Origin of the sequence: Cronobacter sp. HA18003, assembly GCF_011605905.1 — a bacterium.
Taxonomy (GTDB): Bacteria; Pseudomonadota; Gammaproteobacteria; order Enterobacterales; family Enterobacteriaceae; genus Cronobacter; species Cronobacter sakazakii.
Genome location: NZ_JAANQO010000021.1, coordinates 344,478 through 402,148, shown reverse-complemented (window position 1 = coordinate 402,148; position 57,671 = coordinate 344,478). Strand labels below are relative to the sequence as shown.

The window sequence follows — 57,671 nt, the reverse complement described above, 5'->3', positions numbered from 1 at the left end:
GTTTTCCGGCTATGAAAACTTCGTCTCCCAGCTTGATATTCATGAAGGTAAGGAAAAACTGAGCTGGCTGGGGAAAATGGACGCCAGCTCGTTGAAAAATAAAGTGGCAGCGTCGATTGTCGCCATCTCCTCCATTCACCTGCTGCGTGTCTTTATGGATGCGAAGAACGTGCCGGATAATAAATTGATGTGGTATGTCATTATCCACCTGACATTTGTGCTGTCGGCGTTTGTGATGGGGTATCTGGATAAAATCTCCCGCTCAAAAGGGTATTAAGCCGTTACGGCGTGAAGCCCCGCTCTGTTAATTTCTGCATTAAGCCCCTTCTGATGAGGGGCTTTTTTTATGCTTGAAGACAGCCTAACCCTATGAAAAGAGCCCTCTTAGCGATGGTCTATACTCAGGTTTCACTTTAGGGCTACCGACCAGGGAGGAAGAATGGATTACATTCTGCACACCAATTTTTTGCGCCTGATGACATCATTAACGTTCTGGGGAAATGTCTTGCTGGTGCTGGCGATAACCCTCGTCACTTACTGGGTCGTCAGTAAAATTCTCGCGATACTGCACAAGCGCATCGCGCGCTGGGCGGAGGAACATAATAACGGCTCAGCGTATAAGGTCTTTCTCGACGTATTAAGAAAGACGCGACGCATTTTGATCCTCTTCGCCGCCTTTCTTTTCAGTTTGCAGTTTGTCAGCCTGCCTGACCGGATACACAGTACCATTTCCCACGCCTGGTTTCTGGTGCTGGCGTTGCAAATCGCGCTCTGGTTCGATCAGGCGGTGCAGTCGTGGCTGCACCATTCCCTAATGCGCCCTGGCACGCACCGTAATCCGGTGACGATGGTTATTCTGGGGCTGATAATCCGCGCGCTGATCTGGGCGGTGATGCTGCTGTCGATTCTTGCTAACGCCGGGGTCAATATCACCGCGCTGGTGGCGAGCCTCGGCGTCGGCGGTATCGCTATTGCGCTGGCGGTGCAGACGGTGTTAAGCGATGTGTTCGCCTCGCTCTCGATTGGCTTTGACAAACCCTTTGAAATTGGCGATTTCATCGTCTTTAACGATGTCTCCGGCACCATCGAACATATCGGCCTGAAAACCACGCGTATCCGCAGCTTAAGCGGCGAGCAGATTGTCTGCGCGAACGCCATTCTGCTTCAGCAAACCATTCACAACTACAAACGCATGCAGACGCGCCGTATCGTATTTACCTTTGGCGTCTCGCTCTCCACGCCGCCGGAGAAGCTGCGCCAGATTGGCCCGATGGTGAAATCCATTATCGAGCAGAGCGGTGATACCCGTTTCGACCGCGCGCACTTCGCCACTTTTGATCAGGATCGCCTGACCTACGAAGTGGTGCACATCATTAATACGGCGGATTACAACCAGTACATGGACCTGCAGCAGGAGATCAACCTGCGCATTATGGAAGGGCTTCAGGAGCTGGGCGTGCGCCTTGCGCTGCCAAGCCGTGTGATTATCCAGCCTGATGTGCCGGAAGAAGAAAAGCCGCAGGAGGCGGCTGAAGAGGGCCGAACCCCACCCGCAGCAAGCCCGGCGTAACGCGCGATAAACAGCAAAACCCGCCCCGGTGCGCCGGCGGCGGGTTTTTTTGCGTACGTTATCCCTGCCTGATTACCACCAGGCTTCCCACATCGCGCCGATATTCAGCGAATCGAGCGTGGTGTCGTCGGTATTATTGACGCGGGCGGTGCGTTTGTTATCCACTTCGCCGCCAGTCACGTAGAAGCGCAGCATCGGGCGGAATTCCGGGCCCATCGCGATAGACATGTTCTGCGAGAGCGTCACTTTCCAGCCGCTGTTATCGCCGCCTTCCTGGTAATCAACGCGCTGCCAGCCCGCTTCAAGCCAGGTCGAGTGGACATCGTTCCAGAAATACATCGGACGCACGATGGCGTTATAGTTGCGGCGGTTATCGCGGTCGTCACGGTCATTGTCGTAATCGTGGAACGCCAGCAGATACTCCACCTGGGCCTGCTGCGTGAATCTGTGCAGCCCTTCGAAGCTCGCGTATACCGTGGTCAGATCGTCGGTTTTGTTATACACGCTGTTGTCTGAATTATCGGAGTAGCGGGCGATGAGCTTATTCACGCCGCTGTCGTTGGTGTGGCTCAGCACCACGCCGCCCTGCCAGGCTTTCAGGCGCTCATCGCGATCGACGGCTTTTGAGTCAAAGCCGTAGTTGGCGTACAGCTCCAGATCGAGCGGGCCGACTTTCATGCCGTGGATTTTCGATGTCGCCGCGTAGTTGCCTTTATCGCCGGTGCCGGAGCCGCCAGTACAGGTGATGCGCGACGGGTTCGCTTCGTCTTCCATCACTTCCGGGCTACAGGATTCCACGGCGGCCACCACCGCCACATCAAACTGAACACCGCCCAGATCGAAGTTCTTCACCCCGGCGCCCTGGCCGTCGTGGTTCATCCAGAAGTAGTCGTTGATACCCTGTTGCGGACGCTGGTGGAAATCGCGGCCGGCCCAGAAATAGGCTTTCGGGTTCGATTCCAGCAGATTAGTCACGCCCGCGTAGGCTTTTTTCAGGTTCACTTCGTCGCCCCAGTGGTCAAACATCACGTTGACATCCCAGATTGCGCCGTTGCCGCCTTTAAAGGCCTTCGAGAGCTGGAATTCGCCGCCGTTGCCTTCGTTGCCGAGACGGCCAATGGCGGAGGCGCCGTTATAGGAGCCGTCAACCGCGACATATTTCTGGTCGCCGCTCTGGTAATGCGCGCCATAACGGGCGTAGCCGGTAAACTTCACGCCGAACGGAATCGCCAGATCCGGCGTCTGGGCTGGGCTTTGCGGCTCGGTGACCACATCGGCTTTTTTGTTCATGGCGGCGTCGATTTTCGCCTGGCGCTCGGCCAGTGCTTTATCCACCGCTTTCGCCACCATGGCGTCAATCTGTTCCTGGGTGTATTCCTGAGCGAGCACAGATACAGGGCAAAGGGCGGCGATAACCGCCAGGGCTAATGGAAGTTTTTTTAACGTAGTCATAATTATCTCTTTATCGTCACTATTATTAAGACAACAGCTCTCCCTTCTGGCGGGCCAGAATTAATGCGCTATCATCGGGAAAGAGTATTTACGTCGTTTCGGGTACAGCGGTTTATTTATCGCCCACAGAAGATCTTCTGCCGCGAATAAAATAATTTATTTACTGACGCTGATATAAATGAATCAGCTCTTCAGAAAATTCGCGCGCCAGCAGGGAATTCATTAAATGATCCTGCGCATGAACCATAATTAAGGTCATCGGCTGGCGGCCTTCGCCCGCGTCCTGCTCAATCAGCTTCGTCTGCATCTTATGCGCCTGACGGGCGTAGCCGTCGGCTTCGCGCAGCAGATGTTGCGCCTCGCTGAAATTGCCCGCCCGCGCGGCGTGCAGCGCTTCAAAGCAGAGGCTGCGCGACTGCCCCGCATTGACGATGATTTCCATTACCGCTTCTTCCAGTGCAATCATTCTTTGTTACTCTTCATTAATGAAAGGGAATAAAAAGGCGTAACGCTCCCCGCATAGCGAAATACCGCCACGCGTTTAATGCCTCTTATTTCCGGTGTCGTTATTTGAGCCGCGCCGTCCCTGGCGCGACGGGAATTATCCGGTCACGGTTTGCGCCTGTGGGGCCGCGTTACGCGCTTTCAGCTCTTCGGTCTTAATAAGTGAGCGTTCATAGGCGCGCAGGAACGGCAGATAAATCAGCGCTGACATCACCATGCAGATAAGGCACATCACCACCGGGGCCAGCGCCCAGTTGGCGGCCCAGGAAGCGCCGATGGGCGCAGGCGTCGTCCAGGGTGTGAGCGACACCACCTGTTCAATCAGCCCCAGTCGTGTGGCGGTCCAGGCCAGTACGGCGTTGACCAGCGGCACGCAGACGAACGGGATAAACAGAATGGGGTTCATGATGATCGGCGCGCCGAACAGAATCGGTTCGTTGATATTAAAAAAGCTCGGCACGATGCCCATTTTGCCGATGGTGCGCAGGTGCGTCGCCCGGCTTTTAAGGAGCAAAAACGCCAGCGGCAGGGTGCAGCCGACGCCGCCAATCAGCAGGTAGTGATCCCAGAAGCCTTGCAGATAAGTGTGCGGCAGCGCAGCGCCCGCGGCCAGCGCCGCCTGGTTGGCGGAGAGATTCGCCATCCAGAATGGGTTCATAATGCCGGTGACGATAAGCGAGCCGTGAATGCCCGCAAACCAGAAGATCTGGCACAGCAACACGGAGAGCAATACGGCAGGCAGGGAGTCCGACGCGGAAACCAGCGGCTCCAGCAGATGCATAATCGCCTGCGGCATGATCATGCCGGTTTGCGCTTCGATAAACAGGTTCAGCGGGTGCAGCGTTCCCATCACCGCGATAACCGGAATGAGAATCTCAAACGAGCGCGCCACGCCGGTCGGTACCTCTTTCGGCAGGCGGATGGTCACCTTGTGTTCCTTGAGCCACGCGTAGACGCGGGTGGAGTAAATCGCCGTAATCAGCGCCGTGAAAATGCCCTGGCCTGAGAGATACTGCGTGGAGATTTTTCCGTCGGCGTAGGGGGCGGCTACCAGCAGGAACGCCATAAACGCCAGCAGGCCTGCCATGACGGGATCGAGCTGGAACTGACGCCCGAGGCTCGCGCCGACGCCAACGGAGATAAAAAAGGTCATCACGCCCATGCTGAGATTAAACGGCAGCATTAGCTGTTCGCGGTACGTCTGCGAGAAATCGAGCCAGGCGCGGGCAAAGCCGACCGTGGTATCGGCAGAGAACGGCGGGAAGATAAACACCAGCATAAACGAGCCGATAATCATGAACGGCAGCGCCGCGGTGAAGCCGTCACGAATAGCGATAACATATTTCTGCTGGCCGAGTTTCCCGGCGAGCGGCGTAATCGTCTGTTCAATAACGGCAACCATCGACTGATATAAAGAACTCATGGGCGAGATCCTGTTTCTAATGCGCGGCTTCAATAAGCGAGAGCGCGTAATCCAGCACTTTGTCGCCACGCTGCATTCCGTAATCCATCATGTCGATGGCCTGAACAGGAATGCCGTGAGCGGCAGCCTTTTGCGACAGCGTCGGTAACATATACTTCACCTGCGGCCCGAGCAGCACCACCTGATACTTTGGAAACTGCGTATCAAATTCGGCAACGCCCCAGGCTTCAATCTGTACGGGAAGATCCCGTTCTCCTGCCGCGTCAACCATCTTTCTCACCAGCAGACTGGTGGACATCCCCGCAGAGCAACACAGCATAATCTTGTACATGGCCTCATCCTTAAATGTAAAAACTTATTGCGGAGATGATTGGATAGGATATGGAAACCGATTTCCATTTATAAAAAAGAGAAGTGTGAAACCCGTCATGATCTCCGCTTTATCGCGAGAATTAATTGGATTTGTGTCACAGCTTTTCGGGCGAAATGCGTATCACGGACACGAAACGGAAAATCGGTTTCCATGATTTCGGGAAACGGATATACTTCAGGCGGTTATCATCTGAACGATTTTTGATGAAGATTTGACGCAGAAAGCCAGGTTTCTGCCAGGGGAAAAAGATGTCAACAATCAACGACGTATCGCGTCTGGCCGGGGTCTCAAAGGCCACGGTGTCACGGGTGTTGAGCGGATCGCGCGGCGTAAAGGAAGCCAGCCGTCAGGCCGTGCTAAAAGCCGTCGATGAACTCAATTACCGGCCCAATGTTATCGCACAGTCGCTGTTAAGCCAGAGCACCGGCTGTATCGGCGTTATCTGCGCGCAGGAGAATATCAACCAGACCACGGGCTATCTCTACGCGCTGGAAAAACAGCTCAGCCAGCACCAGAAACACCTGCTGCTGCGCTTTGCTAACAGCAAGCATGAAGTGATGAACGCGCTGGACGAACTCACCAGCGGCCTGTGTGACGACGTGCTGATTATCGGCGCGCGGTTTCCGTTAAACATCACCCAGGAAAATGTGATCCTCGTGGACTGCATGGAGAGCGAAAACGCCCCCAGTCTGCATTACGATCACGCATTCGCGGTGGAAACCGCCTGTAACTATCTGATTCGGCAGAACCGCCGCCAGATAGCCCTGATTTATCCGCAGGGCAACGGCTTCGCCGATCAGGTGCTGCTCGGCTATAAGCTGGCGCTGGAGCGCAACTTCCTGCCGTTTAACCGCAATCTGGTGTTTATGGATGCCACGTCCTCCTCGGTGGCGTTGCAGGAGCTGCTCAACAACGCGACAACGCTTAACTTCAACGCGCTGCTGGTGGCGGATGACCAGGAGGCGCAGCGGGTTATTCCGCAGCTTCAGGCGTTTAATAAATCGGTGCCGGACGACATCATGGTCTTCAGCCTCGCGGGCACGCTGCAAATGCCTGGCGTGCCGACCATTCCGGCCATTGAATATTCGATGGATGTGATGGCCGCACGCATTGTGGGCTGGCTGAATGAGAAGACGCAGGATGTGCTGGGCAGCGGCGTGCTGCGCGGCGATCTCTTCCTGCCGGAGATGCGCAAGCGCTAAACGCATCAGGCCGCCTGCGGGCGGCTTTTATTCGCGCATTACGCGTTTAAGCTGGCGGTTGTGGCCGCGCGCCAGCGCAAACACCGAGATAAACGCGCCGAGGAGCGCGCAAAGCATATCCGCCTGCGTGTCCCACTCGTCGCCCTGCGTACCGAGAAAATCATCCGCGTCTTTGCCGAGCGCCAGCGCCACCCACCACTCGATCAGCTCGTAAAAGGCGCTGATAGCAAGCGTCACGCAGCAGACCAGGAACGCGAGCATTTTCGCGCCGAGCCGGTAGCCGCCGCGCGCCAGCACTTCCCGCGCTGAAAGCGACACCACTAAACCCTGCAACACATGGCCGAACCGGTCATACGGGTTACGCGCCATCCCGAGCCACTCCTGCACCATAAACCCGACAGGCACCCGCGCGTAGGAATACATCCCGCCGACGATAAGCGACACGCAGCCGGTGAAAATCAACGCATAGAGCAGCGGCGTGAGCGGGTAGCGCTTCGCGGTGGCCCACAGCACCGGCACCACGATAAACACCGGCACCACTTCCATCAGCCAGGTGAGCCGTCGTTCGGTGGTCAGCGCGGTGAGAATAAGCAGCAGCGCCAGCAGCAATGTGCCGATGGGTAGATACAGCGAGCGGGAGAGCGGCATCAGCGATCCTTCACTTGAGTAAAAGTTACTGTTTAGCGCAAAAGGGGGGGATTGCAAGGAGAGAACAACGGGAGTGATGAGGTCTGGTAGCCATCAACTTTATCCAGAACGCAGATAATTCGATGGCAAAGCCGCTACTGGCGTAACGCTTTAAGTGCAAATTAAAAGCTCCTGTCTCCAGGGCTCATTTCCCCGATGCGTTACCAGGGCGTGCGCTTTATAAAGGGATGTATCAGATATCATCTCTTTTCTTTAATCTCTCATCAGAAGCACAAATAATGGTCCGGAAAAGTAAATGCATAAATAATATGAATAAGGCTAGGCTTCATATAACAAATAATGAATGAAATAAAAGACCACTGTCGTGTTTATCAATGCGTTACTGGATTACTATACTCAAACGCATTTAGCGATACGGTCAAATAAATCCGTTGTAATAACGCGGCGATAATTTCGATAACTTGTTTTTGGCAGATAATTAAAAGAGAATAATCACTTCATTAAAGTGCTTTTGAAATAAAAGCATTATTATTACAGGGATACGTAAGTGAATGAAACATACAGCAATCACCGGTAATATTTCTTTATCGCGTTATCACCTGGATATTAACGGCTGTCCTGTAAACCCCGATGTGCTGATATTCAGAGGACGGGAGGCGCTGAGTGAACCTTTTTCGTGGCGAATTGAATTTACCACGCCGCACACCGTTCCGCGCGAAGATGCCCTGATGAAGTATGCCCGTTTTGATATGAATGGGCTGAAAACTATTTATGGTGTCATTACCCGTTTGGAGTGGCTGTCAACAAACGCTGACCAGTCTCATTATGCGGTCACGCTGGAATCTCGTCTCGCTTTGCTCTCCCGTACCCGTCGCTGCGCCATCTTCCAGAACCAGTCGGTGCCTGAAGTTGTAGAGCAGGTACTGCGGGCGCACGGCCTGGAAGGGCCGGATTTTGAGTTTCGGCTTTCCCGCGAATACCCGTACCGCGACATCATCACCCAGTGGCGGGAAACCGATATTGAATTTATCCAGCGGATTCTGGCCGAAGTGGGCATCTGGTTTCGCTTTGCGATGAACGACGCGACAGAACTTGATGTGGTGGTTTTTGGCGACACGCAACTTCAGTATGAATTCAATATCCGGTTGCCTTACCGGGAGCCGTCCGGGTTGTCGGCGGAGGAAAGCGTCTGGGGCGTGCGTAGCTGGCACACCGTCGTATCAGGGCTGGCTCATGTGAACCGTTATAACTACCGTAGCGCCACGTCGCCCATGCAGGCGCAGGTTGCTGTGCGCAGTGAGGCAGTGACGACAGGCGAGCATTACCGCTATGGTGACATCTATCAGGAAGAGGGGGACGAGCACGATCCTGAACCCGCGACGGAGAGCGGCGCCTTTTATGCGCGCATTGATCATGAGCGTGAACTGAACAAATCAGTCCGCCTGCATCTTTTCAGCAACGCGCCCCATCTGGCGCCCGGCCAGGTGCTGGAACCCCAGGGTGATATCATCACCGCGCTGAAAAATGGTGTGTTAATGACCCTGCTGACGTACAGGGGCGCACGTGACTCCCGCCTGCATGTTTCAGTGTGGGGACAGCCATACACCGAGCGCTACTGCTTTCGCCCGGATTGCCCGCCGCGCCCTGAAATTCACGGAACCCTGCCCGCCCGTGTGGAAAGCCGCGAGAAACACGATATCTACGCCCATCTTGATGAGTACGGCCGTTACCGGGTCAGGCTTGATGTTGACCGCAGCGACAGCGAGCCGGGTTTTGGCTACGTGTGGTTGAGAATGGCGAAGCCTTATACCGCCGAGGACGCAGGCTGGCATATGCCGCTTATTGATGGCACAGAAGTCGCGATCGCCTGGCGTCATGGCGATATCGATCAGCCCTACATCGCCCATGCGCTGCATGATTCTGAACATGCTGATGTGGTGAATCGCGACAACCGTAGCCAGAACATTCTGCGTACCGCGGGCGACAACGAGTTACGCATGGAAGACCGGCGCGGCGAAGAGCATATCGCGCTGACCACGCCTTATGGCGCGTCACAGCTAAATGAGGGGCAGGTCGCTGACGCGCAGGGAAAATCGCGTGGCGCGGGCTTTGAACTGCGCACCGATGAGTATGGCGTCATTCGCGTGGCGAAAGGGCTGTTCATCACCGCTGAAGGGCAGGCCAGAGCCGCAGGCGAAGTGCTGGACATGGAAACGGCCCTGAAAGAGATCGCGCTTTGTCTGCAACAGATTGAAGAGCTTAGCCGCGTCGCAGAGCAGGCGCAGGCATTACAGGCGGATATCGCCAGCCAGACCGCCATGTTTAACGAGCGCCTCAGGCCGCTCAACCAGATGATTCATGCTCATGGCCCGCAAGGCGTGGCGTTCACCAGCGGTGAGCATATGCAGCTTGCCGCCGCGAAAAACGTGGCCATCAATGCCGGGGGCGATATCAGTGTCGGCGTGATGGGGAATATGACAGTGCTGGCGGGTGACAAACTCGGCCTGTTTGCCCACACCGGCCCGCTGAGCCTGAAATCCGGCGAGGGGCCAGTCGGGATGCAGGCGCAGAACGGCAGGATGAGTCTGGCGGCACAGAAGAAGCTGACGATGACCTCCACCCGCGATATTTCCTTTGCCGGCAAGAAGCGCATCACGCTTATCGGCGGTGGCAGCTACCTGAAAATAGAACAAGGGAAAATCGAATATGGCACGACCGGAGTGTATCTGCGCAGGGTGCCGCGAACGTATGTAGGGGCGGCGGCTGCGATGGCTGTTGATTTGCCTTCATACAATAGTGTTGAAGAAATGCCTGCGGCACTCAACGTATTTTTATTTTCATAAGCAAGGAGCTCGCTAATGCATATTTCACCGCCAATTTTATTTCCCCGTAAGGATGATGAAGATTATGCCTCCTGGGTTATGCGTACTATGCCTGTCGACCCGGCTCGGGGTTTTCCTGTAAATGGCGTTGAGTCATGGCATGGCGGAATTCACATCCCTCATACTGATTCAGGTGTGTTCGCTAACCCGCTGAGAGCTGTTGCTGATGGTGTGGTTGTCTGGGCAAGCTATCCGGCTTCACCAGAAAAACGAGGTACGAAACCTCTCAACTATGAGGGTGCAACGGATAACGGTTGTGTGCTTATCCGCCATGAAATGCTGATTGGTGAAATTCCGGAAACCTGCGTGTTTTATTCACTCACAATGCATATGAAGCAGGTGCGCCCGGAAATTCTGAGCAAGTCTGGTATTAACGTCAGACGGGGGCAGATCATTGGTACTACAGGTATGGTTGGTGGACGCAACGCTTACCATTTTCAGATGTGCTGCTCTGCTGAAATGTTGAAGATAATTTGTGGTCGTGATCGCGGGTATCTGGATATTAGTGCTTCGGGTAGAGCTAAATCTCGCTACGGTAATCGCTACTTTTATTTTCCTGCGGGAACGCCCGTATATAATGGAAACTCGCCTTATGAGTTATCACTCTTCCCATTTTGTCACACTTCTATAGAGCTCTATATTGTCCATGAAGGAACGAAAACACGCACGATGCGTAAGGTTGATGGAAGTTACGATTTGGTGGGAGAAACGGCGATAGCTGTAGACTATATTTGCGAGCCCACACCGGTCGTCAGGGGACATCAAATATACAGTGAGTGGGTTAAGGTGATTTACCCTGGTGGCGAGGGATGGGTAGATGTATCCTCACCTAAAATTAAGACCTGGACAGATGCTGATTTTCCGGACTGGGCCGGATGGATTCTTGTAGACGATGATTTAACCCCAGACAGCCAATGTAATTCAAAAATAGTAAAAAAAGCACGGGAGAAACGGTGTGCGGATTTCACCCGGTTTATTTGTAAATTTCCCCTGGAGTGGGACTTTTCATCATTTGATGCACGATTTTCATGGCTAAAAAAACCTAATGCTTCGTTGTCTGAACCCATGAATGATAAGAGTTACACGGCCCTGAAGGAATATGTGAAGGCGTTATCGTTTTTTGAAAAACTGCCAGCAAGTATTCAGAGCGAGTTAACTGGCCAGGTCTGGCATTTCGATCCCCGAGGCCTGATTATCCAACTACAGAAAGCAGAACGCCGGCTCATCTATTCAAGTGCTAATAGTATTAAGCATAAAAAAATGAATGATTTCACTGTTGATGATATGCGTCACGGAGATTTAAACAAAGAGCAGATCCTGGAGCAGGGAAAGGTAAACAAGATTAATATTTATGGCAAGGAACTTAAGAAGAGTTTCTTTAATTTTGACAAGACATTGGAAGAGCATTTCGCCACAATGGACAATATGGCCGAATGGACTGCCTGGGGGGAATATTCTCCGTTAATTAGAATTATGCTGGATAAATTTAAAAGGAACGAAGGTGGTATATTGAGGCATGAGCTTCTTAATAAAGCCTTTTTAGAGCATAAAACCACGAAGATGTGCGTTGAAGAAATTAAAAGGCTGATCAGTCAAAGATTAAATGAAAATAATTTCAAGCCATTATCTATGTTGGATCTGGAGAATTTAAGTAACGACATAGGAAGCCGGATAAAGCTACCAAAGTTTGATGATTATGATTGGGTTAATGGACTCGGTATCGCTATTCATGATACATATTCAACAAACATATATATCGATGAGCTTGATGTTTTTGATGCTAATGTTGGTATGCCAAATCGCGTAACTTTTAAAGCACGTCTGTCATTTTGTATCCAGGATCATTTTGGGCTGGATACAGCAGATATGAATGGTAAAGGGTTTGAAGTTATCCCCTGGTTTTGCTCATGGTTTATTTTGCAACGTTATCAGCACTATGATTTCAAGCCCTTTATTAATGAGGCGAATTTTAGTGTTTGGATTGAGGGAGACTAACATGAGAAAATTAAAGTTGATATCTTTTTTGATACTAACATGCGCCTTTTATGTGTTTTATATTTTTTACCTAAGGCAGGGGGAAATAAACAGCATCTACCAGCAAACTCAATATAATGATATCTGGGGGAAAACTTGTAAGTCCACGGTTGTCGTCGTTGATAATGCGCCTTTGTCGAGAGTTTCTTTGAAAAAAATGTGGTTTCGTTTTAGTGAGGGTATTATGAGAAACTGGAAACCTCTTGATAATGACTGTGACAGTATACTTTTCATAGATAATAAGTTGTCAACACCCTATGATCAAAGTGAGTTAGATTATTGGATGGGGGATGATTATTATTGCTTAAATGGTAAATTAAGTAATGGCCTATGTTTACCTAAAGAGAGCCAAATTTTTGTTATCCAGCTCAGGACATCTACGGAGGATGATGAGAAGGTGGGAATTATTGGTAATAAAGCTGTTTATATTCATTTTATCAACTATGGTGGCTAAAGTTTATATTAATATGTAAGAATTTCATCTAAATAAAAATAAAAATAAAAATAAAAATAAAAATAAAAATAAAAAAATACTGGTTGAGATATTTCCTTTGCCGGCAAGAAGCGCATCACGCTTATCGGCGGCGGCAGCTACCTGAAAATAGAACAAGGGAAAATCGAATATGGCACGACCGGAGTGTATCTGCGCAAGGTGCCGCGAACGTATGTAGGGGCGGGGGCTGCGATGGCGCAGGAGATGCTCGTTATGCCCATAGCGGATGGGTACAGCGAATTCTTTATTGTGCGCGGCCAGGCAACGAATGAGCCGCTGGCTGGCTTCCCCTATACGCTCACGTTTTCGGGCGGCACGCTGCGCGGTGAAACCGATGCCAACGGTGAGACGCAGCGCGCCTGGAGCAAACAGAGTGAGGAAATCGCGCTGACACCGCACCCGGAACATTTCCGCCGGGAATATTTCAGCGCCAGCTACTGGGATAGCCGCACCTCGCTGTCGCTCGATTTTTCAGATTACGACAATGAGGAAAATTGATGGCAGCAGGGAAGAGAGCCGCCGGCATGCCGGGCGAGCCGCAAAGAACGGCAACAACAGTAAAAGCGCCTGAAGGTACGTTGGCCAGAGTCACCAATCCGCTGGATTTATGGTACCTGTGCGAGAAGGTGAACTACGCGCTGAAATATCCCGTGAAGCGCTCCGACGGGAAGATGATGTATCAGCGAAAGGTGACCCGGCTTATTCGGCAGGATGACAGGAACTTTAATTACCATTTTCCCTACATTGGCGAAGTGGGCTACGACATGACGCGCAATCCGCCCTCGCCGCTAATGAGCAGGCGGCACCCTGACTGGCCGAGCAGCTTCCCGCTCGCGCAATATCGCCTGATAAAACAAGGTTATGAAATGCGCCTGCGGGAAATGGCCGAGGGGGAAGTGGAGCGCGTTATCGAATTGCTGACGCGGGATGAACTGGAAACACTACCTGCGCCGGAGGCCGGTGACATCATGCTGGATGATGCGCTGGATATTGTGCTCAAACGCAACGGGAGCTTTCGGATACCGGATGTTATCCGAATCAGCGACGTCACCCTGACGGGTAACGCTGCCTTTAGCCAGGGAAATATTCATACGGTGATTGAGCTTAAGTTTCCGGGGGACAGGTTATCGCCAGAACAAGAAGTGAGCTATCGGTACATTGCAGGTGACAGGGAAAAATTTCGCTTATTGGAAACTGATGTCTGTCAGATAGATGATAAACGCAAACGCGAGTGGATACGGGATGCCGTTCAGGAGCCGGTCTATAAACCGGTAGCGGATGCGCTGGGAGAAACCGAACAGATCTGCCTTCGCCCGGATGTGCCAGCGTATCACCTGCTGGAAGGAGAAATGGAGCAGGAGTTTCGCCAGGTACAACACCATTTCTACCAGTTGGCCGGCGACTACTGGGTGCCTCCTGCGGGCATGGAGGTCAATACCTTAAAACCACAGCAAGATGCCGGGGATATCGCCCGACAGACGCAGGAGCGGGAGCGAGCCGCCGGGTTTCTCGGGGCCTTGCTGGCGGGGCCAATGGTTGTTATTCCCGCCACGGCAGGCGTGGGAGCCGTCGCGGTAGCGACGGGAGAAAGCCTGACGGGCACGATTGTCGGGAATGCGGTGCAGTATGCCAGAACGGCAACCACCTTTTTGCTGCCGGCAGGCGGCCTCGGCATGGCAACGGCGGCTGAACCTGAAGAACAGCCATCAAATACATTTACCCTGAAGCAAGCTCAGGATTTTGTTTACTGGCCCGATTAAGGAGCGGATAAATGGATTTTTTTGAGAAATTTAAGCAGGCCGAATACGATTTTACTTACGGTGCGGAAGATGACCCGGAATACCATAACGCCTTACAGGTGGGATTAGCGGCATGGTTTTACCTGGATAAAGGTTATACCAAAGAAAACCGGGCCAGAATAGCTGAAGCCTGGCAGCTTTACCATAATGAATTCGGTGCAAAATTAAAGTGGGGATATATTGATGATCCTAATGCGGAGATTGACTATAGCGCTATTTCGTTAAAAAAATTCAAAGAGATTATTATTGGAAGTTTTGGCAATGATTTGGATTTTCAATGGTATTCCGAAAAAGGGTTTCGCTATGCCAGCAATTATGCGGTTAGTGTCAGCTCCACTGCTGGATGGTACGAGTCAATTCATAAACGGGTGAGTTGTTTTGGGTTTTATCTTCCAGTATTATTGTTGAATAACAAAAAGCATTTGGAAGATTTTCTTTTTCAAATTTGTAGTGTTTTAAAACCTATGCACGGACTTATAGGGTTAGGTATACAGCAGTGCTACGAAAAAGAGCGATATCAGCATCTCGAATATGAAATTTGCAATGAGTTTAATGGTGTTGATGTTATTAATTCTAATACGGATAAAAAAATGAGGGCGGGCCTACGCTCCGTTAACTGGTATACTTTTTTTAACAATGAGTGGCTAAATAAACTGGGTGGGGTTCAGTATTTACGGAGTGCTCTGGGCAACGCATCGATTGAGATAATACCTTATGATGCTGGTGTTATTATCCGCGCCGGAGAATGGCCGGAGTTAGGCTGGGTTAAGGATAATCCATACCCTGAACTGTACGTGAAAGTGAATAAGGTACTTAAACCTATCCGCGCACCGGAAATTGGTAGCCTGGGGTATGGCTCGATTGCCGGCGAAATCCGTTTTGACAGAAACTCCACCGCCCGGTGGCTTGCCCGCTTTGATGTAGACCTTCCGCCGCTTGCCACCATGCCAGCGGTAAAAGATCCGGTGCGGATAAGCTGCTGGACAGACGATATTGCGCCTTACGCGGGCCAGTGGGCCACGATTGTCAACGGCACCACCGACTATATTCAAACGCGGGAAGGGCAGAAGATGCCTTATTTTGAAGATAAACACGGCAATAAATATCGTGCCCTCTGGCAATTGCTGAAGCGTGATGATAAAGGCAGCGTTTTTATCATGCAGGAATAATAAAAAGGGCCTCTTGTCAGAGAGCAGGCCCTGTTAAGGAAAAGATAAAATGGATTTTTTTGAGAAATTTAAGCAGGCCGAATACGATCTTACTTACGGTGCGGAGGATGACCCGGAACACCATAACGCGTTACAAGTGGGGATAGTGGCACGTTTCTATCTTGATAAAGGTTATACTAAAGAAAATCGAGAGCATATCGCGGAGGCCTGGCAACTATTCCACAATGAGTTTGGACATTATTTGAAGTGGGGATGTGTTAATGACCCAAACAAAGAAATAGCTTATAGACATATATCATCAGAAAAATTTAAAGAAACGATTATTAATAGCTTTGGTGATGATCTTGATTTTATGTGGTCTGCTGAAAAAGGATATCGCTATTCCAGCGATTATAGTGTTGAAATAAACTCACCCGCGGGGTGGTTTGAAAATATACACAACCCTGTTAGCTATTTTGGTTTTAATCTTCCTGTGGCTGAATTGAACAATAAAGAACATGTCGAAAAGCTGTTGTTGATTTTTTGTAACATACTCAATCCGTTACATGGAATTATGGGGCTTGGGCTACAGCAATGTCATGAAAAAGAAAGATACCAGCATCTGGAATATGAAACTGGACAGGAGTTTCTTGGTCTTGATATCACAAATTCTAAAACAGATAAACACTCACGTGAAGGCATTCGCTCGGTAAACTGGCACACCTTTTTTAATAATGATTGGCTAAATAAACTGGGTGGAATTCAGTATTTACGGAGTGCTCTCAGTAATCCATCAATTGAAATAATAAACTATGATTCTGGTGTTATTATCCGCGCCGGAGAATGGCCGGAGTTAGGCTGGATTAAGGATAACCCATACCCTGAACTGTACGTGAAAGTGAATAAGGTGCTTAAACCTATACGCGCACCGGAAATTGGTAGCCTGGGGTATGGCTCGATTGCCGGCGAAATCCGGTTTGACGACAGCTCAACTGCCCGGTGGCTTGCCCGCTTTGATGTAGACCTTCCGCCGCTTGCCACCATGCCAGCGGCAAAAGATCCGGTGCGGATAAGCTGCTGGACAGACGATATTGCGCCTTACGCGGGCCAGTGGGCCACGATTGTCAACGGCACCACCGACTATATTCAAACGCGGGAAGGGCAGAAGATGCCTTATTTTGAAGATAAACACGGCAATAAACATCGTGCCCTCTGGCAATTGCTGAAGCGAGATGATAAAGGCAGCGTTTTCATCATGCCGGAATAGACTGGAAGTGCTGCCTGGTAATATTTAGCTTCATAAAAAAACAGCCGCAGAAATACTGTATTATTATTAAGCTTAACTAATTTACCAGCAACATGAAGAACGTGCCCATAAAATAACTACAGACGGGGGCACGATAATCAGGCTTTCACATACCAATGAGCCTGTTGCCCGCCAATGTATATCATCACTTTTCTTAAATAACTGTACGGCAATACGTCGGGCAGACCTCAGGTATGGTTTGCTAGATTTGACTCGTCAACTCAGGTCGTAGATTTCATGGTAGCGCTATGGCGCTACTTTGACTGGAAGAAAATATTTATTAAGACAGGCCGTTTCCGTACATAATCTTAAGGCCCACTCTTTTTTGCCGAAAAATCAATGAATAATATGCATGTATTTTTTTGAGGAAATTATTTAATTGCTTTGTTTATACTAAATATGAATTGTTTCTTTTCAAAAAATAAGTTTTATTGGAATGATGGTCGATAATGAATTTCACTTATTAACAATAATTTCAAGCCCTTGTTTGGTCAGGTTGGCTAATAAAAGAGTGGCTGAAAATCTATATTAATAACGAGTGTGAATTTACTTTGATAATTTTTGTTAAATGTATGAATTTATCTGGTTGTTTATTAAGCGCTATTGCGCCGTTTCTTACGCGAGTGACAAGAAATTGTTACGTGGCAGAAATAATTAATTTTTGAAATTAAGTTCTCAATGAACGACGCAAGTAAAAGCAGCGTCAGCCTCTGCGGCAGTAAACAGTTATTATTTAAATTTTTGAGCGATAAAAACACACCATGACAGAAAGATAGTGAAACTGATTTTTACATATCAACTCTCCTGTCTCATTTGTTAACAACCTTAACAGGCGTAGCATTTTTATAGGTAAGAATTTATTTTATTCATAAGATTTATTATTGCTGTGTAAATCATAAATTTTGATTACTGAAACGAGTACGCCACCTCGTAGGCCGGATGCAAACTGGTTTTATTGCCCGGCTTTTTTGCTGAGCGCCTGACTGAAAACGGGCATTCAACAAAGAAAAACACATTCTGGCAGCCTGACCGTATGCGCTTTGGTCCCCTTCACGGGAAACGGCGATGGGCGGTAGCGTGCGCAATGATATTCAGTAAATTTTAATTTTTTTGATTGAGGTATAGGCAATTTTTATGGCAGAGTTATTTACCCCCGAGTTTTTACTGGGATTCATGATTTTCTTTATTGTTTATTGGCTTGTGGCGCCATGGTTAAAGTTACAGAACTTTATTCTATTGATTGCTGGATACTGGTTACTTAGTCAGGCGGGGTGGGAAGTATTGCTTATTCACCTCTCTTTCAGTCTATGTGTTCTGTTTTTAATTTTGCTCTCAAGAAAAACAAAGTTGGCTACATATTTGCCCTCTGTCTTAATTGCTATTGTCGTAATCTATTTCTTTATCTTTAAATGTTTTTCTCCGATTATGGTCTGGGGGCAAGGGATCATTGATACTCTAACTGTCAATTTACAGCTACCGATGATCAATATACAATTGCCGCTGGGCCTTTCTTTTTATCTGTTTAACGCGATTAGCCTGGTGATAGCGGTTGTTCGTGGTGATATTCGCGATATAAATATGATTAGCGTTCTGTTATATATGAACTTTATGCCTACAATTATCGCCGGGCCAATTAACCGGGCTACATGGTTAATGCCTCAGATTGATTCGGCGCATCGAAGCATTAAAGCGTATCAGCGTGCGATTTGGCTAATCGTTCTGGCGATAGTGAAACTCTTCTGGCTGAGCGCCTGGCTTGACCAGCAATTTGTTGCCGGGATATTCTTTTCACCTCTGCGTGAACACGGGCTGGCTTCGTTGGCGGCAGTTTATGGTTGGGCGTGGGAAATCTACTTCAACTTTTCCGGTTACACCAATCTGGTTACCGGGATCGCATTACTGCTGGGTTATCAGATTGGCGAAAACTTTCAGCACCCCTATCTGGCAGCTAATATTCAGGATTTCTGGCATCGCTGGCATATTAGCCTGTCAACGTTTATTCGGGATTATATCTATATTCCTCTTGGTGGAAACCGCAAAGGTATCTGGCGTACGCAGCTTAATGTGATGATTGCCATGATACTCTCCGGGCTATGGCATGGCGTAGGCGGAACCTTTATTGTGTGGGGGGCGCTTCATGGCCTGGGAGTGGTTATCTATAACGTCTGGACAAAACAGTTAAAGGAAAGATGGTCATGGATTATTCCACCGATAATTGCCCGGCTGCTGACCTTTAATTTTGTTTGTCTGGCGTGGGTTTTCTTCAAAGCAAATAGCGTGTCAGACGCCCTGCTGATCGTTGAAAACATTTGCACTGTACATATTGAAAGTATTTCTTCAGCATCGGCCTGCGCTGTTATTGCCAATACTTTGCTGATTGTTATCTATCCTTCGATTATCAAGTTAAGAATGCGATGTGTACCTATTTTGAATGATATCAAATGGTATGCGATCCCGCTTGTGGTTATTCCCGTCTTAACCATTACATTTATCCTTGCACCCGCTGGCATTCCGGGGTTTATTTATGCAGGTTTCTGATTACACAAATATCATCTACCAGACAATCAAAGTCTCCATTGCCATTTTGGTCTCTGCGTTGGGCGTGGTATGGATAAATCAGCAAGCGTTCAACCAGTACTGGCTGCTGCATTTTCATCGAGAAACGCCCTGGGAGAGTACGAATGTCTACTGGTGGTCTTACGGTGCGAAGGTAGGCGATGCCCTCAACTCGTCTGAGGAGAACTTTCTGCGGGTACTGTCAGGTGAAATGGACGAACCCGCTCCCGCTGTGATTTCCGGAATGATAAAAAGCGTAGATTGCACGGCCATTTCGTCACCGGGCCGGTCTCAGGAGATAACGGCTAACAACGAATCTTCACCCTATATCCCACCTTCAGGCGCTCAGAGTCAATTGCCTGCCGCCGCGAGCTCGCCGGAACTTATTTCTGAACTGGCACCAATAAAAACATCGCCGGAGAAGGTGTTATTACCAGCCAGGAAAAAGGTGCTGATGATAGGAGACTCCATGATGGAAGGAGTCGCCCCGCAAATTATCTCATTGTTGAAAAAAGAACATCAGATTGAAAGCGTGAATCTGAGCAAGCGGAGCACGGGGTTAGCCTATCCATCATTCTTTAACTGGCCTAAAACGACCGAAAACACGCTTATTCGCGAGCCGGACATCGGCCTGTTAATTGTTTTTTTAGGGCCAAATGATCCCTGGGATATGCCTTCTGAGCAGAATAGGCATTTTCTCAAGTTTAAAAGCGCGGAGTGGGAAAACGAATATCGACAACGGATTGAGCGGATTCTGACTTCGGCGCAACAGCGTAATATCCCGGTTATCTGGGCGCTACTGCCAGTTATGCGTAAAAGTAAATTGAATGCCGGGGTTAGCTATCTTAATACGCTTTATGCAGAGGAGGTGAGCAAAGCAGGAGGGGTGACAGTCGATGTGAATAATATTTTCGGCTACAAAGACAATCACTATTCTCCTAATACAGTTGTTGACGGGAAGAGGATGCGCGTACGTGCAGATGACGGTATTCACTATTCCCCTGAGGGACAGCGACTGATTGCGCGCGCTATCCTGAACAAAATTCAGTTTTCAGAAATAAATCATGGGTAATTGCGCGTGAAAAAAAATAAAAAATATGTAGCGTCAGCGGTACTTTGCGTCGCCGTTGTGATCGTATTGGCTGCCTGCAATGATAATGCCAGCTTAAAAAAAAGGACTGCTGAACCTAAGACAACACAGGCCGGGGTATTAACTGATTACGGTGAGAGTAATTTATCGCGTATGGCGGAGAAATTGCGCCACAGCCAGAGTGAGCTTACCCATATCGTTTTCCTGGGCGATTCACACACTGCTGCTGATTTTTTCTCAGGCAGTCTGCGTCAACATTTTCATTCCGTATATGGCGACGGTGGAGCAGGCTTTATTAGCCCGGTCGCGGTTCCGGGAAACCGATACAGCAACGCCTATTTTCAGAATATTTATGGGATGAAGCTGGTCACCAGCCGTCGCGATAAAAACCCCAACTTTACATTGGGTGGAAATATCGTCACACCGGTTAACAGCAATAATGGCGCACAAATTATTGTTCGCGCTCCACAGGGCCGTGAATTCGTGCAGGCGCTTTATGCTTCGCCCTCTGTGGGACAATGGTTGGTTGACGGTGTGAGATATACACTTGCCGCAACGGGAAAGGGTTGGGCTTTTAGCCAGCCAGTAACCGTGGATAGCACTTTTAGCTGGTCAATGTCTGAAGCTGCACCTACGGCAATTGGAGGCCTGATGCTGACATCAACAAGTGGCCACGGAGTAGTGCTAAGTGCGCTGGGGATTAATGGTGCGCAGGTATCAATGCTTGACAAATGGCAGAATAACTGGGGCGGAGTATTGAAACAGCTTGCACCTGACATGGTGATTCTTGCCTATGGTACCAACGAAGCGTTTAACACAGATCTTTCAACGGAGGCGTATCGCCAGACGCTGCAGCGCCAGATAGAAAACATTCGGCAGTCAGCGCCAGATGCTGCCATTCTGTTGATTGGCCCTGGCAGCAGCGTTATGCATAAGCAGGGGCATGGCTGCGTGCAGCGACAGCCCGCGTTGCTGAAACCGATCATCGCCGTGCAGCAGCAGGTTGCCCGTCAGGAGCACACGTTGTTCTGGAACTGGTTTTATTTTATGGGGGGTGACTGTGCGATTGAAAGCTGGGCGGCGCAAGGTAAAGCAAGACCAGATTTGATTCATCTGACTCCTGAAGGATATCAGGAAAGCGCGAATGGACTGTTTAACGATTTATCAGCCGTGCTTAAATAATTCATCGAGAGAAATTATTTGCTCCGATATCCGGAATAAAGATTAATCGCGACAATGCCTGATGAAAAAGTAAGAAATGTTATTAATAAAGTTGCGGCGTGAAAAATTTCTGGCTTTTCATTTCTGGCATGAATTGCCAACTTGTTGATAGCATGGCTGTTGCCTGGCAGTGTTCCACCTCTGGTATTTTCGCTTCCTTTCTTGCTGGCCATGGGAAAGGTTATGAGCCATCTTAAGGGCCCTTTTATCGATGAACATATCAACAATCAGGAACAATTTTAATCGAAACGGAAGGCATTCGGTATTGCCTTTGTCGCTATGATTGCCATAGGCACTCTATTATCTGCTTTATTTATTCTGTTCGCTTATTAACTGATGCGCTGAACTGCGTAACCGGCAAATTAATAATCCGCTTATCGGTATAAATTCCTTATTAAGTATCGTGGAGCAAATAATGACGTCTGTTATACCCGTGCCTTTTTACTATAAAAAAAGCATGAAAATATCTATTGTTGTTTCCTTTATTCTCGCTGGTGCCATCGCAACATATGCGGCGATATCAACAAGGGAGGAAAAAGATCCCGTTATTATCCCATGGGCACCGAAAAACGATCTCGGTGTTGATGTTTCAGAGCCGGACGTGCTTATTGATAGTAGCTCATTAAGTAAACTGCCCGCAGATATTTTGAGCGTGCCGTTATTAAAAGATACTTTAACTGAAGATTTCGTTTTCTATTATCAAAATAATGCAGACAAACTGGGTTTGACAGGAAGCTTACAGCGTATTGTCTATGAACATCACCTGACGCTGAAAGATTCGCTGATCAACGAGTTACTCAACCAACCAGCGAAAATTGCCTTATGGCGCGATCATAAGGGCAAGCTTAATCATTTCATTATGGTTATCCACCGCAGCGGGCTTGCTAAAATGCTGGAGCCACTGGCACATGTCGTGGCTGGTGACTCGCAGTTGAGCAAAGCTTCACCGGAAACTATTCAGGTTGGCAATCGCGGCATCGCGCTCTACAAGTTACGCTACAATGGGCAAAAATCGCTCTTGTTCGCCAGCGACGGCGATAAGATGGTGCTACTGTCCGGCGAACGTTTTCTGTTTAAGGACAATAAACAGGTCGCAGATACCACTGCTTTGTTAAACGATCTGTTTCACGATAAACAGCCATGGAACGAGGCGTTTTCTCTCACGCCAGCCGCTGGCAGTAAAACGAAAAAAGCATTTCAGCAGCAGATTTTGGTGCGTTCGAGTTACCTCGCCATGGGTTACCAGCGATTTATCCCCGCTTTTAAAGGTATTCGCTTCGATAAAGACGTGAAAGGGTGGCATAGCTATCTGGCGTTAAACGGCAGCGATGAAAGTGAAGAAACGTCGCTGGATTTCTCTCCCGTATGGCAGACCATGCCTTCAGGTGCCGGTTTGTGTGTAGCACTGCCGCTATCACGTCGGATGCCCGCCTATATGTTGCGCCACGCCGGGATAGCACCGAAGGTATCACAGAAGATTGGCGACCAGTTTAGCGGTACCGCCGGGTTATGCTGGTATCCGCAGTCTCGTCTGTACTCGCCGCTGTTGGTGGCGCAACTCACGGATGCGCCGGGTAAATCATGGGATGATTCCCTGGCCACACTGTTCAGCCAGTTTGTCGGAAAACCCAACCAGCCGGTGGAGGCAACCAGCGATAATGGAATGCAGCGCTGGCAGCGCGAGATACCTTCCCGCTATGCGCCGTATCCGGGTTCACAGTCGCATCATCCTGATGCGGACGGTCGTTTCTTCCGTGTAAGTCTGGCGCACTATCAGCAAACGGTGGTTTTTTCGCTTGACGATACCCTGGTCGATAATGCGCTTCGCACTTTAAGGAAGAATTTCCCACCGATGAGTGACGTATTACCCGCAAAAACCAATACCGCGCTGTATTTTGCCCCAGCCAGGCTGGCGGATATCTTCAAACAAGAAGCCTACAGTAGCCTGCCGCAAGAGATGGAACCGGTCTTTTATAACGCCGCGCAGACGCTGCTTTACCCACGCCTGACCACGCTGGCAAAGGAACCTGCCTATGCGGTTACGTTGCCGAAGGGCGCTGATATTGAACCGGCACCACACTGGATACCGCTGGAGTGGCTTCCGCTGTGAAAGGGCAACATCTGGTCGCAGCCGCACTGCTCGGAATAACGCTGCTGGGCATCCGCTCTGGCTGGGCGCATGAAGCGTATATCGTGCAGAAGCTTGATCCCCCGCAGTCAATCATTTTTCAGGCTTGGTTTGTACGTATCGTGCGAGAACAGTTGCGGCAGGGTCCAACGCCGCGCTGGTATCAACACGATTGTGCGGGCCTTGTACGTTTCGCCGCAAACGAAGCGTTGAAACACCATGATGCCCTATGGCTGCGCAGCAACGGAATGTCCAACCGCTATCTACCACCGGAGTTAGATATTACGGATAACCAGCGATTGCTGGCGCAGCACTGGCAACAGGGCTCCGGGAAAACCAGCCCTTATGTCGATGCCGCACGACTGATTCAGTACAACACTTATTTGGTCGGCCGCGATATCAATCAGGCCCAGCCAGGCGATCTGTTGTTTTTCGATCAGGGCGACGACCAGCATCTCATGATTTGGATGGGGCAGTTTATTGCTTACCACACCGGCACCGTGACCAAAACGGACAATGGAATGCGCGCGGTGAGCGTACAACAACTTATGACATGGAATGATACCCGATGGATACCCGATCAATCGAATCCCAATTTTATCGGTTTGTACCGTTTAAACTTCTTAACACAGTAATCCGGTACTGTTTTTCATTGCTGACAATAGTGCTGATCCTGCTGCCGGTAACAAAAAGCGTTGCCGATGACTATTTGCCGTCTTCCGGGTATCAGCCTGTAGGCGATACGTTTTTCCTGCTGGCAGACAGCAGTTTTACCAGTCAGGAGATAGCGAAGGTTCGTCTGGAGGCGCCGGGTCGTTATGCGCAACGCTTTAACACCCAGGAGTATGGTGGCGCGGATATCCGCCTCTATAAAATAGATGATCCACTGGTGTTTTTACGCCAGCAGAAAAATCTGCACCGTATTACCGTTGCCGCCAGCTATCAGGGGGAGGGGCTGTCAAATACGCTCTCCTGGCTGTGGGATAACTGGTATGGCAAATCCCGACGTGTGATGCAAAGTGCCATTTCAGCCCCTGCACGAAAAGAGGCTATCGATGTTCTGCCGGAGTTGAAAATCGGTAACGCGCTCCTCGCGCCAACGGCCTATGATCACCAACCACAGTTTGCGCCGCTCAAACAGTTCCCGCTGCTTAAACAGTTCCGTTATCCGTTGTGGGATGCAAAACCTATTCAGCCGCCGGCAGAAGTTGCGATGGAAGGGGCTTCCAGTGAATTTCGCAGAACGGAATCCGGGAACGTCTACATTCCGCTGGGAAAATTAAAGCCGGGCTTGTATCTGGTAGAAGCGTTGCTCGGGTCATACCGGGCGACGACCATGGTGTTTGTTTCTGACTCTGTAGTAATGAGTAAGATTTCCCATAATGAAGCCTATGCCTGGGTTGCGGATAAACATGCCGGTAAACCTGTTGCGAATGCGACGGTGTTGTGGAGCGATGGGCTGGGGGTACTTAGTAGTGGTGTGACGCAGAACGATGGTTCTCTTCGTCTGTCGCACGTTGCGCCGGAACGCTCATATCTGTTTGGTCAGGATGCGCAAGGCGGCGTGTTTGTCTCAGAAAACTTTTATTACGACAGCGAAATTTACGACACCAAGGTTTATATATTCACTGACCGTCCGCTCTATCGGCCGGGAGATACCGTGAATATTAAAATGCTGGCGCGTGATTACAAGAACGCGCGTGACTCCGTTGCGGCTCCCGCAGGTAAAATGAAACTCACCGTCGTGGATGCCAACGGTATGCCAGTCCAGTCGATGAATCTGACGATGGATCCGCACACCGGGTCGGATACCGCATTCCACCTGGGCGAAACAGCGACGGCGGGCGGCTATGAACTGCAACTGCAATACGGCGGCGCAATCTATAGCAGCGCCTTTCGGGTCGCGAGCTATATTAAGCCGCCTTTTGACGTCTCTGTGCTCCTTAGCAAGCCTGATTACCATTCCGGTGAGCCTATCAACGGTACCATCGAACTGCATTATCCGGATGGACGCCCGGTGGCGAATGCCCACGTGACGCTGAGCCTCTATTCTCAACTGCTTTCTATGGTGGGGAACGATCTGCAGTATCAGGGCCGGTTTCCGGTCGATATGAAAACCACCGATTTCATCAGTAATGCCCAGGGGCAGGTGACGCTTAATCTGCCAGCCGCAGAAAAACCCAGCCGCTATTTGCTCACCGTTTCGGCCAGTGATGGCGAAGCTTTCCGCGTCAAAGCCAGTAAAGAGATTCTGATTGAGCGAGGGGCGGCGCACTATAGCCTGCAGACCGGGCAGCGTTTTACTAAAGTCAACGAACCGGTAACGTTCCACTACAGCAGCGAGCAGGCGACTGATGTAAAGCCGACGAGCTATGAGTGGCTGCGTCTTGAAGATCAGCATACGGAAAGTGCGCCAATCCCGGCCTCCAGCACGGATAGCCTGACCGTAACTTTCCGCCAACCAGGAACCTACAACCTGATGCTGCGCAGCGCCAGTGGCATGTTGCTTGGGGCGACATCGCACTCAGTGAGCGGTAACGACGTGAAGGCCAGCATCGGCAACGTTGAGATTGTGCTGGACAAAGCGCAATACCAGATTGGCGATGTGGCGAAGGCGCTGATTACTTTCCCTGAACCGATCAACGAAGCGCTGTTAACGCTCGAACGAGATCGCGTAGAAGCCTCTGCGCTGCTCAGCAAAGGCGGCGACTGGCTGCAGCTCACGCGTATCAGTGATACGCAGTATCAGGCTGCTATTCCGGTGAAAACGACATTTGCACCGAATCTGACTTTCTCGGTGCTATATACCTTGCATGGGCAGTACAGCTTTCAGAATGCAGGCATCTGCGTTGATATTCCGAAAATCGTAGTCAACATCGTCCCCGATAAGCGCCATTACAGACCCGGTGATCTGGTCAATGTGACGGTATCTACACGCTTGCAGGGTAGCCCAGTCTCAGCTCACGTCACGGCGGGCGTAGTGGACGAAATGATTTACGCGCTACAGCCGGAGATTACGCCGACGATTGACCAGTTCTTTAACCATCCGCGCCGTAATAACGTACGCACCAGTTCCAGCCTGTCGTTTATCAGCTATGACCAGGCTTTGTCCGGTATGCCGGGCGCGCTGGGGCGAGCGAACTATAGCGCGCGAAGCGTGAAGATGCTGGAGCGTGCGCGTCGCGAAAATGTTGATACCGCCGCATGGCTGCCAACGCTAACAACCAATGCGCAGGGACAGACGACCTTCAGCTTTCGCATGCCGGACTCACTGACCCGCTGGAGAATGACCGCACGAGCGCAGAACGATGACGGTCTGGTGGGCGAATCAATGCAGTATGTCACCTCGGATAAGCCAGTCTATCTGAAGTGGAGCGGCCCGCGGGAGTTCCGTCGCGGCGATAAGCCTTCCCTGGGCGTATTTATCTTTAGCGAACAGGCGGAAAAACAGACCGTCGAGCTGTATACCAGCTATGCCAATAATGAACTGCACCAGATGGTGACGCTGCATCAGGGAGCAAACTACATTGCCTTACCGCATGTGCCGGTTGTTAATGGGCAGTGGGTTGGTGAAATAAGGCAGAATGACAAAACGCTGGATGCTCTTAGCGTCAACCTGCGACTGACTGACGATAACTGGTCGGAAAAAACCAATGCGGCGCTTGAGCTGTCCGCCGGAATTAATCCGCTTTATCTGCCGCCCGGCGCAACTGACATTAGCCTGCGTTTCACCAATACGCCGCAGGCGCTTTACCAGAGCATTCTCGATGATTTGCTGTCGCAGCCCTATGGCGGTGTGATCAATACGGCAAGCCGACTGTTGCCGCTTAGCGTTGCATGGACGCAGATGCATCAGGGCGATGCGCAGGTTATTGCAGACCTTCGTGCCGCTATCCAGAACAGTCGTTTGCGTTTAATTCAGATGGCCGGGCCGGGCGCTGCTTTTACCTGGTGGGGAGAAGCGGGGGATAGTGATGCGTTTATCACGGCCTATGCCTACTATGCCGACTGGTATGCAACCCAGGCGTTAGGTCTGACGCTGCCTGAGGATCACTGGTCGCGTATGCTTTCGCTTTATAGCGAGCAGGCCGACGAGATGCCGTTATTACAGCGTGCATTGGTGCTGACCTTCGCTGACGATATGAACCTGCCGGCAGTGACATTGGCGCAAGGTGTTGAAGAAAACTTTGTCGATCATTTGGAGGAGGAGCCGGGTGACAGCAGCCTCTTGCCATCGGACAGCCTGGTAATGGCACAGCCCACTTCGCCACTCGGCGATGCGGTAGCAAGGGTACTCATTTATAACTTGCTGCAAAAACATGGGCATGCGCTAAGTACGAACGAACAGACGATGTTGCAACACAGCAAAGAGATGATTGCCGCCAGCGGGCAGCCTTTTGCTCAGGCTGTTGTGCTTCGCGGCGCCGGGGCTAACGGGCAACAGGCGCAGACGCTGCTGCGCCAGCTGGCTCCAAACCAGCCGGGCCTGGAGCGTGCGTTGTCACTCACCTGGCTTAGTCGGACGCTGCAATTAGCTACACCCGTTGCCGAACCGGTTATCCAGCAGGCGGGATGGACGAAAGAAAAAGGCGTAGATGGTGCATCGTTCTGGCAATGGCGCGGGAACGGCGTACCGGATAACGTCAACATTAGCAATCTGGATAATCCAGCCGAGGCGTTAGTGACATTAGCGCTACCGCAGGGAACGCCTACGCCACAAAATCATGTGGCGAAAGTGGAGATCCGCCATCATTTAATGCGACTGGTTGAGGAAAAGGAGGCCTTAACCTTTCATCTGACTCCGGTTACTGACGGTCAGGTGACCAGTGATGCGCTCTATCTGGATCAGGTAACGCTGACGACAACAGGTAAAGTACCGCTCTCTTGGGGAGAAGTTCTGGTGCCTCTCCCGCCCGGCGCAGATGTAGAAAGCACCACCTGGGGCATTCAGATCCAGTCGTCGGATAAAGAGGGTGCAGAGCCGATTTCACTGGCGCAAGACAACCATGAATCTGGAACGCTGCATTACATGGTACCGGTAAAACAACTTCAGGGTGAACAGACCTTCAGCCATCTGGTTCGTTTCTCGCAAAAAGGAGACTTTACTCTGCCACCCGTGCGCTACCAGCAAGTTTATGCCCCACAGGATGTGGTGTATGAAACGGATGGTATGAGGGCGATTCAGGTTCGATAAGCGATGAGAAAATTGTTTTTTATCGTCCTGATTCTGGCATCGGCGGCAGCCGATGCCAGAGGGTTGATGCTGGCATGGCGACGGGACAATCAGGATATTTTGCTGCATCTTAAGGCCGGGCAGGGTGAGGTTGACCGGCAATCACTTCCCACCGGGCTGACCACCCCGCTGGGCAGCGTCTGGAAGTTGTTCGTTTATGCCTGGTTAACGGATAACCGCATCGCCGATAACCCTTACCACTGTACAGGACAATCGTCGCAAGAGGTTTATTGCTGCGCAGTCGGCGAGTCAATTGCCAGGGAAAAGGCGTTAGTACAATCCTGCGGCCTCTATTTCACCCCTGAACGCTGGCATATTGATAGCAATGAATGGCGACGTTACTGGCAAAAGCGCGGCGGACCCGCCTGGCTTAACGAGCTGCGCTTGCTACAGCCAGGAACAGAGGTGACGGTTTCCTCATTATTGACGGCGTTGCAGCAAATGCCCGCCCAGGCCGAAGCGCGTAAAGCCTTACTCAATCTGATGGTGTTATCGCCGGGAAACCCGCCGGCATCCGCGCTGGGTGGCCGGCTGCGTGTTAAGACCTGGTCCTGGCACTCTCCGCAAGCGGTGGATCAGCGCGAAGGCGGTTTCGCCGGATGGCTGACCGACGGCACACCTGTCTGGGCTGGTGGGGCGGGTACCAGTAAAACGATATTGTCGACTTATGCCACAGCGTTGGACAAAACGCTGCCTGTAACCGCCTCCGTGGATCCCGAGGAGTGTATTGATTCCAGTTTGTTCACCCGTTATCCCATTGAAGCGGTGTACCGTGTCGGCCATACACAGGCGATGGTCGAAGGGCAGCTGCAGGGACAGTTTCGGGTGGCGTTTAAAAATGGTAACCAACTGAATATTCGAAGCCAGGGAGAGCTGTATCTTCATGGTTCCGTTCACCGTTGGCAGATCCTCGCCCACCTGTCGCGAGAGGAGTACGTCGCTCGTGTGCTGGAGCGCGAAGCCAGCGCTAAACCAACCGAAGCGGCCAAAGCGTTAGCTGTGGTTATTCGCACTTATTTACAGCAGCAAGCCAGCCACACTAATGATTGTCTCTACATCGAGGACAGCAGTTCGCATCAACGAGTGGCACCTCGCCCTGCGTCAGGAGCCTCCCGGAAAATAGCTGACTGGACGAACGGCCTTGTGCTGAGCGGTAGTTCTGTGCAGTACCACGGCTATCTGGCAGCGGAGAATCAGCTCTCCTGGGAACACGCGGTAGCGCTTGCCGATCAGGGGATGCGTTTTGATGAGATTCTGGCTCAGGTATGGCCGCAGGCAACGCTCAGTTCCTGGGAGCATGCGGTTTCTGAATGCCACGCGATGCCGGAGGCGAAAGCATGGTTGTTGAAACAGCAAAAAGCATGGCGCGGCACGTTGGATGGGGAGCCTGGCTATGCCGCGACGTCGCAGTTTGCGGTGTGTCAGCTTAAACATACCGGAACGCCCTGGATTGATCGCTCACGGCGGCGAATTTATATCCGCGCTTTTCTTCATCTGCAGGATCGTCTTGATCTCACCCACGAATATTTGCATCTGGCCTTTGATGGTTATCCCAGTGGCCTTGATGAGACGTATATCGAAGGGCTGGCTCGTCATTTATTAATGGAATGAAAATTATGCGTAAGTTGTCTTTCCTGGGATTGTTGGCAATCCCATTTCTGTCTCATGCCGCTAACAGCGAGTCTGTGACCATCGATACGCCATTGGCAGGCTGGCATAACCAGACGGGTGAAAAATCATACTATTCCCAGCAGGTGAATTACCCGGCATCGTCGGTAAATACGCGTAGCGACCAGTCGATCGATGCGCAGATTAAAGGTGCGATTTATGGTTTGCCTAAGGGCAATCAAAAGCCGGGTGTACTGGTGGTGAATGGCATTAGCATGCCGCTCAGAATTGAAGACGACGGTAGTTTTCAGCGCCCCTATATTTTCCCGGGTGGCAGCAATAGCGTTGAGGTAAGAAGCCCGGATCGTCAGGCCTCGCACCGTGTGCAGTTCTATGCTCGTCCTGGGCAGGGAAGTGTTCCTGCTAAACTGCGAATCATTCTTTCCTGGGATAGTGATAACACGGATTTGGATCTACACGTTGTGACCCCCAATGGCGAGCACGCGTGGTATGGCAATCGCGCACTGCAAAATGGTGGAGCATTAGATATGGACGTCACTACTGGTTATGGTCCCGAAATATTCTCAACGCCCATGCCGGAGAAGGGCCCGTATCTGGTTTACGTAAACTATTTTGGCGGCTATGGACAGCAGGTTCTCACTACAGCGCAGGTGTCACTGGTGACTAATGAAGGCACGCCGGATGAAAAGCAGGAAACGTTTGTCATTCCGATGCGTAACCCTGGTGAATTGACGCTGATTAAACGCTTTGTTTATTGATAAAGCATTAGCAGGAAAATATCAGTTCGTTATGAAAGATAAGTGTCACTGACCGTAGAGAGACCGTAGCAAGCAGGCAAGAAACAGACGGATGTTTTCAACAACAAAGAACAACTAACGCAGTTCGATGGAGAGTCCGGCTCTCCAAAAGCAAAAACCCGCCTTGTGGTCGGGTTCTTTAAATTAGTGGTGCCCGGACCGGACAAAAACAACGGGAGCGTTTTTGCACAGCGCATCGCGCTGCCCGCAGGGCGAGTCGCAGGGATGCGACGAGTGAATCGAACGCAGTTCGATGGAGAGTCCGGCTCGCCAAAAGCAAAAAACCAGCCCGTAGGCTGGTTTCTTTAAATTAGTGGTGCCCGGACTCGGAATCGAACCAAGGACACGGGGATTTTCAATCCCCTGCTCTACCGACTGAGCTATCCGGGCAACGGGGCGCATTAAACCCGATTCAACTTACGGCGTCAACGAAATTCCGCGAATTCTGCGCCGCCCGCCCATTCCTGCGCCACTTTGCTTGCGAAATAGCCGTTTTAACGCCTTACGCGAAGAAATGCGTCCAGAGCGCGGAAAGCGGCATGGAAATCAGCAGCGCAGGCAGCAGATTCACCACCGCGAACATCTTAATGCCGCAGATGCGCAGGCCCGTCGCCAGCAGCAGCAGGCCGCCCGTCGCGGTAAAATCGCCCATCATCGCGGGTGTGGTCAGCGGCAGGATAAATACAGCGCCCGCGGCGAGCGTTAACTGGATAAGCAGCATCGGGATGGAGATGGCCGCGACGGCGGCGCCAAGCGTCGTCGCAAAAATCGTGGCGGTGAAGAAATCGAGAAACGCCTTGGCGATAAGCAGGCTGTTATCACCGGTCATGCCTTCGCGCATCGCGCCAAAAATGCCGGTTCCGCTCGCGCAAAACAGCACGATGATCGCCACAAAGCTCTGCACGAAATTGTCCTGCGCGGGCCGCGCGTTTTTACCGGGCCGCAACCGGCGCGCCACGCCGTTCAGACCATGTACCAGATTGATGATTCCTTTTTCGATATAGCAAAGCTCGCCAATCAGCGCGCCGAGCAGCATCGAGAGCACCATCACCGGCAGGTTCACGCACTTCACCACCAGTAAAATGCCAATGCCAAGCGATGCCAGCCCGAAAATCGAGGGCATCGAACTGCGCAGCCGCTCGGGAAGCCGCTGGCTTAACGCCGCGCCGAGCAATCCGCCCAGCAGTACTGCCGCTGCATTGATAAAAGGTCCGGTTACCACATTGAGCTCCTGCCTGAGTCTGTATCGCGATGGGCTTCAGCATAAGCCCGCAGTGAGAGGGAGAAAAGCGCGCCCGCTAACGGCATTTTTATGCGTATCTTATGCTTACTTATTTTAACTATTTATTTTTAACAATAATAATCAAAAAGATAAAAAACAAGGCTGTAAATTCGTTGCTTAAAAAACCGATTTTCTCCGCGCGCTGTCTTGCCCCACGCGGCGTAAGGTGACATGATTGCGCGACTTTTCTCCATCAGACAGGGTGTATTGTTATGACCGCGCGTTCGCTGCCAGCCGTCATTTCTTCGCGACATTGCACAATGCCGCGCGCCCGTCATGTCTGTCCGCCATATTTCTCCATGCCCACCATGCGGTGAGGCCACCGTACGCTCACTGCCGGACAACAGTAAAATCAGGCGTGCTCTGCTTTTACTGATGTCTCGCGGTCGGAGCTGGTAATCAGTCAGACCTCATCGTTTCGCCGGGATACCGTCCCGTTGCCGTGCCCGAAGGCGCTTACACCGACACTCAGGGTTTTTGTGCTTATGAAATCGTTAAAAATTGCCGCCAGCCACGCCGTGGCTCCTCTGCTTTCAACCTCCCGCGATGTAGTGGGGCTCGATAGCACCGACTTCACCGACGTAGCCGCCGTGGTGCTTTCTGTGGCCGATACGCGCAGCGGTATTCTCGCGCTGCTTAAGCGCACCGGGTTTAATCTGCCGGTTTTTGTTTATCTGCAAAGCGGCGAAAGCTGCGACGCGCCGGTCAGCGGCACGCTCACGGGAACGTCGCAGGAGTTCCTGGCGCTTGAAACCGCGGCACTCGCGTATGAAGAGAACCTGCTGCCGCCGTTTTTCGACACGCTCACGCAGTATGTGGAGATGCAGAACAGCACCTTCGCGTGCCCCGGTCATCAGCACGGCGAATTCTTTAAAAAGCACCCGGCGGGCAGGCAGTTTTACGATTTCTTCGGAGAAAACGTGTTTCGCGCCGATATGTGCAACGCCGACGTCAAACTGGGCGATTTGCTGATCCATGAAGGCTCCGCCAAGCACGCGCAGAAATTTGCCGCGAAGGTGTTTCACGCCGATAAAACCTATTTTGTGCTGAACGGCACGTCGGCGGCGAATAAAGTCGTGACCAACGCGCTGCTGACGCAGGGCGATCTGGTGTTGTTCGATCGTAACAACCATAAATCGAACCACCACGGGGCGCTGATTCAGGCGGGCGCGACGCCGGTCTATCTCGAAGCGGCGCGTAACCCGTTCGGGTTTATCGGCGGGATCGACGAGCGCTGCTTCGACGAGGCGTATCTGCGTGAGCTGATTGCCGAAGTCGCACCGTCGCGCGCGCAGGAGGCGCGTCCGTTCCGCCTGGCGGTGATCCAGCTCGGCACTTACGACGGCACGGTCTATAACGCCCGTCAGGTGGTGGATAAAATCGGCCACCTGTGTGATTACATCCTGTTTGATTCCGCGTGGGTCGGCTACGAGCAGTTTATTCCGATGATGGCCGACTGCTCGCCGCTGCTGCTGGATCTCAATGAAAACGATCCGGGGATTTTCGTCACGCAGTCGGTGCATAAGCAGCAGGCCGGGTTCTCGCAGACCTCGCAGATCCACAAGAAAGATAACCATATCCGCGGCCAGGCGCGTTTTTGCCCGCACAAGCGGCTCAATAACGCCTTTATGCTGCACGCTTCGACAAGCCCGTTTTACCCGTTGTTCGCCGCGCTGGATGTGAACGCCAAAATCCACGAAGGCGAGAGCGGCAAGCGGTTGTGGGCCGAGTGCGTGGAACTTGGGATCGAGGCGCGCAAGGCGATCATCGCCAACTGCCACATGATCAAGCCGTTTATCCCGGATACGGTGGCGGGGCGGCCGTGGCAGGATCACCCGACGGACGCGATTGCGCGTGAGCGGCGTTTTTTCAGCTTTGAGCCGGGCGCGGCGTGGCACGGTTTTGCGGGATACGCGCGCGAGCAATATTTTGTCGATCCGTGCAAGCTGCTGCTGACCACGCCGGGTATCGATGCCGAAACCGGCGAGTACAGCGATTTCGGCGTCCCGGCGGCGATCCTCGCCAATTATCTGCGTGAAAACGGCATCGTGCCGGAAAAGGCGGATCTTAACTCGATCCTGTTTTTGCTCACCCCCGCCGAGAGCGCGCAGAAGATGGCGCACCTGGTCGCGATGCTGGCGCGCTTTGAGCAACATATTGAAGACGATACGCCGCTTGCCGACGTGTTGCCGACGATCTGCCAGAAATATCCGGTGCGTTACAAAGGCTACACGCTGTGCCAGCTCTGTCAGGAGATGCATAATCTGTACGTGAGTTTCGACGTGAAGGCGTTGCAGCGGGCAATGTTCCGTAAAGCCGAGCTGCCGCAGGTGGTGATGAACCCGCAGCAGGCGAATGTGGAGTATATTCGCGGCAACGTGGAGCTGGTGCGTCTGAGTGAGGCCGAAGGACGCGTGGCGGCGGAAGGCGCGCTGCCGTATCCGCCGGGCGTGTTGTGCGTGGTGCCGGGCGAAGTGTGGGGCGGCGCGGCGCTGCGTTATTTCCTGGCGCTGGAAGAGGGCGTGAACCTGTTGCCGGGCTTTTCGCCGGAATTGCAGGGCGTTTACAGCCAGACCGACCCGGACGGCATTAAGCGGTTGTACGGGTATATGTTGCGCGAATAAGGCGTTACCGGGCGGGTGTTGGATGTGACGCTGGCGGGTGCGCTTCGCTTACCCGCCCTACATAATTTCAGCGCCTTATGTGTCGTTGGTGATAGTGGGGCGTGAATGGTGGGTGCGCTTCGCTTACCCACCCTACGAGAATGCCATCATTTTTATCGTGTAGGGCAGGTAAGCGTAGCGCACCCGCCGTACAGCCAGAGCATCGATTTCCGTAGGGCGGGTAAGCAACGCGCACCCGCCGTAAAATCACATCCACCGTAACATCACGCTTCTTCCGCCCGGCGGTATAACCGCCGCGGATGGCCAATCTTCCCGTACAGCATCTCCACCGTCAGAAACCCGCTCTCCACGCAGTGCTCCAGATACCGCCGCGTGGTGGTTTTGCTTAAACCCGTCGCGCTCACCACATCATCGACTGAAAAAATCTGCTCGCGGCTCTCCACAAACAGCCGCTGCACCAGCGTCAGCGTATTCTCCTCAATCCCCTTTGCGCCGGAGTCTGGCCGGAAGCTGCGCGCCTGCAACTGATACAACGAATCCACGTTCTGTTGATCGACAATTTTCCACACCCGCTGCTGTTCGCGAAACTGCACAAAGCGCTCCAGCGAATGGCTGAGGCGCTTCCACGACACCGGCTTTAACAGATAATCGAACGCGCCGTTGCGGATCGCCTGGCTACAGGTGTCCATATCGCTCGCGGCGGTAATAAAAATCACTGAGCAGGCGCTGTTCTTCAGCGTCAGGCTCTCCGTCAGCGTAATCCCTTTGCCGTCCGGCAGATAATTGTCCAGCAGCACCAGATGCGGGCGCTTCTCGCGGATCTGCCGCTCGGCGTCGGCAAGCGTCGCCGCCATGCCCACCAGCCGCAAATGCGGGTGCTGCTTTACCATTTCGGCATGCAGCGCCGCCAGCTGGTTTTCATCTTCCACAATCAGTACGTCGGTCATCTCAGGTGACATAGTCAGGTTCTCCCTGCGGTTGGGCCGGACGAACGCCGGGCGCGTCAGGAATAAAAAGTGAGAAAATCGTGCCGCGCGGCGTATTGGCGGACACTTCCAGCGTGCCGCCCGCGAGCTTCACATAGCTGGCGATAAGATGCAGGCCGATACCATGATCGCCGCGGCGTTTGGTGGTAAAACCCGGCTCGAAGATCCTGTCGCGAAGCGCGGGCGCGATCCCGACACCGCGATCCGCCACTTCGATGATCAGCTCCCGCTCGTTCAGGCGGATCAACACCTCGACCGGATCGTGCGGCCCTTCGGCGCGCTGGGTGGCTTCGATGGCGTTATCCAGCAGATTGCCAATAACCGAAATCAGCTCCGGCTCGCCAAGCCCGCGGAACGCGCGCGCCATCTCGCAGGCCGGATCGAACGTCAGCGTCACGCCTTTCTCGCGCGCTCTGGCGCATTTGCCGATAAGCAGCCCGCATAATGTGGGGGAGTGAAACCGCCGGGAGATAAAATCGAGCAGCTCCTGGGTGTGCTCGGTCTGGGCCTGAATATAGCTCAGCGCCTGGTCGTAGTGGCCCAGATGCAGCAGCCCGGCGAGCGTCGACATGCGGTTTAACTGCTCGTGACGCAGAATGCGCAGGTTATCCGCGTAGCGCTTCACCTGGCTTAGCTGCACGCTCAGGCTGTCGATATCCTTGCGATCGCGAAAGGTAATCACCCAGCCCTGAAGCTCGCCTTCCAGCAGAATGCGCACCCGGCTTGCGATCACCGTCAGATGGTTGAACACGCAAATCTCATCATGCGTGTCGTTCTCCAGCATCACCTGCGGGGAGAAAAACGAGACCGGGTTAATCACCGCCTCCAGTGGCTGGCCGCGCAGCGAGCGCGACGACACGTTCAGGCCCAGCAGCCGCTTGGCGGCGCGGTTAATCACGGCAATGCGCGAATGCTCGTCGATGGCGATAACACCTTCGTAGATGGACTCCATCAGCGCCTTTTGCTGGCGCACGAGAAGCCCGATTTCCCGCGGCTCCAGAAAAAACATCTGTTTTTTAATACTGCGGGTGAAAAACCATGAAAAGATAAACAGCGCCAGCAGCAATAACACCGCGCCAATCAGGATATTCACCACTTTGCCAAGCGTAATGGTGTCGAGATAGCTGGTCAGATAGCCGACCGAGACAATGCCGATGACGCGGCCCTGGTCGTCAAAAATCGGCGCTTTGCTGCGCAGAGAGACCCCAAGCCCGCCCCGGCGAATGCTGGTAATGGTTTTTCCTTCTAACACATCCTGATTATCGCCACCGATAAGCGGAGTGCCGATGCGGTCATGAAAAACGGAATGAAACAGGTGCAGACCTTTCTCATCGCCAATAACCATAAAACTGGCGTCGCTGTGGCGCGCCATGTCTGTCATAAAAGTGTTAATCGCCGGAATATTACGTTGTCTGACGGCTTCACGTAATGACGGAATGAGAGAAATCTCTTCCGCCTGTATTCTCGCGCGACTGCTCATCTCCTGATAAAGCTGGCGGCTGACATCGAGATAATAATAAACGCCGAGCGCCGTAAACAATACGGAGAAGAATATGATGAGATGAATAAATAACTTTATGCGAAAGGAAAATTTCATCGTTCACTGGCGCGCCGGAATACAAACAATAGAGAACTGTACCATTTTTTCAGGCGCTTACCGGACCTGTGCCTGAAACTTGTGATCCCCTGCACAGGGCGCGGTGCGCGACGGTAACTGTTTACCCGCGTTATGTTTTTACGCCAAAAACGGTGCTTATTGAATAAACGCCATAAAAACCACGCCTGTAAATTACGCGTGGATCACAGTGCGCTAATTAAAACCATAAACACCATAGGTGCCATTAAATTACCGCTGCCGATTCGGCCTTCCTCACAAATTGTAAGGGTAACCTCTTTTACGCTTGTCGGGAAATATAACTACGGAGCTTAATAAAATGAGCACAACCGATGATTCTTACGTCGTACCCCACACATCGTCTGCTACGAAGCAAATATCTCTGAAAGAAAAGTGGTGGCATATCATGGATACCTGGAAAATCGGGATTATTCCATTGCCGCTGTTTCTGCTCTCCGGCGCGCTTATCGCCATTGACTGCCTCGGCGGCAAACTGCCGAGCGATATTGTGGTGATGGTCGCGACGCTTGCCTTCTTCGGCTTCGCCTGCGGCGAGTTCGGCAAGCGCCTGCCGGTGGTTGGCAAAATGGGCGCGGCGGCGATTTGCGCCACTTTCATCCCTTCCGCGCTGGTCTATTACGGCTGGCTGCCGGATGTGGTCGTGGAATCCACCACCAAATTCTATAAATCCACCAACATTCTCTATCTCTACATCTGCTGTATTATCGTCGGCAGCATCATGAGCATGAACCGCACCACGCTGATTCAGGGCTTTCTGCGTATTTTCTTCCCGATGCTGTGCGGCGAAATCGTCGGCATGCTGGTGGGGATGGGCGTCGGTATCGCGCTGGGCATGGAGCCGTTCCAGATCTTCTTCTTCCTGATCCTGCCTATCATGGCGGGCGGCGTGGGCGAAGGGGCGATCCCGCTTTCCATCGGCTACGCGACGCTGCTGCATATGGATCAGGGCGTGGCGCTGGGCCGCGTGCTGCCTATCGTGATGCTCGGCAGCCTCACCGCGATTATTATCGCCGGTTGCCTTAACCAGCTCGGCAAACGCTATCCGCACCTGACCGGCGAAGGCGAGCTGATGCCGGATCGCGGCGATAAACCGCAGGCCCAGACGCTGAACACCGCGTTCAGCGGCAAGGCTGATGTCACCACCATTGCCTCCGGCGCGCTGCTGGCGGTGCTGCTCTATATGCTCGGTATGCTCGGCCATAAACTGATTGGCCTGCCTGCGCCGGTTGGCATGCTGTTTATCGCGGTCTTTATCAAGCTGGTGCACGGCGTTTCTCCGCGCCTGCTGGAAGGCTCGCAGGTGGTTTATAAATTCTTCCAGACTTCCGTGACCTACCCGATTCTTTTCGCCGTCGGCGTGGCGATCACCCCGTGGGAAGAGCTGATGCACGCCTTTACGCTCAACAACCTGCTGGTGATTGTCAGCACCGTGTCGGCGCTGGTGGCGACGGGCTTTTTCGTCGGCAAGAAAATCGGTATGCACCCGATTGATGTGGCCATCGTCTCCTGCTGCCAGAGCGGGCAGGGCGGCACCGGCGACGTCGCCATTCTCACCGCCGGCAACCGCATGACCTTAATGCCTTTCGCTCAGATTGCCACCCGCATTGGCGGCGCGATTAACGTCTCGCTCGCGCTGCTGGTACTGGGCAATTTCCTTGTTTAATCGTCAGGATACGTTGTTATGAAACTTGCGAGTTATCTCCATCAGGGCCGCCGCAGTTACGGCATTGTCACGGATAACGGCGTGGTGGATCTCGGCACCCGTCTCGGGGCGCACTACGCGGATCTCAAAACGCTGCTGGCGCGGGATGCGCTGGAACAGGCGCGCTGCCATGCGCAGGCGCCCGCTGATTTCGCACTCTGCGACGTGACGTTTTTGCCGGTTATCGAGCAGCCGGAGAAGATCCTCTGCGTGGGCATGAACTACGCCGAGAAACGCAAAGAGTTCGACCAGCACAACCCGGCGCCGACGCTGTTTGTCCGCTTCCCGGATTCGCAGACCGGCCACAACGCGCCGGTGCTCAAACCGCGCCACTCCAGCGAGTTTGATTACGAAGGGGAACTTGCGGTGATCATCGGGCGCGGCGGCGAGAACATCGCGCGCGAGGCGGCGCTCTCGCACGTGGCGGGCTACAGCTGCTACATGGACGGCTCGGCGCGCGACTGGCAGCACACCTGGTTTACGGCGGGCAAAAACTGGCGGCAGACCGGCGCGTTCGGCCCGTGGATGACGACCGCCGATGAGATCCCCGATCCGCACCAGCTCGTCATCCGCACCTGGCTTAACGGCCGCATGGTGCAGGACGACAACACCCGCAGCATGATCCACGGCGTAGCGGAGCTTATTGAGTACATCAGCACCTTCACCCGCTTAAGCGCGGGCGATGTGATCATCACCGGATCGCCGGGCGGCGTTGGCAAAAAACGCACGCCGCCGCTGTTTATGAAGCCGGGCGACAAAATCGAGGTGGAGATCGAGCGGATCGGCCATCTGTGCAATGTGATCGCCGAAGCGCCCGTCGCGCAACCGGCGCCCGCCCACTAAAGAGACCGGACGGACGTATGAGCAATCTGGAACTCATCACCGTGGCGCTTGCCCGCCAGCCGCAGGAGAAAGCGCGCGTCGCGGCGTTTCTCGCCAGCCATCAGTTAGGCATGGATGAAGACGTCACGCATGTCGTCATCGCCGTCGCGCAGGGTGAAATCGCAGGCTGCGCGGGGCTTGCGGGCAACGTGATTAAAGGCGTGGCGGTGGATGAGCGCTGGCGGGGCGAAAACCTCAGCGCGCGTCTGCTGGTGGAGGTGGAAAACCTGGCGATGAGTCTCGGCCACTTTCACCTGTTCCTCTGCACGCGTCCGTATAACCTGGAGCGTTTTCGCCGCTGCGGCTTCTGGCCGCTCGCGCAGTGCGACGACATTGCAGCGCTGCTTGAAAACACGCCCTCCGGCATCCGCCGTTACTGCCAGCAGCTTGGCAGGTTAAAACAGCCCGGCGCGCGTATCGGCGCGGTGGTGATGAACGCCAATCCGTTTACGCTCGGCCACCGCTTTCTCGCCGAACAGGCGGCGAGTGAGAGCGACTGGCTGCATCTTTTTGTGGTGCGTGAAGAGGCGTCGTTTTTCCCTTACCGCGAACGGCTTGCGATGGTGCGGGCGGGCGTCGCGCATCTGCCGAACGTCACGGTGCATGAGGGCTCGTCGTATCTCATCTCTCGCGCCACCTTTCCGGGTTATTTCCTCAAGGAGCGCGGGCTGGTGGATAAAGCCTGGAGCGGGCTGGATTTGCAGATTTTCCGCCGCTATATCGCGCCGGCGCTTGGCATTAACCAGCGCTTTGTCGGCAGCGAGCCGTTCTGCCCCGTGACACGCGCCTACAACCAGGCGATGCACACCTGGCTTGAGCACGCGCCACTTAACGCGCCGCCGGTCAGCGTTATTGAAATTCCACGTCTCAGCTACGCCGAAGGCGAGGCGATTTCCGCGTCCGAAGTGCGCCGCCTGCTGCGCGCGCAGCGTTTTTCTTCGATTCGCGAACGGGTGCCGGAGAGCACTTTCGCCCTTCTCGCGCAACGCTATCGCGCGGAAGTGGCCTGAATTCTTATCTGACAGGACAAACCGTAATGAAGATAGTTAAAGAGGCGCTGGCGGGGACCGCCGAGTCCAGCGACCTGATGGTGAAAATCGCCCCGGCGGCGGGCGAGCTGGAGATAGAAATCTACAGCGATGTGATAAAGCAGTTCGGCGATCAGATCCGCCGCGTGGTGAAAGAGACGCTCGCGGCGATGGAGGTGTATGAAGGGCTGGTGATTATCGAGGACAAAGGCGCGCTGGATTGTGTTATCCGCGCCCGGCTGCAAAGCGCCGTATTGCGCGCCTGCGAGGCGCAGCCGCTGCGCTGGGAGGCGCTCAAATGAGCAAACTTCGCCGCAGCATGCTGTTTTTACCCGGCGCGAACGCCGCCATGCTCTCCACCGCGTTTATCTACCGGCCTGATTCCATCATGTTCGATCTCGAAGACGCCGTGGCGCTACGTGAGAAAGACACCGCGCGCCTGCTGGTTTTCCACGCCCTGCAACACCCGATGTACCGGGATATCGAAACCGTGGTGCGTATTAACCCGCTCAGCACGCCGTTCGGCTTGCCCGATCTCGACGCGGCGGTGCGCGCAGGGGTCGATGTGATCCGCCTGCCGAAAACCGACTCGCCGGAGGATATCGACGAGCTGGAAGGCCATCTGGCGCGCATTGAGCGCGAGTGCGGCCGCGAGCCCGGCTCGACGCGCATCATGGCGGCGATTGAATCGGCGGTGGGCGTTATCAACGCCGTGGCGATTGCCCGCAGTTCGCCGCGGCTTATCGGCATTGCACTCGCGGCGTTCGATTACGTGATGGATATGCAGACCGAGCGCGGCGACGGCACCGAGCTCTTCTACGCACGCTGCGCGGTGCTCCACGCAGCGCGCGCCGCCGGCATCGATGCGTTCGACGTGGTGTGGTCAGACGTCAACGACGAAGCGGGCTTTTTAAAAGAGGTCGATCTGATTCGCAAGATGGGTTTTAACGGCAAGTCGCTGATTAACCCGCGCCAGATAGATCTGCTGCACAACGCCTACGCGCCGACACAAGACGAAGTGGATTACGCCCGCCGCGTGATTGCCGCCGCCGAAGAGGGTGAGCGCAACGGGCTCGGCGTGGTGTCGCTCAACGGCAAGATGATTGACGCGCCGATTATCAACCATGCGCAGGTGGTGCTGGAACGCGCTGCCGCCTCCGGCGTGCGCCGTTAAGGAGAGAACCATGAACCAGACAGAACTTCTGCACGTGCAGTTTCCGCACCTGCGCGACCTTGTGCCGTTCGATACCGCCCATACCGCCACGCCGTGGCTCGCGGATGACGAGTGCAAGCACAACCGCAAACTCTGCGCGTCGCTGGAAGAGGCGGTGCGCAAAAGCGGCCTGCGCGACGGCATGACAATTTCTTTCCACCACGCGTTTCGTGAAGGCGACCGGGTGATTAACCAGGTGGTGGCGACGCTTGCGCAGATGGGCTTTAAAAACCTGACGCTGGCGTCAAGCTCGCTGATGACCTGCAACGAGCCGCTGATTGAGCATATCCAAAGCGGCGTCATCACGCGGATTTACACCTCCGGCATGCGCGGCAAACTCGCCGAGGCGGTCTCTCACGGGCTGATGGCGGAGCCGGTGCAGATCCACTCCCACGGCGGGCGCGTCAAACTGTTGCAGGATGGCGAGCTGAAGATTGACGTGGCGTTTCTCGGCGTGCCGTGCAGCGATGAATTTGGCAACGCCAACGGCAGCCACGGCAAATCCTGCTGCGGCTCGCTCGGCTACGCGATGGTGGATGCGCAGTTTGCCCGCAACGTGGTGCTGCTGACCGAAACGCTGGTGCCGTACCCGAACATGCCTGCGAGTTTGTCGCAGGATCGCGTGGATTTTGTGGTGCCGGTAGAAAGCGTGGGCGACCCGGCGAAAATCAGCGTCGGCGCGGCGCGCGTCACCAGCAATCCGCGCGAGCTGATGATTGCCCGCTACGCCGCTGACGTGATTGAACACGCCGGCTATTTCAAAGACGGCTTCTCGATGCAGACCGGCTCCGGCGCGGCGTCCACCGCCTGTACGCGGTTTCTCGGCGAGAAAATGGCGCGCCGCGGCGTGAAGGCGCGCTTCGCGCTCGGCGGTATCACCGGCAGCCTGGTGGATTTGCATGAAAAAGGGCTGATAGACGTCCTGCTCGACACCCAGTGCTTTGACAGCCAGGCGGCGTCGTCGCTCGCCCGTAACCCGAAGCACATCGAAATCTCCACCAACGTTTACGCGAGCCCCGCCAGTAAAGCGGCCTGCTGCGACAAGCTCGACGTGGTGATCCTGAGCGCGCTGGAAATCGACGTCGGGTTTAACGTCAACGTGATAACCGGCTCCGACGGCGTGATGCGCGGCGCGTCCGGCGGGCACTGCGATGTGGCCGCGGCGGCGAATCTCACCATCGTGGTGGCCCCGCTGTTGCGCAGCCGTATTCCGACGGTGGTTAAACGCGTCACCACCCGCCTGACGCCGGGCGAGAGCATCGATGTGCTGGTTACCGATCACGGCATTGCGGTTAACCCTGCGCGGCCCGAGGTGCGCGAGCGGCTGGTCGCGGCGGGGCTGAATGTTGTCGATATTCATGCGCTGTGCGAACGCGCCGTGGCGATCGCCGGCGAGCCGAAACCCATTGAATTCACCGACCGCATCGTCGGCGTGGTGCGCTATCGCGACGGCAGCGTCATCGACGTGGTGCGTCAGGTTAAGGAGTAACGTATGGAACTCGATACGCCCGTGAATCCGGGCGTCACGCTTGATGAGCTGCTGGCGGCGAAAGACGCGCGCGCCCGTCGCCAGCAGGCGTGGCTTACCCGCTACGGCCAGCCGGTGATTTCGCTCTCACTGGTAACGCCCGGCCCGATGAAAGACAGCGTGCGTTACCGCAATGCGTTCGCGGTGGCGGTGCAGGCCTGCGATCAACTACTGTGGCAGCACCGCTGGCCGTGGCTGGCGCGCGAGGTGTTTCACGCGCATACCGGCCCGACGGCGCTCTGGAGCGTGGCGCACCCGGCAAGCGAAATCAAAGCGCTGTGCGTGGCGCTTGAGCAGACGCACCCGCTCGGCAGGCTGTGGGATTTCGACATTCATTGCCCGCAGGCGGGCCAGGTGGGGCGCGCGTCGCTTGACCGTCCAGGGCGGCGCTGTTTGCTGTGCGATGAGCCGGCGCACGCCTGCGCGCGTTCGCGCCGTCATCCGCTGGAAGAGGTGGTCGGGCGCGTGGAGAAGATGATCGATGACTGGTTTGCCCGCGACTGACCGGCGCTCTGTGCGCCAGCCGGATGTGCCGTCACTCGCGGTGGCGGCGCTGTACGACGAACTGAACCTGACGCCCAAGCCGGGGCTGGTGGACTGCGCCAATAGCGGTGCGCACCGGGATATGGATCACGCGCTGTTTGTCGCCAGCATCAGGGCGATTGCGCCGTGGCTGCGCGTGTTTTATCAGCAGGGCGCGCAGGACGCCGGGCTTGCCGAAAGCGAGATGCTGCGGCGGCTGCGCCCGGCGGGGCTTGCGTGTGAGCAGGCGATGTTCAGCGCCACCGGTGGCATGAATACGCATAAGGGCGGGATTTTCTCGCTCGGCCTGCTGTGCACCGCCGCGGGGAGGCTGGCGGCGCAGGGGGAGCCGCTGACGCCAATCACGCTCTGCATGACGGTGAGCGCGATGACCCGTGGCATCGTGGCGCGCGAGCTGGCACACGGGCGGTGCGCGGCGACGGCAGGGGAGCGATTGTATCGCCAGTTTGGTCTGACCGGCGCGCGTGGCGAGGTGGAGAGCGGCTTTGCGACGGTGCGCCGCCATGTTTTGCCGTTCTGGCAGCATGCGCAGGGCGAGAGAGGGTTGCAGCAGGCGCTGTTGCGGCTGATGGCGGTTAATCCGGATACCAATCTGGTGTCACGCGGCGGGCTGGAAGGGCTGCGTTATGTTCAGAAGTACGCGAGCGGCCTGCTGGCGCGCGACTGGGACGACGAGGCGTTATGGGAGATGGACAGGGCGCTGATTACGCGCAACCTAAGCCCCGGCGGCAGCGCGGATTTGCTGGCGGTGAGCTGGCTGCTGGCGGCGCTGGCTTTCTGATTCGGCGTAAAAAAGGCGGGTGCGCTGCGCTTACCCGCCCTACGATTCAGCCACAAACCATTTGTAGGGTGGGTAAGCGCAGCGCACCCACCGGATAACAGATTATCAGCCTTTTGTAGGGTGGGTAAGCGCAGCGCACCCACCGAATAACAGAGAACCTACCCGCGTAGGGTGGGTAAGCGAAGCGCACCCACCGAACGCACCCACCAAACCAGCGCTACGCACCCACCTCTCACGCTTATTTACGGCGATACATCTTCTGCGCGGTATTCACCTTGTAGAGATAACGCCGCGATTCGGCAGACGGATGACGGTTCGTCAGCGTCTCGTATACATCACCTGGCGATAACTGGTTGATAATATTCACCGCCTGGTCTTTATCGCTTGAGAACACCCGCAACACGCTGCCCGCGCCGCCGTTATAGGCAGTGATCACGGCGTAACGACGCGAGGTCGGGTTGGTAATGCCGCCCAGATACACATTATTAAGCATCGCCAGATACGCGGTGCCGGTATCAATGTTGCTTTGCGGATCAAACAGATAGCTGCGGCTCGGCGTGCCCCATTTGCCCTGCGAGCGGAAAACGTCCTTACCGGCGCTGTGCTGCACCACCTGCATTAGCCCGAGCGCATCGGCATGGCTCACCGCATACGGGTTAAACGACGATTCGGTCTGCATAATCGCGAGGATCAGCGATTCATCCACGCCATATTTGCGCGACGCCTGACGCACCATGCCAATGTACTTATGGGCACGTTTGTCGAGGTGGTTCGGCACCAGGTTAATGGTCACGCTGTAGATAATCCGCAGGCCGTTGCTGCGGCTCTTCAGGTGCGTTTGCAGCAGGTAGTCGGCGAATTTCGACGCGCGGCCTTCCCAGCGAATCGGCTGCCCGGTGTTGTCCACCACCTGACCATAAAGGAACGGCTCGCGGGAAATCTGAATGTCATTAACATCAGAATAGAGATCGATAGAGCCGGGGTCGTCGCCCATCAGCAGCGTGGTGATAATCGCCCGACGCAGGCGCGCCGCAGGCTCAGTACCGGCTATCGTCTCAACCGTAATGGTACCTTCGTCGAAGTTGATGTGGCTGCGCGTCTGGTACTGATCGGTGTATTTCACGTAGTCCTTCGGACCCGCGATTAAAACTTCGTTAAATCCCCAGATGTTTTCAATGTTATGGGCAAACTGGCCCATCAGAATGTCAAACCCGTTGGTGTCCTTAATCCAGGCCTCGTTATAGGCGTTTTCGGCGTTTTTTTTGCTGGAGCAGGAGATGAGCAACGGCGCAATCAAAGCGAGCGCAAATATTTTTTTCATCATTCCGGGCGTGCTGTTGGGTTAAGTGAAAGGGCCAGAGGCCCTTACTGTTGTTCCGGCGGCGTATAGCCTTCGATGTGCACCTCTTTGCCTTCAAACAGGAAATTCACCATCTCCTCTTCCAGCAGCTTGCGATGCTCAGGGTTCATCATGTTGAGCTTTTTCTCGTTGATAAGCATGGTCTGCTTCTTCTGCCACTGCGCCCAGGCTTCTTTCGAGATTTCGTTATAGATACGCTTACCCAGTTCGCCCGGATAGAGCTGGAAATCCTGGCCTTCGGCGTCACGCTGAAGAAAAGTACAAAAAATGGTTCTGCTCATCGTCAATCCTCATGAATGGCGCGAGCGGGGCGGGACGCCACCGGCTCTGCGCGCACTTGCTGTAACAGGCGCTCTACGGGGGCGGCGAGGCCCACCGCTGGCGGCTGCGCTAAGTTATACCAGAGACCCGACGCTTCATCCATGCAGGCGGCGGTCTGCTGCACGCCAAGCCACATCGGCACGATATCCAGATGGAAATGGCTGAAGGTGTGGCGAAAGGCGGTGAGCTGCGTCAGGCCGTCATCGTTAATGCCGCGCGCTGAAAGCCACTCGCGCAGCGCGGTTTCGCTCTCAAACTGCGGGAAACAGTACAGCCCGCCCCATAAACCCACCGGTGGGCGCTGCTGTAAAAAGAGTGCGCCTTCATGCTGAAGCAGTAGAAAATAGCCGGTTTTCTCCGGCAGGATTTGTTTGGGCTTCTTGCCAGGGTATTTCGCATAGCTCTGGTGGGCGAACGCCTCGCAGCCATTATTAAGCGGGCAAATCTCGCATTTGGGTTTCGAGCGGGTGCAGACCATCGCGCCGAGATCCATCATCGCCTGGTTAAAGCGCGCCACGCCCTCGGCGGGCGTTACCGTCTCGCTTATCTGCCACAGGCGGTTTTCCACTTCTTTTTTCCCCGGCCACCCTTCGACGGCGTAGCAGCGCGCCAGCACGCGTTTCACGTTGCCATCAAGAATGGGGAAATGTTTACCAAGCGATAGCGACAGCACCGCGCCTGCGGTGGAGCGCCCGACGCCCGGCAGCGCGGCCACTTCCTCGAACGTTTCCGGGAATTTTCCGCCGTGCAGCGTCGCCACTTGCTGCGCCGCCTTATGTAAATTCCGGGCGCGGGCGTAGTAGCCAAGACCGGTCCACAGATGCAGCACATCGTCGAGCGGTGCATTTGCCAGCGCCGTCACGTCAGGAAAGCGCGCCATAAACCGCTCAAAATAGGGGATAACGGTCGTTACCTGCGTTTGTTGCAGCATGACTTCCGAGAGCCATACTTTGTAAGGGGTTTTTTCCTGCTGCCAGGGAAGGGTTTTGCGACCATATTTGTCGTACCAGTCGAGCACCTGGCGGGAGAACTGCTGTGCCTGCATCATGAACGCGTGGCTTCCGGCTTGAAGAAATCAGGGGCTGTGATTCCAGCACAGGCCCTGTGGGCTGTAAACAGGAACTTTCCTGTGCTTGCATCGGGCAACTATCTTTGGATAATGCCCGTTTCCCGAACCACTACTCAAACAGACTAATCGCCATGAATAACGACGTCATTTCACCGGAATTTGATGAAAACGGTCGCCCGCTGCGCCGTATTCGCAGCTTCGTCCGCCGCCAGGGGCGCCTGACCAAAGGGCAGCAGCACGCGCTGGACCACTACTGGCCGGTGATGGGCGTTGAATATCGCGCAGAGCCGCTCGATCTCGTCGCGCTGTTTGGCCGCGACGCGCCGGTGACGCTGGAAATCGGCTTCGGCATGGGCTCGTCGCTGGTGGAGATGGCGAAAACCAATCCGCAGCAGAATTTTTTAGGCATTGAAGTGCACTCGCCGGGCGTGGGCGCGTGCCTGAGCGCCGCCCATGAAGAGGGCGTCGAAAACCTGCGCGTGATGTGTCATGACGCGGTGGAAGTGCTGGAGAAAATGATCCCGGACGGCTCGCTGCATATGGTGCAGCTGTTCTTCCCGGACCCGTGGCACAAGGCGCGCCATAACAAGCGCCGCATCGTACAGGTGCCGTTCGCGCAGCTGGTGCTTCGCAAATTACAGCCAGGCGGCGTCTTCCATATGGCGACCGACTGGGAACCTTATGCCGAACATATGCTCGAAGTAATGTCTTCGGTGGAAGGATATGAGAACCTGTCCCCGACGCAGGATTATGTACCGCGCCCGGCCTCGCGCCCGGTGACCAAATTTGAACAGCGTGGCCATCGTCTTGGTCACGGCGTATGGGACTTAATGTTCGGGAGAGTAAAATAATGGCGAAGAACCGTAGCCGTCGTCTGCGTAAAAAGATGCACATCGACGAATTTCAGGAACTGGGCTTTACGGTAACCTGGCGTTTCCCGCAGGGCGCCACGGATGAGCAAATCAACACCACGGTGGACGAGCTTATCAGCGAGGCTATCGAGCCAAACGGCCTTGCCTTTGGCGGCAGCGGCAACCAGGCCTGGGAAGGGCTGGTGTTCCGCCAGCAGATCGGCAAATGCACCGATGAAGATCGCGAAGTGGTGCGCAAATGGCTGGAAGCGCGCGGCATGACGGATGTCCAGGTCAGCGAACTGGTCGACATCTGGTGGGATTAAGTTAAACAACGGGTCGGTTTTGCCGGCCCGTTAGCATTTCAGGAGCGAGTATGATGCGTAAAGCGCTGCTGGGCGTGTTGCTGGTGACAGCGATGCAGGCCCAGGCGGAATACAAATGCAGCGTCACGCCGCGCGACGACGTGGTGCTCAAGCCCCAGCATGTGCAGGTGGTGGGCGAAAACGGCGATCTGGTGATTGGCCCTGACGGCGCGGTGCAGTTTAACGGCAAGCCGATGACGCTTTCCGCCGCCCAGCGCCAGCAGGCGCTCGACTACCAGAAAGCGCTGCGCGCCACGCTGCCTTGGGTCGATCAGGGCGCGCTGTCGCGCGTGGAGAAAGGCCGCGTCGCGCTGGATAAAATCATCGCCAAAGAGGTGGGTGAAAACAGCAGCATGCGCGGGCGTCTTACCAAACTCGACGCGCAGCTGAAAACGCAGATGAACCGAATCATCGAGCATCGTGACGACGGGCTGACGTTCCACTATAAAGCCATCGATCAGGTGCGCGCCGACGGTCAGCAGCTGGTGAATCAGGCGATGGGCGGCATTCTGCAGGACAGCATTAACGAAATGGGCGCCAAAGCGGTGCTGAAAGGCGGCGGCAACCCGCTGGAAGGCGTGCTGGGGAGCCTCGGCGGCCTGCAAACGGCTATCCAGAACGAATGGAAAAACCAGGAAGCGGATTTCCAGCAGTTCGGCCGCGAGGTCTGCACCCGCACCATTCAGCTTGAAGAGCAGCGTCAGGCGCTGGTGGGCAGCTTTAAATAATCGTAACGGGAGTGCTGGCTCCCGTTTTTTACCGTTTCGCCTTACTCCGCCAGATACATCCCGTTACACAGAATCACAATCGCTTCCTCTTTGTCTTACTTTTTCGCACTACGCTCTACGAGTGACTTCACACGATAAACGCGAGGATGCGGATGAAACGGGATATTTCAGCAGGGAGCCTTATTTCTCTCTTTTTGCTCGCCATCATCACGCTAAACGTCGCCGTGCTCTGGGTGCAAAATTACCAGGCGGAGAGCGTGCCCGTTAGCGCCTCAGCAGACCGCTGTGTTAACGCTGCGCCGGAATATTGTGAAGACGAAATGCCGCCCGCAGGGCCGCTGCCCGGCGAGCCGCCATTACACGTGACTGAAGATATTTTGCCTCCCGTAAGCCCGCGCTTTTCTCCCGCACAACTCGCGCTCTACCGCAGCGACGATATCTATCTCCCGGACGACCCGCCCGATGATGACTTCTGGCTGGGCGAGGAGGCGGGCGAACCGTGGTAATTCAACGCTAACTGTCATCACTCTGCTTTCCTTTGCCTGGGCGACGCGGTGTTTCTGAAGACGCCTCGCAGCGTCACGATTCCCTCCTTTACGCCCCTTCATAAACGCGCATAGTGATCTTTATGTTTGTCATCGGCCTGTACAGGCCATTTGTTTTCGTGTGTATGCATGTGTATATTATTAAAACCAGGAGGGCGGATGAGATCCTGCGAGCTTATCAGGCGTCTGCAGACGGCAGGGTGCGAATGCGTGAGGCATAACGGCGGCAGTCACCAAATCTGGTGGTCGCCGCTAACGGGCAAAACGTTTCCCGTCCCGCACCCGAAAAAGGATTTGCCGCCGGGAACGCTAAACGCCATCCTGAAAATGGCCGGTCTTAAACCGTAACTCGCCGGAGGCATACATGTTTTTTTCTGTAGGTGTTGAAACGCCCGCGAGCGTTGATGTGGCATGGGGCATCGTGGTGCCTGCGTTATGCAATGAAGAATTTGGCTGTTATTCCGCAGCGGATGACAAAGCGGGTATTGCGCCTGCCGCTCGCGAGGCGATTTTGCTGGTGCTTGAAGAGATGATCCGTAGCGGTAAATATCGCGCGGAGGCGATCAGGGATGCCGGGCATCTCACCTACGCCGCGCACCCGGATTATCGCGCGTATGACAGCTGGTTCGTGATTGAGGTGGATCTGAGCGGGCTGGAAGGGCGTCAGCAGCGCATTAATATCACGCTGCCGGATACGCTTATCCAGCGCATCGACAACCGGGTTAAAGCGAGCGACGGGCGATACCGCGACCGCAGTCACTTTCTGGCGCAGGCGGCGCGCCATGAGCTACAGGGCGAATAATCCTGTTCAGTTGCTCCCTAAGCGCAGGCTCAATCCTTCGGCGCAAGCGATGCAAAGGCGGCGCGGATCTCGTCTTCCGGCAGATGCGCGCCGATAAACACCAGCGTGCTGTGCGGCGTTTCGTCGCTCGCCCATTCGCGGTCCCAGTCGGCGCTGTAAAGCCGCTGGACGCCCTGGAACAACAAACGGCGCGGTTCGTCCTGAATATAGAGCATCCCTTTGTAGCGCATCAGGTTATCGGCGAACTCTAACAGCAGTTCTTCCATCACGCGGGAAACCGCATCCAGCGCCACCGGGTAATCAAAATTCACCACAATAGAGGTGATATCGGTCTGCGCGGGGGGCGCGAAGTGAAAGCGCGGCGCGGGCTGTACGATGCGCTCTTCGAGCATAAAGCCCTGGGTGTCGAAAATCAGGCCCAGATCCACCTCGCCATGCACCACCTTATGCACCGGCGCGCGGGCGTTAATGCGGCGCAGGCGGGCCAGCAGCGCTTCGTCTTCGCCCGCCACATCGGTTTTAGTCAGCAGAATGCGATCGGCGTAGCCGATTTGCGACTGCGCCAGCGCGTAGCGGTCCATCTGCTGACCGGCATGCACGGCGTCCACCAGCGTAATCACGCCATCCAGCAGATAGCGCTCGCACAGGGTGTCGTGGGAGAAGAACGTCTGGACGATCGGACCGGGGTCTGCCATGCCGGTGCACTCAATGATCACTCGATCGAATGTGGTGACGCCGCCGTCCAGCAGTTCCAGCAAATCGAGCAGCGCCGATTCCAGCTCTTCCGAGCGGGTACAGCAGATGCAGCCGTTGCTGAGCGTTTTCATTTGCGTGGCGCGGCTGCCTAAGATTTCGCTGTCGATGGGCGTTTCGCCGAATTCGTTTTCAATGACCGCGATTTTATAGCCGTGGTTGGCTTCGAGAATATGACGCAGCAGCGTGGTTTTTCCGGCACCAAGAAAGCCGGTTAAGAGCGTGACCGCAACGGGTTGCATGTTTACCTCCGGTAAGTGTCAGCAGCAGCGCATGCCGCCTTCGCCGCTTCCGCCGTAGCGCGCCTGCTGGCGCTCGCGGAAGAATTCGTCGTAGGTCATATACGGTTTATCCGGGTGATTGGTCTTCATATGCTCAACGTAGTTGTCATAGTCCGGAATACCAATCAGCATTTTTGCCGCCTGACCCAGGTATTTTTTCGCTTGTCCTAAGTTACCAAACATTGTGTTCCCCAGGCAGAAAAAGCCCGACGGTACGAGCCGGGGCTTGAGATTGTGTCGATGCAAGGTGGGTGCGCTTCGCTTACCCACCCTACGGATGAAACCTGTATGTATGACGGTGGGTGCGCTTCGCTTACCCACCCTACGGATGAAATCTGCACGTGCGATGGTGGGTACGCTCCGCTTACCCACCCTGGACAACAAATGAATCTGTTAAATGTAGGGCGGGTAAGCCTCGCGCACCCGCCGTTTCCGCCGTCACCTTAATGGTGTGACGAGGTTTTCACGCCGCCTTCCGGCACAGGCACATACGGCGTTTCTTTCGCGCACGGCTGTGCGGAAAGACGCGCCTTCATTGCGGTGCGAACGCCATAGAAAATGATGCTATACACCACCACCAGGAACAGAATGCTCAGGCCCGCGTTGGTGTAGTTGTTAATAACGATATGGTGCATGTTGGCTACCTGCTGCTCAGTCAGCTCCGCGCCGCCTGCGGCGATACGCGTTTTGTATTCGTTCGCCATATAGAAGAAGCCTTCCATCTGCGGATTCACGCTAAAGAGCTTCATGCCGAGCGCCCAGGTGGTGCAGATAAGCAGCCACACCGCAGGCACCACGGTCACCCAGATATAACGGGTGCGCTTCATCTTCACCAGCACCACGGTTGCCAGCACCAGCGCCACGGCGGCCAGCATCTGGTTAGAGATACCGAACAGCGGCCACAGGCTCTTCACGCCGCCGAGCGGGTCCACCACGCCCTGATAGAGCAGATAACCCCACAGGCCCACACAGCCCGCCGTCCCGACGATGCCCGCCACCAGCGAATCGGTTTTTTTCAGGAATGGCACGAAGTTGCCTACCAAATCCTGGAACATAAAGCGGCCAGAACGGGTGCCGGCGTCCAGCGCGGTCAGGATAAACAGCGCCTCGAACAGAATGCCGAAGTGATACCAGAAGCCCATATCCGCCGCCGGGATGATTTTGTGGAACACGTGGGCGATACCAACGGCCAGCGTCGGCGCGCCGCCCGCGCGGTTCAGTACAGACGGTTCGCCGATATCTTTGGCGGTCTGCATGATCTGCTCAGGCGTTATCACAAAACCCCAGGCGCTCACGGTCGCCGCCGCGTGGGCAGAAACATCCTTGAGCTGCGCCAGAATCAGCGGCGCGTTGTCGGTGCCCAGCTCATGCAGGTTCGGCATCGTGATGCCAAGCCCGGCGGGCGGGGTGTTCATCGCGAAATAGAGGCCCGGCTCGATGATAGAGGCCGCCACCAGCGCCATTACGGCGACGAAGGATTCCATCAGCATTGCGCCATAGCCGATAAAGCGCGCGTCGGTTTCGTTCGCCAGCAGCTTCGGCGTGGTGCCGGAGGCAATCAACGCATGGAAGCCGGAGACCGCGCCGCAGGCGATAGTAATAAACAGGAACGGGAACAGCGCGCCTTTCCACAGCGGCCCGGTGCCGTCGATGTACTGCGTCACGGCAGGCATTTTCAGTTCCGGGTTCAGGATCAGAATGCCTACGGCCAGGCCGACAATCACGCCGATTTTCAAAAATGTCGCCAGGTAGTCGCGCGGCGCCAGAATCAGCCACACCGGCAGCAGGGCGGAGACAAACGCGTAGCCCACCAGCGCGTAAGTGATCGTGGTGTCTTTAAAGGTCAGCGCCGGGCCCCAGTACGGGTCGGCTGCGATCACGCCGCCGAACCAGATAGACGCCACCAGCAGCACCACGCCGATAACCGACACTTCACCCACGCGCCCCGGACGGATAAAGCGCATGTAGATGCCCATAAACAGCGCGATCGGCACCGTTGAGCAGACGGTAAAGACGCCCCACGGGCTCTCCGCCAGCGCTTTCACCACGATAAGCGCCAGCACCGCGAGGATAATAATCATGATTAAGAAGCAGCCGAACAGCGCGATGGTGCCCGGCACCGGGCCCATCTCCTCTTTGATCATCTCGCCAAGCGAGGCACCGTTCCGGCGCGAGGAGATAAACAGCACCATGAAATCCTGCACCGCGCCCGCCAGCACCACGCCTGCGAGCAGCCACAGCGTACCGGGCAGGTAGCCCATCTGTGCGGCCAGCACCGGGCCCACCAGCGGCCCCGCGCCTGCGATGGCGGCGAAATGGTGGCCGAACAGCACGTAGCGGTTGGTGGGCACATAGTTCAGCCCGTCGTTATTAATGACTGCTGGCGTCGCGCGCGTTGGGTCGAGCTGCATCACGCGGCTGGCGATATACAAGCTGTAGTAGCGGTAAGCCACCAGGTAGATGGAGACCGAAGCCACCACGATCCACAAGGCGCTGACGCTCTCGCCGCGGCGTAATGCCACTACGGCAAGACAAAAGGCCCCGATGACGCCAAGAAGCGCCCAGGGCAGATGTTTCATTACTGTTTTTTTGTCCATAGGAGACCTGCTTGTCAGACAGAGATAAAACCGGCTGTGACGTACATCCCTGGCGGCGCAGACGGCGGATAACCAAAAGATTTAAAACACGCTTAATGATGACAAAACGCGCAGGCGGACTGGGCAGGGCTTCAACGAGCGGTTACATAGCGAGGCGAACGGTCATATAGCGCAGCGAGCGGTTCGCCAGCGCCCTGAGCGGCGCGGGTTCTGTGACGTCAGTCACGGGGGGCTGAGTGAAAGAAACAGAACTGGCGCTATCAACGCGGGCAGGAAGGCACTGGCGTGACCATGTGTGAGCGCGTTATGTATCAGCAAAAAACGCGCTGGCACACGACCCTATTCTTTTTCCGACCGGCATTCACTTTCCCGCTGGGTAATAATGGTAAAAAGTAAAATAGTTTCGCGTTGGTAATAAGTTGCCTTCTGAATTAATAATACATGATATATTTTTACTGTGATCGCGCGGGGAATGTGATACCCGTATCACTTTCAGTCAGGGTGAACTACGGCGTTATTTTATACGCGCCCCAGAGATAAGCTTGATTATTAAGTGATAATAAACACGAATTAAGCACTGGTTAATGGAAAGGCGAAAGCCTGAAAATTTATTTAAAAATAAAATCTTCTGATAATCATTAACTTAAAAACATGTGAAAAAAGGAGAACAAATCTGGCCCAAAAATTTACGTTAAAAAGAAACGCATAATTGTTTATTTAATGAACGTCAGATTGCGCTTAAGTCTCTACTTTTGCACTTAATTACCTGCGTGATAATATTTTTTAACATATATCCTGTGATTATTTTACCCAATATATTTTCTTTTTCTGATAATTATTGAATTTTTTTGAACCTTTTAAAATAACGCGTGCGCTAAAGGATCATTCTTTCACTGACGATAAACAGTTAAACAATTTTTATCATTTTAACGTGATGGTGAATGCAATGGCTTTAGTGACGTCGTTTGGCGAGAAAGTGAATAATCTGAGCGTCGGCAAAAAACTGACGTCGGGTTTTATTATTGTGCTGTGCATTATGCTGCTGATTGCTGGTGCCGGAATTTATGGCTTTCGCCAGGTGGATGAGAATGCCCGTAAGGAAACGCTGACCGTCAGTATCGTGACCGCCCTGAACGAAGCGCGTATTAACCGCACGATCTTCCAGCTGACCGGCGAGGAAAAATACGCCGAGCTGAACGCCAGTGCGCTGCGTCAGGTGGGTGAGCAGCTCGCGTCGCTGTCGCAATTTAATATGGATACCGAAGGGCGCATCCGGTTTGCGGCCATGCAAACCAATCTGCAAACTTATCTCGGCGTGCGCGACAAATATATTCAGACGCTGCGCCAGCGCAATACGCTCGCCGCCGATCTGCATGAACAGTGGCCGTCGCAGTTTATCGAGCAGGCATCGGCGTATAGCGAGCAGGCGGACGCCAGCCCGCAGGCGGCGATGCTGGCGGCCCGTCTTGCCGCGAAAGCGCAGCAGATACGGAGCGCCGTCGACGCGCTGATCACTCGTGGCGACCGCGAGACGCTGAACAAACTCAACGAGCTGCTGGGTAGTATCGACACAACCGCCGCGCAGCTGGGAGCCAGTACGCGTGATACGCCGCTGCCGTGGCTCTCTGCATTGACCGATCAGACCCGTATGCTGCACAGCAGCGCCGCGCTGTTTGTGTCGGCTTCAGGCGATCAGCAGACACAATCGACCGCGCTCAGCAACGCCGCGACCGCGCTTAATGAAACGGTGGCCGACTTCCATGAGTTTCGCAAAATGCGCATGGCGAATTCCATCAGTCATGTTGAAACGCTGATGCTCGCCGGGACGCTGGCAGGCGTGTTGTTCGGGCTGATTGTCGCCGCGTTCATTACGCGCAATATCACCCGCCCGCTGCGTGAAACATTAGCAGTGGCGAACCGCATCGCGCAGGGCGATTTAACCGTTACCGTCTCGTCGCTGCGCCGCGATGAACCGGGCCTGCTGATGCAGGCGGTCGGCACCATGAACGACAGCCTGAAAAGCATCATTACCCGTGTGCGTCACGGCGTCGATAACGTATCGCGCGCCTCGTCGGAAATCGCCGCCGGGAATATCGATCTCTCATCGCGCACCGAAGAGCAGTCCGCCGCCGTGGTGCAGACGGCGGCCAGTATGGAAGAGCTGACCTCCACCGTGAAAGAAACCGCCGGTAACGCCCAGCAGGCGAGCCAGCTGGCCGCGCAGGCTTCCACCAACGCCGATCGCGGCGGGAAAGTGGTAAATGAGGTGGTCGAGACGATGCGCAACATCCAGGCGAGCTCCGGGA

The 57,671-nt window shown here is 54.2% G+C and carries 48 protein-coding genes and 1 tRNA gene (2 of these 49 cut by a window edge); 34 read left to right on the top strand and 15 right to left on the bottom strand.

Annotation, left to right across the window (positions count from 1 at the left end):
• Nucleotides 1-277, top strand: the 3' portion of a protein-coding gene (locus G6041_RS13030) for a TIGR00645 family protein (protein ID WP_004384868.1). The gene continues 221 nt to the left of window position 1, outside the view; 277 of the gene's 498 nt are visible here — the last part of the coding sequence; its start codon lies off the left edge, out of view; it ends in the stop codon at nt 275-277.
• Nucleotides 278-439: 162 nt separating this feature from the next.
• Entirely contained in the window at nt 440-1,570 is a 1,131-nt protein-coding gene (locus G6041_RS13025) for a mechanosensitive ion channel family protein (RefSeq protein ID WP_007897767.1), read from the top strand.
• Nucleotides 1,571-1,642: 72 nt separating this feature from the next.
• Here G6041_RS13025 and G6041_RS13020 read toward each other — a convergent pair whose 3' ends face one another.
• The 4 genes from G6041_RS13020 to G6041_RS13005 all read right to left on the bottom strand — a co-directional run bounded on the left by G6041_RS13020 (nt 1,643) and on the right by G6041_RS13005 (nt 5,280).
• Nucleotides 1,643-3,022: a carbohydrate porin gene (locus tag G6041_RS13020; RefSeq protein ID WP_012123749.1), complete on the bottom strand. Its 1,380-nt coding sequence runs from the start codon at nt 3,020-3,022 to the stop codon at nt 1,643-1,645.
• Nucleotides 3,023-3,182: 160 nt separating this feature from the next.
• Nucleotides 3,183-3,488, bottom strand: coding sequence for a PTS lactose/cellobiose transporter subunit IIA (locus G6041_RS13015; RefSeq protein WP_004384871.1), 306 nt, complete (start codon nt 3,486-3,488; stop codon nt 3,183-3,185).
• Nucleotides 3,489-3,623: 135 nt separating this feature from the next.
• Nucleotides 3,624-4,949 carry a PTS cellobiose transporter subunit IIC gene (locus G6041_RS13010; protein WP_004384872.1) on the bottom strand — a complete coding sequence of 442 codons (1,326 nt, stop codon included), beginning with the start codon at nt 4,947-4,949 and terminating at the stop codon, nt 3,624-3,626.
• Nucleotides 4,950-4,965: 16 nt separating this feature from the next.
• Complete coding sequence (locus G6041_RS13005) at nt 4,966-5,280, bottom strand: PTS sugar transporter subunit IIB (protein ID WP_004384873.1); 315 nt, start codon at nt 5,278-5,280, stop codon at nt 4,966-4,968.
• A 290-nt stretch (nt 5,281-5,570) separates the two neighbouring features.
• Between G6041_RS13005 and G6041_RS13000 the strand changes: the two genes are divergently transcribed.
• Nucleotides 5,571-6,524 carry a LacI family DNA-binding transcriptional regulator gene (locus G6041_RS13000; RefSeq protein ID WP_007764195.1) on the top strand — a complete coding sequence of 318 codons (954 nt, stop codon included), beginning with the start codon at nt 5,571-5,573 and terminating at the stop codon, nt 6,522-6,524.
• 27 nt (nt 6,525-6,551) lie between these two features.
• Here the strand turns inward: G6041_RS13000 and G6041_RS12995 are convergent, their stop codons facing one another.
• Nucleotides 6,552-7,172 (bottom strand): DUF2238 domain-containing protein, encoded by a 621-nt coding sequence (locus G6041_RS12995; protein WP_012123752.1) that lies wholly within the window; start codon nt 7,170-7,172, stop codon nt 6,552-6,554.
• Nucleotides 7,173-7,723: 551 nt separating this feature from the next.
• On the opposite strand from G6041_RS12995, the gene G6041_RS12990 reads away from it, so the two are divergent.
• The 15 genes from G6041_RS12990 to G6041_RS12920 all read left to right on the top strand — a co-directional run bounded on the left by G6041_RS12990 (nt 7,724) and on the right by G6041_RS12920 (nt 31,449).
• Entirely contained in the window at nt 7,724-10,015 is a 2,292-nt protein-coding gene (locus G6041_RS12990) for a type VI secretion system Vgr family protein (RefSeq protein ID WP_041460367.1), read from the top strand.
• Nucleotides 10,016-10,030: 15 nt separating this feature from the next.
• Nucleotides 10,031-12,049 carry a DUF3289 family protein gene (locus G6041_RS12985; RefSeq protein ID WP_054628557.1) on the top strand — a complete coding sequence of 673 codons (2,019 nt, stop codon included), beginning with the start codon at nt 10,031-10,033 and terminating at the stop codon, nt 12,047-12,049.
• Nucleotide 12,050: 1 nt separating this feature from the next.
• The gene (locus tag G6041_RS12980; protein WP_012123755.1) at nt 12,051-12,542 is read left to right on the top strand and encodes a hypothetical protein; all 492 of its coding nucleotides are present in this window, start codon (nt 12,051-12,053) and stop codon (nt 12,540-12,542) included.
• Between the two features lie 252 nt (nt 12,543-12,794).
• Nucleotides 12,795-13,079: a hypothetical protein gene (locus tag G6041_RS12975; RefSeq protein ID WP_227003039.1), complete on the top strand. Its 285-nt coding sequence runs from the start codon at nt 12,795-12,797 to the stop codon at nt 13,077-13,079.
• Nucleotides 13,079-14,341, top strand: a complete 1,263-nt coding sequence (locus tag G6041_RS12970) for a VRR-NUC domain-containing protein (RefSeq protein ID WP_166491666.1) — start codon at nt 13,079-13,081, stop codon at nt 14,339-14,341. Before G6041_RS12975 ends, G6041_RS12970 begins: the two co-directional genes overlap by 1 nt.
• A gap of 11 nt (nt 14,342-14,352) precedes the next feature.
• The gene (locus tag G6041_RS12965) at nt 14,353-15,549 is read left to right on the top strand and encodes a type VI immunity family protein (protein WP_054628510.1); all 1,197 of its coding nucleotides are present in this window, start codon (nt 14,353-14,355) and stop codon (nt 15,547-15,549) included.
• 49 nt (nt 15,550-15,598) lie between these two features.
• Nucleotides 15,599-16,795 (top strand): type VI immunity family protein, encoded by a 1,197-nt coding sequence (locus tag G6041_RS12960; protein ID WP_012123761.1) that lies wholly within the window; start codon nt 15,599-15,601, stop codon nt 16,793-16,795.
• A 1,173-nt stretch (nt 16,796-17,968) separates the two neighbouring features.
• Nucleotides 17,969-19,372, top strand: coding sequence for an MBOAT family O-acyltransferase (locus G6041_RS12955; protein WP_012123764.1), 1,404 nt, complete (start codon nt 17,969-17,971; stop codon nt 19,370-19,372).
• Nucleotides 19,359-20,462 (top strand): SGNH/GDSL hydrolase family protein, encoded by a 1,104-nt coding sequence (locus tag G6041_RS12950; protein WP_012123765.1) that lies wholly within the window; start codon nt 19,359-19,361, stop codon nt 20,460-20,462. The genes G6041_RS12955 and G6041_RS12950 overlap by 14 nt, the downstream gene beginning before the upstream one ends.
• Nucleotides 20,463-20,468: 6 nt before the next feature.
• Complete coding sequence (locus tag G6041_RS12945) at nt 20,469-21,662, top strand: SGNH/GDSL hydrolase family protein (protein WP_041460678.1); 1,194 nt, start codon at nt 20,469-20,471, stop codon at nt 21,660-21,662.
• 454 nt (nt 21,663-22,116) lie between these two features.
• Nucleotides 22,117-23,811, top strand: a complete 1,695-nt coding sequence (locus G6041_RS12940; RefSeq protein ID WP_012123767.1) for a DUF2138 domain-containing protein — start codon at nt 22,117-22,119, stop codon at nt 23,809-23,811.
• A gap of 44 nt (nt 23,812-23,855) precedes the next feature.
• Nucleotides 23,856-24,464: a DUF1175 domain-containing protein gene (locus tag G6041_RS12935; RefSeq protein WP_227003043.1), complete on the top strand. Its 609-nt coding sequence runs from the start codon at nt 23,856-23,858 to the stop codon at nt 24,462-24,464.
• Complete coding sequence (locus tag G6041_RS12930; protein ID WP_071817988.1) at nt 24,398-29,023, top strand: MG2 domain-containing protein; 4,626 nt, start codon at nt 24,398-24,400, stop codon at nt 29,021-29,023. The genes G6041_RS12935 and G6041_RS12930 overlap by 67 nt, the downstream gene beginning before the upstream one ends.
• A gap of 3 nt (nt 29,024-29,026) precedes the next feature.
• The gene (locus G6041_RS12925) at nt 29,027-30,673 is read left to right on the top strand and encodes a DUF2300 domain-containing protein (protein ID WP_012123770.1); all 1,647 of its coding nucleotides are present in this window, start codon (nt 29,027-29,029) and stop codon (nt 30,671-30,673) included.
• Nucleotides 30,674-30,678: 5 nt separating this feature from the next.
• A complete protein-coding gene (locus G6041_RS12920; protein WP_041460369.1) occupies nt 30,679-31,449 on the top strand; it encodes a YfaP family protein in 771 nt (256 codons plus the stop codon).
• 353 nt (nt 31,450-31,802) lie between these two features.
• Here the strand turns inward: G6041_RS12920 and G6041_RS12915 are convergent.
• Nucleotides 31,803-31,878, bottom strand: a tRNA-Phe gene (locus tag G6041_RS12915).
• Between the two features lie 112 nt (nt 31,879-31,990).
• Entirely contained in the window at nt 31,991-32,710 is a 720-nt protein-coding gene (locus G6041_RS12910; RefSeq protein ID WP_041460370.1) for a DUF554 domain-containing protein, read from the bottom strand.
• Between the two features lie 545 nt (nt 32,711-33,255).
• Here G6041_RS12910 and G6041_RS12905 point away from each other — a divergent pair.
• Nucleotides 33,256-35,394 carry an ornithine decarboxylase gene (locus tag G6041_RS12905; protein WP_012123774.1) on the top strand — a complete coding sequence of 713 codons (2,139 nt, stop codon included), beginning with the start codon at nt 33,256-33,258 and terminating at the stop codon, nt 35,392-35,394.
• Between the two features lie 263 nt (nt 35,395-35,657).
• Here G6041_RS12905 and G6041_RS12900 read toward each other — a convergent pair whose 3' ends face one another.
• Complete coding sequence (locus G6041_RS12900; RefSeq protein WP_012123775.1) at nt 35,658-36,353, bottom strand: response regulator; 696 nt, start codon at nt 36,351-36,353, stop codon at nt 35,658-35,660.
• Nucleotides 36,343-37,977 (bottom strand): ATP-binding protein, encoded by a 1,635-nt coding sequence (locus G6041_RS12895; protein ID WP_012123776.1) that lies wholly within the window; start codon nt 37,975-37,977, stop codon nt 36,343-36,345. Before G6041_RS12895 ends, G6041_RS12900 begins: the two co-directional genes overlap by 11 nt.
• 337 nt (nt 37,978-38,314) lie before the next feature.
• On the opposite strand from G6041_RS12895, the gene G6041_RS12890 reads away from it, so the two are divergent.
• Genes G6041_RS12890 through citG form a run of 8 tightly spaced genes read left to right on the top strand, consistent with a single transcriptional unit; the run spans nt 38,315 to nt 45,693 of the window.
• Nucleotides 38,315-39,679: a 2-hydroxycarboxylate transporter family protein gene (locus G6041_RS12890; protein ID WP_012123778.1), complete on the top strand. Its 1,365-nt coding sequence runs from the start codon at nt 38,315-38,317 to the stop codon at nt 39,677-39,679.
• Nucleotides 39,680-39,697: 18 nt separating this feature from the next.
• A complete protein-coding gene (locus G6041_RS12885) occupies nt 39,698-40,561 on the top strand; it encodes a fumarylacetoacetate hydrolase family protein (RefSeq protein ID WP_012123779.1) in 864 nt (287 codons plus the stop codon).
• A 17-nt stretch (nt 40,562-40,578) separates the two neighbouring features.
• Nucleotides 40,579-41,610, top strand: coding sequence for a [citrate (pro-3S)-lyase] ligase (gene citC / locus G6041_RS12880; protein ID WP_012123780.1), 1,032 nt, complete (start codon nt 40,579-40,581; stop codon nt 41,608-41,610).
• A 26-nt stretch (nt 41,611-41,636) separates the two neighbouring features.
• A complete protein-coding gene (citD, locus tag G6041_RS12875; RefSeq protein ID WP_004388224.1) occupies nt 41,637-41,930 on the top strand; it encodes a citrate lyase acyl carrier protein in 294 nt (97 codons plus the stop codon).
• Nucleotides 41,927-42,802: a citrate (pro-3S)-lyase subunit beta gene (citE, locus tag G6041_RS12870; RefSeq protein WP_004388225.1), complete on the top strand. Its 876-nt coding sequence runs from the start codon at nt 41,927-41,929 to the stop codon at nt 42,800-42,802. The genes citD and citE overlap by 4 nt, the downstream gene beginning before the upstream one ends.
• Nucleotides 42,803-42,812: 10 nt before the next feature.
• Nucleotides 42,813-44,330: a citrate lyase subunit alpha gene (gene citF / locus G6041_RS12865; protein ID WP_054628685.1), complete on the top strand. Its 1,518-nt coding sequence runs from the start codon at nt 42,813-42,815 to the stop codon at nt 44,328-44,330.
• Between the two features lie 3 nt (nt 44,331-44,333).
• Complete coding sequence (gene citX / locus G6041_RS12860) at nt 44,334-44,873, top strand: citrate lyase holo-[acyl-carrier protein] synthase (protein ID WP_012123784.1); 540 nt, start codon at nt 44,334-44,336, stop codon at nt 44,871-44,873.
• Nucleotides 44,851-45,693, top strand: a complete 843-nt coding sequence (citG, locus tag G6041_RS12855) for a triphosphoribosyl-dephospho-CoA synthase CitG (protein WP_012123785.1) — start codon at nt 44,851-44,853, stop codon at nt 45,691-45,693. The genes citX and citG overlap by 23 nt, the downstream gene beginning before the upstream one ends.
• A gap of 238 nt (nt 45,694-45,931) precedes the next feature.
• Here citG and mltC read toward each other — a convergent pair whose 3' ends face one another.
• The 3 genes from mltC to mutY are packed head-to-tail and all read right to left on the bottom strand — an operon-like array spanning nt 45,932 to nt 48,422.
• On the bottom strand, nt 45,932-47,014 hold the full coding sequence (gene mltC, locus G6041_RS12850; protein WP_041460371.1) for a membrane-bound lytic murein transglycosylase MltC: 1,083 nt from the start codon (nt 47,012-47,014) through the stop codon (nt 45,932-45,934).
• Nucleotides 47,015-47,058: 44 nt separating this feature from the next.
• Complete coding sequence (locus G6041_RS12845) at nt 47,059-47,334, bottom strand: oxidative damage protection protein (RefSeq protein ID WP_004388230.1); 276 nt, start codon at nt 47,332-47,334, stop codon at nt 47,059-47,061.
• A gap of 2 nt (nt 47,335-47,336) precedes the next feature.
• Nucleotides 47,337-48,422 carry an A/G-specific adenine glycosylase gene (gene mutY, locus G6041_RS12840; protein ID WP_012123787.1) on the bottom strand — a complete coding sequence of 362 codons (1,086 nt, stop codon included), beginning with the start codon at nt 48,420-48,422 and terminating at the stop codon, nt 47,337-47,339.
• Nucleotides 48,423-48,574: 152 nt separating this feature from the next.
• On the opposite strand from mutY, the gene trmB reads away from it, so the two are divergent.
• The 6 genes from trmB (at nt 48,575) to G6041_RS12810 (ending at nt 51,734) form a co-directional block, all read left to right on the top strand.
• Nucleotides 48,575-49,294, top strand: coding sequence for a tRNA (guanosine(46)-N7)-methyltransferase TrmB (gene trmB, locus G6041_RS12835; RefSeq protein ID WP_012123788.1), 720 nt, complete (start codon nt 48,575-48,577; stop codon nt 49,292-49,294).
• A complete protein-coding gene (locus tag G6041_RS12830) occupies nt 49,294-49,620 on the top strand; it encodes a YggL family protein (RefSeq protein WP_004388233.1) in 327 nt (108 codons plus the stop codon). The genes trmB and G6041_RS12830 overlap by 1 nt, the downstream gene beginning before the upstream one ends.
• A 50-nt stretch (nt 49,621-49,670) precedes the next feature.
• On the top strand, nt 49,671-50,387 hold the full coding sequence (locus G6041_RS12825) for a DUF2884 domain-containing protein (RefSeq protein ID WP_007778204.1): 717 nt from the start codon (nt 49,671-49,673) through the stop codon (nt 50,385-50,387).
• A 152-nt stretch (nt 50,388-50,539) separates the two neighbouring features.
• Nucleotides 50,540-50,893, top strand: coding sequence for a hypothetical protein (locus tag G6041_RS12820; protein WP_041460372.1), 354 nt, complete (start codon nt 50,540-50,542; stop codon nt 50,891-50,893).
• A gap of 198 nt (nt 50,894-51,091) precedes the next feature.
• Nucleotides 51,092-51,280 carry a type II toxin-antitoxin system HicA family toxin gene (locus G6041_RS12815; RefSeq protein ID WP_041460373.1) on the top strand — a complete coding sequence of 63 codons (189 nt, stop codon included), beginning with the start codon at nt 51,092-51,094 and terminating at the stop codon, nt 51,278-51,280.
• 16 nt (nt 51,281-51,296) lie between these two features.
• Entirely contained in the window at nt 51,297-51,734 is a 438-nt protein-coding gene (locus G6041_RS12810) for a type II toxin-antitoxin system HicB family antitoxin (protein ID WP_012123791.1), read from the top strand.
• Nucleotides 51,735-51,763: 29 nt separating this feature from the next.
• Here G6041_RS12810 and yjiA read toward each other — a convergent pair whose 3' ends face one another.
• The 3 genes from yjiA to G6041_RS12795 form a co-directional block, all read right to left on the bottom strand.
• Entirely contained in the window at nt 51,764-52,729 is a 966-nt protein-coding gene (yjiA, locus tag G6041_RS12805) for a GTPase (protein WP_012123792.1), read from the bottom strand.
• Nucleotides 52,730-52,747: 18 nt separating this feature from the next.
• Nucleotides 52,748-52,951, bottom strand: coding sequence for a YbdD/YjiX family protein (locus G6041_RS12800; RefSeq protein WP_004385473.1), 204 nt, complete (start codon nt 52,949-52,951; stop codon nt 52,748-52,750).
• Between the two features lie 260 nt (nt 52,952-53,211).
• Entirely contained in the window at nt 53,212-55,365 is a 2,154-nt protein-coding gene (locus G6041_RS12795) for a carbon starvation CstA family protein (RefSeq protein ID WP_012123793.1), read from the bottom strand.
• Nucleotides 55,366-56,311: 946 nt separating this feature from the next.
• On the opposite strand from G6041_RS12795, the gene G6041_RS12790 reads away from it, so the two are divergent.
• Nucleotides 56,312-57,671, top strand: partial view of a methyl-accepting chemotaxis protein gene (locus G6041_RS12790; protein WP_041460680.1) — the 5' portion only. It continues 581 nt past the right edge of the window; only the first 1,360 of its 1,941 coding nucleotides appear in the window; its start codon is at nt 56,312-56,314; the stop codon falls past the right edge of the window.

Excerpts from the sequence above, each read along its gene's own strand:
- G6041_RS12965 (WP_054628510.1), top strand. The coding sequence starts at position 14,353 with ATGGATTTTTTTGAGAAATTTAAGCAGGCCGAATACGATTTTACTTAC.
- G6041_RS12815 (WP_041460373.1), top strand. The coding sequence starts at position 51,092 with ATGAGATCCTGCGAGCTTATCAGGCGTCTGCAGACGGCAGGGTGCGAA.
- G6041_RS12800 (WP_004385473.1), bottom strand. The coding sequence starts at position 52,951 with ATGTTTGGTAACTTAGGACAAGCGAAAAAATACCTGGGTCAGGCGGCA.
- G6041_RS13020 (WP_012123749.1), bottom strand. The coding sequence starts at position 3,022 with ATGACTACGTTAAAAAAACTTCCATTAGCCCTGGCGGTTATCGCCGCC.
- G6041_RS12900 (WP_012123775.1), bottom strand. The coding sequence starts at position 36,353 with ATGTCACCTGAGATGACCGACGTACTGATTGTGGAAGATGAAAACCAG.
- G6041_RS12940 (WP_012123767.1), top strand. The coding sequence starts at position 22,117 with ATGACGTCTGTTATACCCGTGCCTTTTTACTATAAAAAAAGCATGAAA.
- G6041_RS12795 (WP_012123793.1), bottom strand. The coding sequence starts at position 55,365 with ATGGACAAAAAAACAGTAATGAAACATCTGCCCTGGGCGCTTCTTGGC.
- G6041_RS12980 (WP_012123755.1), top strand. The coding sequence starts at position 12,051 with ATGAGAAAATTAAAGTTGATATCTTTTTTGATACTAACATGCGCCTTT.
- G6041_RS12990 (WP_041460367.1), top strand. The coding sequence starts at position 7,724 with ATGAAACATACAGCAATCACCGGTAATATTTCTTTATCGCGTTATCAC.
- G6041_RS12920 (WP_041460369.1), top strand. The coding sequence starts at position 30,679 with ATGCGTAAGTTGTCTTTCCTGGGATTGTTGGCAATCCCATTTCTGTCT.
- G6041_RS12955 (WP_012123764.1), top strand. The coding sequence starts at position 17,969 with ATGGCAGAGTTATTTACCCCCGAGTTTTTACTGGGATTCATGATTTTC.
- citD (WP_004388224.1), top strand. The coding sequence starts at position 41,637 with ATGAAGATAGTTAAAGAGGCGCTGGCGGGGACCGCCGAGTCCAGCGAC.
- G6041_RS12985 (WP_054628557.1), top strand. The coding sequence starts at position 10,031 with ATGCATATTTCACCGCCAATTTTATTTCCCCGTAAGGATGATGAAGAT.
- G6041_RS12970 (WP_166491666.1), top strand. The coding sequence starts at position 13,079 with ATGGCAGCAGGGAAGAGAGCCGCCGGCATGCCGGGCGAGCCGCAAAGA.
- G6041_RS12960 (WP_012123761.1), top strand. The coding sequence starts at position 15,599 with ATGGATTTTTTTGAGAAATTTAAGCAGGCCGAATACGATCTTACTTAC.
- citC (WP_012123780.1), top strand. The coding sequence starts at position 40,579 with ATGAGCAATCTGGAACTCATCACCGTGGCGCTTGCCCGCCAGCCGCAG.
- G6041_RS12820 (WP_041460372.1), top strand. The coding sequence starts at position 50,540 with ATGAAACGGGATATTTCAGCAGGGAGCCTTATTTCTCTCTTTTTGCTC.
- G6041_RS13000 (WP_007764195.1), top strand. The coding sequence starts at position 5,571 with ATGTCAACAATCAACGACGTATCGCGTCTGGCCGGGGTCTCAAAGGCC.
- mutY (WP_012123787.1), bottom strand. The coding sequence starts at position 48,422 with ATGATGCAGGCACAGCAGTTCTCCCGCCAGGTGCTCGACTGGTACGAC.
- G6041_RS12895 (WP_012123776.1), bottom strand. The coding sequence starts at position 37,977 with ATGAAATTTTCCTTTCGCATAAAGTTATTTATTCATCTCATCATATTC.
- G6041_RS12825 (WP_007778204.1), top strand. The coding sequence starts at position 49,671 with ATGATGCGTAAAGCGCTGCTGGGCGTGTTGCTGGTGACAGCGATGCAG.
- G6041_RS12950 (WP_012123765.1), top strand. The coding sequence starts at position 19,359 with ATGCAGGTTTCTGATTACACAAATATCATCTACCAGACAATCAAAGTC.
- G6041_RS13005 (WP_004384873.1), bottom strand. The coding sequence starts at position 5,280 with ATGTACAAGATTATGCTGTGTTGCTCTGCGGGGATGTCCACCAGTCTG.
- G6041_RS12975 (WP_227003039.1), top strand. The coding sequence starts at position 12,795 with ATGCCCATAGCGGATGGGTACAGCGAATTCTTTATTGTGCGCGGCCAG.
- G6041_RS12930 (WP_071817988.1), top strand. The coding sequence starts at position 24,398 with ATGGATACCCGATCAATCGAATCCCAATTTTATCGGTTTGTACCGTTT.
- mltC (WP_041460371.1), bottom strand. The coding sequence starts at position 47,014 with ATGAAAAAAATATTTGCGCTCGCTTTGATTGCGCCGTTGCTCATCTCC.
- citG (WP_012123785.1), top strand. The coding sequence starts at position 44,851 with ATGACTGGTTTGCCCGCGACTGACCGGCGCTCTGTGCGCCAGCCGGAT.
- G6041_RS12810 (WP_012123791.1), top strand. The coding sequence starts at position 51,297 with ATGTTTTTTTCTGTAGGTGTTGAAACGCCCGCGAGCGTTGATGTGGCA.
- trmB (WP_012123788.1), top strand. The coding sequence starts at position 48,575 with ATGAATAACGACGTCATTTCACCGGAATTTGATGAAAACGGTCGCCCG.
- citF (WP_054628685.1), top strand. The coding sequence starts at position 42,813 with ATGAACCAGACAGAACTTCTGCACGTGCAGTTTCCGCACCTGCGCGAC.
- G6041_RS12885 (WP_012123779.1), top strand. The coding sequence starts at position 39,698 with ATGAAACTTGCGAGTTATCTCCATCAGGGCCGCCGCAGTTACGGCATT.
- G6041_RS12995 (WP_012123752.1), bottom strand. The coding sequence starts at position 7,172 with ATGCCGCTCTCCCGCTCGCTGTATCTACCCATCGGCACATTGCTGCTG.
- G6041_RS12830 (WP_004388233.1), top strand. The coding sequence starts at position 49,294 with ATGGCGAAGAACCGTAGCCGTCGTCTGCGTAAAAAGATGCACATCGAC.
- G6041_RS12905 (WP_012123774.1), top strand. The coding sequence starts at position 33,256 with ATGAAATCGTTAAAAATTGCCGCCAGCCACGCCGTGGCTCCTCTGCTT.
- citX (WP_012123784.1), top strand. The coding sequence starts at position 44,334 with ATGGAACTCGATACGCCCGTGAATCCGGGCGTCACGCTTGATGAGCTG.
- G6041_RS13015 (WP_004384871.1), bottom strand. The coding sequence starts at position 3,488 with ATGATTGCACTGGAAGAAGCGGTAATGGAAATCATCGTCAATGCGGGG.
- G6041_RS13010 (WP_004384872.1), bottom strand. The coding sequence starts at position 4,949 with ATGAGTTCTTTATATCAGTCGATGGTTGCCGTTATTGAACAGACGATT.
- yjiA (WP_012123792.1), bottom strand. The coding sequence starts at position 52,729 with ATGCAACCCGTTGCGGTCACGCTCTTAACCGGCTTTCTTGGTGCCGGA.
- G6041_RS12845 (WP_004388230.1), bottom strand. The coding sequence starts at position 47,334 with ATGAGCAGAACCATTTTTTGTACTTTTCTTCAGCGTGACGCCGAAGGC.
- G6041_RS12925 (WP_012123770.1), top strand. The coding sequence starts at position 29,027 with ATGAGAAAATTGTTTTTTATCGTCCTGATTCTGGCATCGGCGGCAGCC.
- G6041_RS12890 (WP_012123778.1), top strand. The coding sequence starts at position 38,315 with ATGAGCACAACCGATGATTCTTACGTCGTACCCCACACATCGTCTGCT.
- citE (WP_004388225.1), top strand. The coding sequence starts at position 41,927 with ATGAGCAAACTTCGCCGCAGCATGCTGTTTTTACCCGGCGCGAACGCC.
- G6041_RS13025 (WP_007897767.1), top strand. The coding sequence starts at position 440 with ATGGATTACATTCTGCACACCAATTTTTTGCGCCTGATGACATCATTA.